This is a genomic window from Methylocucumis oryzae, assembly GCF_000963695.1.
Taxonomy (GTDB): domain Bacteria; phylum Pseudomonadota; class Gammaproteobacteria; order Methylococcales; family Methylomonadaceae; genus Methylovulum; species Methylovulum oryzae.
On record NZ_LAJX01000021.1, the window covers coordinates 1 to 43366 of the forward strand.

Annotated in this window: 47 protein-coding genes; 14 read left to right on the forward strand and 33 right to left on the reverse strand. The window is 42.1% G+C overall.

The annotated features are described in order from the left end of the window. Window positions 1-352: 352 nt before the first annotated feature. The 19 genes from VZ94_RS02820 to VZ94_RS25025 all read right to left on the reverse strand — a co-directional run bounded on the left by VZ94_RS02820 (window position 353) and on the right by VZ94_RS25025 (window position 20272). The gene (locus VZ94_RS02820; RefSeq protein ID WP_204369025.1) at window positions 353-871 is read right to left on the reverse strand and encodes an FG-GAP repeat domain-containing protein; all 519 of its coding nucleotides are present in this window, start codon (window positions 869-871) and stop codon (window positions 353-355) included. Beyond that, the gene (locus tag VZ94_RS22105) at window positions 852-1433 is read right to left on the reverse strand and encodes a S8 family serine peptidase (protein WP_052700163.1); all 582 of its coding nucleotides are present in this window, start codon (window positions 1431-1433) and stop codon (window positions 852-854) included. The genes VZ94_RS02820 and VZ94_RS22105 overlap by 20 nt, the downstream gene beginning before the upstream one ends. Beyond that, window positions 1414-2652, reverse strand: a complete 1239-nt coding sequence (locus tag VZ94_RS02825; RefSeq protein WP_052700164.1) for a S8 family peptidase — start codon at window positions 2650-2652, stop codon at window positions 1414-1416. Before VZ94_RS02825 ends, VZ94_RS22105 begins: the two co-directional genes overlap by 20 nt. A 67-nt stretch (window positions 2653-2719) precedes the next feature. Then, on the reverse strand, window positions 2720-3118 hold the full coding sequence (locus VZ94_RS02830) for a hypothetical protein (protein ID WP_131655457.1): 399 nt from the start codon (window positions 3116-3118) through the stop codon (window positions 2720-2722). A 229-nt stretch (window positions 3119-3347) separates the two neighbouring features. Next, window positions 3348-4283 (reverse strand): GSCFA domain-containing protein, encoded by a 936-nt coding sequence (locus VZ94_RS02835; protein ID WP_045778083.1) that lies wholly within the window; start codon window positions 4281-4283, stop codon window positions 3348-3350. Between the two features lie 106 nt (window positions 4284-4389). Then, window positions 4390-4836, reverse strand: coding sequence for a GSCFA domain-containing protein (locus VZ94_RS24145; RefSeq protein WP_082081347.1), 447 nt, complete (start codon window positions 4834-4836; stop codon window positions 4390-4392). After that, window positions 4757-5428 carry a GSCFA domain-containing protein gene (locus tag VZ94_RS02845; RefSeq protein ID WP_045778085.1) on the reverse strand — a complete coding sequence of 224 codons (672 nt, stop codon included), beginning with the start codon at window positions 5426-5428 and terminating at the stop codon, window positions 4757-4759. Before VZ94_RS02845 ends, VZ94_RS24145 begins: the two co-directional genes overlap by 80 nt. A 440-nt stretch (window positions 5429-5868) precedes the next feature. Continuing rightward, window positions 5869-6846 carry a GSCFA domain-containing protein gene (locus VZ94_RS02850; protein ID WP_082081349.1) on the reverse strand — a complete coding sequence of 326 codons (978 nt, stop codon included), beginning with the start codon at window positions 6844-6846 and terminating at the stop codon, window positions 5869-5871. 114 nt (window positions 6847-6960) lie between these two features. Beyond that, on the reverse strand, window positions 6961-7653 hold the full coding sequence (locus VZ94_RS02855) for a glycosyltransferase family protein (RefSeq protein WP_045778087.1): 693 nt from the start codon (window positions 7651-7653) through the stop codon (window positions 6961-6963). Window positions 7654-7712: 59 nt separating this feature from the next. Further along, window positions 7713-8357 (reverse strand): sulfotransferase domain-containing protein, encoded by a 645-nt coding sequence (locus tag VZ94_RS02860; RefSeq protein ID WP_045778088.1) that lies wholly within the window; start codon window positions 8355-8357, stop codon window positions 7713-7715. A 9-nt stretch (window positions 8358-8366) separates the two neighbouring features. Continuing rightward, window positions 8367-9947: a hypothetical protein gene (locus tag VZ94_RS02865; RefSeq protein WP_045778089.1), complete on the reverse strand. Its 1581-nt coding sequence runs from the start codon at window positions 9945-9947 to the stop codon at window positions 8367-8369. A gap of 151 nt (window positions 9948-10098) precedes the next feature. Beyond that, window positions 10099-11640, reverse strand: a complete 1542-nt coding sequence (locus tag VZ94_RS02870; RefSeq protein ID WP_204369026.1) for a hypothetical protein — start codon at window positions 11638-11640, stop codon at window positions 10099-10101. A gap of 23 nt (window positions 11641-11663) precedes the next feature. Continuing rightward, window positions 11664-12671, reverse strand: a complete 1008-nt coding sequence (locus VZ94_RS02875) for a glycosyltransferase family 2 protein (protein ID WP_204369027.1) — start codon at window positions 12669-12671, stop codon at window positions 11664-11666. Window positions 12672-12750: 79 nt separating this feature from the next. Then, complete coding sequence (locus tag VZ94_RS02880) at window positions 12751-14403, reverse strand: hypothetical protein (protein WP_045778092.1); 1653 nt, start codon at window positions 14401-14403, stop codon at window positions 12751-12753. A 165-nt stretch (window positions 14404-14568) separates the two neighbouring features. After that, window positions 14569-16008: a mannose-1-phosphate guanylyltransferase/mannose-6-phosphate isomerase gene (locus VZ94_RS02885; protein WP_045778093.1), complete on the reverse strand. Its 1440-nt coding sequence runs from the start codon at window positions 16006-16008 to the stop codon at window positions 14569-14571. Between the two features lie 450 nt (window positions 16009-16458). Next, window positions 16459-16683: a hypothetical protein gene (locus VZ94_RS02890; protein WP_045778094.1), complete on the reverse strand. Its 225-nt coding sequence runs from the start codon at window positions 16681-16683 to the stop codon at window positions 16459-16461. 46 nt (window positions 16684-16729) lie between these two features. Further along, the gene (locus VZ94_RS26745; RefSeq protein ID WP_204369028.1) at window positions 16730-17770 is read right to left on the reverse strand and encodes a type I secretion C-terminal target domain-containing protein; all 1041 of its coding nucleotides are present in this window, start codon (window positions 17768-17770) and stop codon (window positions 16730-16732) included. After that, entirely contained in the window at window positions 17673-18008 is a 336-nt protein-coding gene (locus tag VZ94_RS26750) for a hypothetical protein (RefSeq protein WP_204369029.1), read from the reverse strand. The genes VZ94_RS26745 and VZ94_RS26750 overlap by 98 nt, the downstream gene beginning before the upstream one ends. Then, a complete protein-coding gene (locus VZ94_RS25025) occupies window positions 18005-20272 on the reverse strand; it encodes an ExeM/NucH family extracellular endonuclease (protein ID WP_204369030.1) in 2268 nt (755 codons plus the stop codon). The genes VZ94_RS26750 and VZ94_RS25025 overlap by 4 nt, the downstream gene beginning before the upstream one ends. A 439-nt stretch (window positions 20273-20711) precedes the next feature. Here VZ94_RS25025 and VZ94_RS02900 point away from each other — a divergent pair, with 439 nt between their 5' ends. From VZ94_RS02900 to VZ94_RS31505, 5 genes are all read left to right on the forward strand, one after another. Next, window positions 20712-21767, forward strand: a complete 1056-nt coding sequence (locus tag VZ94_RS02900) for a response regulator (protein WP_045778095.1) — start codon at window positions 20712-20714, stop codon at window positions 21765-21767. A gap of 5 nt (window positions 21768-21772) precedes the next feature. Further along, a complete protein-coding gene (locus VZ94_RS02905) occupies window positions 21773-23329 on the forward strand; it encodes an ABC transporter substrate-binding protein (RefSeq protein WP_045778096.1) in 1557 nt (518 codons plus the stop codon). Between the two features lie 10 nt (window positions 23330-23339). Further along, window positions 23340-26219 (forward strand): ATP-binding protein, encoded by a 2880-nt coding sequence (locus VZ94_RS22115; protein WP_052700165.1) that lies wholly within the window; start codon window positions 23340-23342, stop codon window positions 26217-26219. 181 nt (window positions 26220-26400) lie between these two features. After that, window positions 26401-26709, forward strand: coding sequence for a PhzF family phenazine biosynthesis protein (locus VZ94_RS30115; protein ID WP_275575113.1), 309 nt, complete (start codon window positions 26401-26403; stop codon window positions 26707-26709). A gap of 59 nt (window positions 26710-26768) precedes the next feature. Next, the gene (locus VZ94_RS31505) at window positions 26769-27218 is read left to right on the forward strand and encodes a PhzF family phenazine biosynthesis protein (protein ID WP_338040206.1); all 450 of its coding nucleotides are present in this window, start codon (window positions 26769-26771) and stop codon (window positions 27216-27218) included. A gap of 152 nt (window positions 27219-27370) precedes the next feature. On the opposite strand, the gene VZ94_RS02920 is transcribed toward VZ94_RS31505, so the two are convergent. Next, complete coding sequence (locus VZ94_RS02920) at window positions 27371-27901, reverse strand: Smr/MutS family protein (protein WP_045778097.1); 531 nt, start codon at window positions 27899-27901, stop codon at window positions 27371-27373. A gap of 175 nt (window positions 27902-28076) precedes the next feature. On the opposite strand from VZ94_RS02920, the gene surE reads away from it, so the two are divergent. The 6 genes from surE (at window position 28077) to VZ94_RS02945 (ending at window position 33404) form a co-directional block, all read left to right on the forward strand. Next, the gene (gene surE / locus VZ94_RS02925; RefSeq protein WP_045778111.1) at window positions 28077-28817 is read left to right on the forward strand and encodes a 5'/3'-nucleotidase SurE; all 741 of its coding nucleotides are present in this window, start codon (window positions 28077-28079) and stop codon (window positions 28815-28817) included. A 9-nt stretch (window positions 28818-28826) separates the two neighbouring features. Further along, window positions 28827-29486, forward strand: a complete 660-nt coding sequence (locus VZ94_RS02930; protein ID WP_045778098.1) for a protein-L-isoaspartate(D-aspartate) O-methyltransferase — start codon at window positions 28827-28829, stop codon at window positions 29484-29486. A gap of 11 nt (window positions 29487-29497) precedes the next feature. Continuing rightward, the gene (locus VZ94_RS02935) at window positions 29498-29908 is read left to right on the forward strand and encodes a zinc-ribbon domain containing protein (protein WP_045778099.1); all 411 of its coding nucleotides are present in this window, start codon (window positions 29498-29500) and stop codon (window positions 29906-29908) included. Window positions 29909-29989: 81 nt separating this feature from the next. Next, complete coding sequence (locus tag VZ94_RS02940) at window positions 29990-30907, forward strand: response regulator transcription factor (RefSeq protein WP_045778100.1); 918 nt, start codon at window positions 29990-29992, stop codon at window positions 30905-30907. A gap of 264 nt (window positions 30908-31171) precedes the next feature. After that, window positions 31172-31456, forward strand: coding sequence for a calcium-binding protein (locus VZ94_RS25030; RefSeq protein WP_052700166.1), 285 nt, complete (start codon window positions 31172-31174; stop codon window positions 31454-31456). 28 nt (window positions 31457-31484) lie between these two features. Further along, window positions 31485-33404 carry a calcium-binding protein gene (locus VZ94_RS02945; protein ID WP_275575115.1) on the forward strand — a complete coding sequence of 640 codons (1920 nt, stop codon included), beginning with the start codon at window positions 31485-31487 and terminating at the stop codon, window positions 33402-33404. Window positions 33405-33941: 537 nt separating this feature from the next. Here the strand turns inward: VZ94_RS02945 and dmeF are convergent. Genes dmeF through VZ94_RS31520 form a run of 6 tightly spaced genes read right to left on the reverse strand, consistent with a single transcriptional unit; the run spans window position 33942 to window position 37787 of the window. Further along, window positions 33942-34937, reverse strand: a complete 996-nt coding sequence (gene dmeF, locus VZ94_RS02950; RefSeq protein WP_045778101.1) for a CDF family Co(II)/Ni(II) efflux transporter DmeF — start codon at window positions 34935-34937, stop codon at window positions 33942-33944. A 56-nt stretch (window positions 34938-34993) separates the two neighbouring features. Further along, the gene (locus tag VZ94_RS02955; RefSeq protein WP_052700168.1) at window positions 34994-36118 is read right to left on the reverse strand and encodes a M23 family metallopeptidase; all 1125 of its coding nucleotides are present in this window, start codon (window positions 36116-36118) and stop codon (window positions 34994-34996) included. Window positions 36119-36162: 44 nt separating this feature from the next. Then, window positions 36163-36906: a hypothetical protein gene (locus VZ94_RS02960; RefSeq protein ID WP_045778102.1), complete on the reverse strand. Its 744-nt coding sequence runs from the start codon at window positions 36904-36906 to the stop codon at window positions 36163-36165. Between the two features lie 9 nt (window positions 36907-36915). Then, a complete protein-coding gene (locus VZ94_RS31510) occupies window positions 36916-37278 on the reverse strand; it encodes an Hsp33 family molecular chaperone HslO (protein ID WP_338040211.1) in 363 nt (120 codons plus the stop codon). A 31-nt stretch (window positions 37279-37309) separates the two neighbouring features. Then, on the reverse strand, window positions 37310-37498 hold the full coding sequence (locus VZ94_RS31515) for an Hsp33 family molecular chaperone HslO (protein ID WP_338040207.1): 189 nt from the start codon (window positions 37496-37498) through the stop codon (window positions 37310-37312). Continuing rightward, entirely contained in the window at window positions 37476-37787 is a 312-nt protein-coding gene (locus tag VZ94_RS31520; RefSeq protein WP_338040208.1) for an Hsp33 family molecular chaperone HslO, read from the reverse strand. The genes VZ94_RS31515 and VZ94_RS31520 overlap by 23 nt, the downstream gene beginning before the upstream one ends. Window positions 37788-37875: 88 nt before the next feature. Here VZ94_RS31520 and msrA point away from each other — a divergent pair, with 88 nt between their 5' ends. Beyond that, a complete protein-coding gene (gene msrA / locus VZ94_RS02970) occupies window positions 37876-38508 on the forward strand; it encodes a peptide-methionine (S)-S-oxide reductase MsrA (RefSeq protein WP_045778103.1) in 633 nt (210 codons plus the stop codon). Between the two features lie 156 nt (window positions 38509-38664). Here the strand turns inward: msrA and sufT are convergent, their stop codons facing one another. From sufT to ubiG, 5 genes are read right to left on the reverse strand one after another with little or no spacing between them, the layout of a single operon-like run. Further along, window positions 38665-39213, reverse strand: a complete 549-nt coding sequence (gene sufT / locus VZ94_RS02975; RefSeq protein WP_045778104.1) for a putative Fe-S cluster assembly protein SufT — start codon at window positions 39211-39213, stop codon at window positions 38665-38667. A 2-nt stretch (window positions 39214-39215) separates the two neighbouring features. Then, the gene (locus VZ94_RS31525; protein ID WP_338040209.1) at window positions 39216-39536 is read right to left on the reverse strand and encodes an SDR family oxidoreductase; all 321 of its coding nucleotides are present in this window, start codon (window positions 39534-39536) and stop codon (window positions 39216-39218) included. Then, on the reverse strand, window positions 39490-39945 hold the full coding sequence (locus tag VZ94_RS31530; RefSeq protein ID WP_338040210.1) for an SDR family NAD(P)-dependent oxidoreductase: 456 nt from the start codon (window positions 39943-39945) through the stop codon (window positions 39490-39492). Before VZ94_RS31530 ends, VZ94_RS31525 begins: the two co-directional genes overlap by 47 nt. Continuing rightward, on the reverse strand, window positions 39936-40613 hold the full coding sequence (locus VZ94_RS02985; RefSeq protein ID WP_239649579.1) for an HAD family hydrolase: 678 nt from the start codon (window positions 40611-40613) through the stop codon (window positions 39936-39938). Before VZ94_RS02985 ends, VZ94_RS31530 begins: the two co-directional genes overlap by 10 nt. Before the next feature lie 5 nt (window positions 40614-40618). Beyond that, window positions 40619-41326 carry a bifunctional 2-polyprenyl-6-hydroxyphenol methylase/3-demethylubiquinol 3-O-methyltransferase UbiG gene (gene ubiG / locus VZ94_RS02990; protein WP_045778106.1) on the reverse strand — a complete coding sequence of 236 codons (708 nt, stop codon included), beginning with the start codon at window positions 41324-41326 and terminating at the stop codon, window positions 40619-40621. A 15-nt stretch (window positions 41327-41341) separates the two neighbouring features. Here ubiG and VZ94_RS25730 point away from each other — a divergent pair, with 15 nt between their 5' ends. Together VZ94_RS25730 and draG are read left to right on the forward strand one after the other, a co-directional pair. Beyond that, window positions 41342-41509, forward strand: a complete 168-nt coding sequence (locus VZ94_RS25730; protein WP_157844836.1) for a hypothetical protein — start codon at window positions 41342-41344, stop codon at window positions 41507-41509. Between the two features lie 85 nt (window positions 41510-41594). Then, a complete protein-coding gene (draG, locus tag VZ94_RS02995; protein WP_045778107.1) occupies window positions 41595-42482 on the forward strand; it encodes an ADP-ribosyl-[dinitrogen reductase] hydrolase in 888 nt (295 codons plus the stop codon). Between the two features lie 303 nt (window positions 42483-42785). On the opposite strand, the gene VZ94_RS03000 is transcribed toward draG, so the two are convergent. Together VZ94_RS03000 and VZ94_RS03005 are read right to left on the reverse strand one after the other, a co-directional pair. Further along, window positions 42786-43013, reverse strand: a complete 228-nt coding sequence (locus tag VZ94_RS03000) for a hypothetical protein (RefSeq protein WP_045778108.1) — start codon at window positions 43011-43013, stop codon at window positions 42786-42788. Between the two features lie 48 nt (window positions 43014-43061). After that, window positions 43062-43366: hypothetical protein (locus VZ94_RS03005; RefSeq protein ID WP_192828592.1), on the reverse strand; the 305-nt coding region annotated here is incomplete at its 5' end.

Sequence of the window (43366 nt, forward strand, 5' to 3'; positions counted from 1 at the left end):
TCTACCTCCTGCGTCCTGCAGTCGTGCGTTTTCTGCATTCACCACATCCTTGTGGTTCCAGGTGTTGGCAGCAGGCATGCTGCCACCAAGCCTACAGGGATGTATTTACGGCGTCCCCGGCAACTGCTCCTGCGTTGCTCTACTACACGCCATCCCTGGCGTTATGCATCCTGAATACCCTGTCCCGCCTTACGTTGGTACCCAAAATTTGTGTCTTTATATGTCACTAGTAGCGACCAACGCGATTATCCTATCACGCTTAATTCGCCTGTTAACGCTTCATGAAATAGCACCTGTCATTACCGTTTTGAAGCGGGAAAATCCCTCCTTGGATTTTGGCCTTCAGAAATAGCTAAAAATCTCCGTTGTTTACAATTCGCCAATTAAGATCACTTAACCCACTGAATCCTTGATTAGCTATAACGCTAACGCCGTTCATTAACCAGACAAGGTTGCTACCACTAGAGTAATTACGCCATAAAATATCGGGTTTGCCGTCTCTATTCATATCTGGCGTTCCAACAACTCGCCAGTTTATATCTAATACGGACGGAATCGTACTAGCATCAATACGAGTAATTCCATTCATATACCAAAGATAATTACTGCCACTTGAGTAGTTCCGCCATAAGATATCCGGCTTGCCATCATTATTCATGTCGGGAGTACCAACAATTCGCCAGTTAGTGTCAGCCACTGACAATATAGAACTACTGCCAATACGCGTGCTACCATTCATAAACCAAACCATGTTGCTGCCAGTTGCAAGATTTCGCCACAAAATGTCTGGCTTGCCATCACCATTCATATCTGGTGTTCCAACTATGCGCCAGTTGATGTCAGCTAAGGCTTCAAACGCTACTAGAACCAATAACAGATATTCCATTCATAAACCATACGAGGTTATTACCGCTAGAATGGTTTCTCCATAAAATATCAGCCTTGCCATCACCGTTCATATCAGGGGTCCCGCCGATTCGCCAGCTTAAATCGGTTACTGGCGTAATACCATTGCTGCTGATAACAGAAGCGCCATTCATAAACCAAGTCGCGTTACTTCCTGTAGAACTATGTCGCCATAAGATGTCAGCTTTTGCGTCATTGTTATAATCCGGCCAACGAAGCAAGTTATCTGTGCCATTCGCAACCATTTTATTGACATTGAGACGTCCACCTGTTGATACCACACCAGATAACCCAGAAACAACATCTACATTACTTAAGACCCTAGTTTTTCTTGCAGCAACGCTTTCACTTGGAAAAGCCATCGCAGCTAATGCGACGGCTCCAGTGACATGAGGCGTTGCCATGGAGGTGCCTTCATACCAATCATAATTAGAAACGAAACTTTGGGTACTATTACCAATACCTACATCATCGACTTCATAACCTGCATAGGTAACCAGTGAATCATTAGCTCTTACTAAAGACAATAAAAAGCCTGACGTTTTTAAAGTCCTCTGGAATAGCAAACGTCACTTTTGTCCAGTCACTGAATGTTCCTGTTGCGCCAATTGTTTGCGCCCATGTTGCACCGCCATCTTTAGAAAGATAAATGTATAAATAATCATATGTGTACTCAGCTTGGCCTTTCAACCAAAGCCCTCCACACAAAGGCGAACTAACCGCCGAAAGATTTAATCCTTTAGTCATAGAGGAAACTGTACTATTCGCATAATTTCCACTTAAACTATCCGAAGCAGACGATGCACCCGTGTGATTGACGGCATTATTTTGCTGCCACCAATAGCTAGGATTGTTATAAATAGGATTAGAACCTAGATAGCCTAATAAAGACCATTGACCTAAACCTGCTTCAAAACCATCATGATAGACTGCTGCACTTTCTGGGCTAAAAGCTGGGCAACCTGATGTGGTTAATACGCTACTGAGAATATCGACACCAGGTGCAGCAATATCCACAGATGTCGCACCGTAGTTGGAAAAATCAGCCAATGAATCGGTGTGGTCCGTTGCTGCAACTGCAATAATATTGCTTGATTCATAAGAGGCGGGGTAAGAGGGATTTAAGTCGTTGTTATTCGTATCATTGCCCGCTGCTGCAATAAACAAAATGCCTGCCGTGGCACTGGCATCGATAGCATCTTTGAGTAGTTGAGAAAAGTCACCACCGCCCCATGAGTTGTTAGTGGCAACAATATTTTCGCCTTGCGCTCTTAGGCCATTAAAATAATTGATACATTCAATAGCACCGCTTGTATCACCATTACCGCTTGCGTTAAGAAACTTGCAAGCAGCCATTTTTACATTCCAAGCTACTCCAGTAACACCTTCCGCATTATTACCCACACCACCAATAGTGCCGGCAACATGCGTACCATGGCTATTATCATCGAGTGGATCGTTATCACCATTATAAGTATCTATTCCATAAAGATCATCAATATAGCCATTGCCATCGTCATCTACACCCGCTACGCCTTTAAACTCTTTAAGATTGCGCCATAAATTATTGAGCAAATCAGCATGACGATAATCAATTCCTGTATCGATAATACCAACAGTAACAGAGCTATTACCGGTAATTCTATCCCATGCCTCAGGTGCGTTAATATCAGCATTGGCTGTGCCTCCTGTTTGCCCTGTGTTGTTCATACCCCATAGCTCTGAAAACAAGTTATCATTAGGCAAGGTGCTTTGCGTATATAAATAGTAGTCAGGCTCTACTAAATCGACTGACGCGTTATTCTTTAGCTGATTAATAAGTTCTTTTGTCGTGAGTGTTGAAGATTCTAAGACAACGATATGGCGAGAGGCTGTTACACCCGCTTTTTTTTATTGATTCGTTTAGTCGAAAACTCTTGCTCTTACTTACACTTGCTATACCCATACCATAAATGAAGGTCTGGGGCGATACGCCCGCTTTTAAACGCACAATGACACGACCTTCTTTATAAGGTGAGTTATAGCGAAAAGCATTGGCGAACAAATGCGGTTTGTTTTGATTTTTATTAACTTGTTGAGTGAGCTCAGGGTGATTTTTAATAACCGTTTGCTGAAGCGACTGCAAGGCGGCTTCCCCAACCAGCGGGGCTGCATTTAACGTGTATACGCTACCCATACTGAGTAGCATGCTTATAAGCTTTATATTTTTCATAGATTTTCCCGAAATAAACAATCGAAAACACCCAATTTATCAATCGCAATGGTCAAAAATACTAAAAAAACTGGGGGGTGCTTAACTTACTGACTTAAGGAGTATTTAGTTACGAAGCATCCGGCGAGTATTATGGACATATCCTAAAATCTTGTACATCCTATTTTTGATTTAAAGCACATAATTAACATCTTAAATTTGCTTTCTTAGTGGACTACTTTATACATTGCTATGCTTCAGAATATTTTTGACACATTAATGCAGTAATTTTCTCTACTACTTCACTTTTTACATGAATATTATCAGGCATATAATTTATTAGCCCGCCGCTTCTAACAATTTCAAAACTAGGAAAATAATCAACATTATTAAAATTAGTACAAATTTCTTCTGCGCAGACTCTTAACACCGCCTTCGAATACTCATTAGCGGTAACACAATCTGACTTTGAAAATGTCGATTTAATAGGTACTGGCGAGACAGTCAATATCGTTTTACAGCCGCGTTGACATAACGCATCTACCGCAGGCTCGAGTAATGCTAGGCTATCTTTAACACTCAAAATCTTAAGCAAAAAACGGTTTGGCTCCCGGTCTTTCAACGTATTCGGTGGAAGCCTATTAATAAATAATTGGGTCTGATTATCGAACCAGGCTTCTATAAAGCCAAGCGTGATAACCACATAAGGACATTGAGGCAAATTTTGATATAGCTTAAAAATTTCTTGCCGACGCTCCTTAATTCGTTCAAAGGAAACATCGGGTGCAGTGCCTAGTAGCATTAAATCAGCATACAGCAAACCTGATGCCACAATAGTTTCATCAGGAAAATGCTTATCTGTTAAAGCTGCGTCTATTCTTTGTGCAATCGTTCCTGGATTATATTCATTTAACAATCCGTTAGGACGTGCAGGCCATTCAGATTTAGGTACTGAAAAAGAAGCTGTCGGCAATTTGAATCCTAATGGCAGCAAAACTTCTTCAATATTTCTTGCAAAACAAGAACCTATCGTAAAAATTGCCGCGCCAGGCTCTAATTTAAAACTCGGTTTAAATTCCGGAAAAAGCAACCCATCTTGGCAGCGACTATCATCTCGCTTAGGAAATTTTCTACCGCTTTGATTTAATGAAGCGTTTTTAGTAGCTTGAACAAAGTCGAAAATCATTTAAACCTCAAAATTGAAAACCTGGGTTTTCACACAAGTTGTTATCTTGACAGGAATTACCAAAATCTAGGCTACCTACAAAAGTGCAGAGACAGTCCATTATGAACTAAAGCGTTTGAAAATAAGTTCGATAAAACGTGTCCACAATATGCCTAACCATTTCCGGATTTACATGCAACCTATCTGGTCGCCATGCGAGACTATGAGCAGAATTATTAACTATTTCAAAGCTTGGGAAATAATCTACATCATCATATTTTTCAACAAACTCAGCGGCTGCAGCTCGCAAGACTGCTTTTGAGGCCGTATTTGCAATGATAATATCGAGCCCAGTAAACGTTGACTGCAATGGAACTGGAGAAACCGTTATCACCAAACGGAATTTACCTGTTTGATGTTTTTTGTGAAGTAAACGGTAAATTTCTTCTAAACAAGTTAATGTATCTTGAATATCTAATAAATGTAACTCAAACTCAGACGAATATCTTGCTAATAACGTAGGGTCGCCATAATTTGCATACAGATTTTGAAGGCTTGTGGTACCACGCTTCAATAAGGCCTAGAGTTAAAATAATCACATCTGCTTTTACCGCGTTTCTTACCAAGTTTCTTGCAACCGTCCGTCTTGTCATAATTGCCTCCAAAGAACGATCACAGCCAGGCACTTTCCAATAATTCAAATCATTTCTTTCACTTTCACCGCTGCCCCATATTAGTGAATCATGCTGCCAATTATCAAGCTCATCAAAACACCACATAAATTCTTGCCAAATTGACCTCGGTGTAAATCGATGAAAAAAACCACTGCGGACATTGCCTTCGCCATCATAAAACTCAGGCCTTTGAATCGATTCATCTAAACTTACTACATTCCCACCTTTGCGAATTAATGCAGACTCGATTTCTCTCGCAAAGCATGAGCCCATAGCAAAAACAGGGGCATCGGTAGTTAGCTTTAAGCCTGAGTATTTAGGAATAACCTCAGCAAAACCATCATGAATTCGTCGGCTAGCATCATTGGGGTGTTCGCTAAGCAAGCTAGATGATGACGACTTATTCCAGGCTTTATAATTATTACCTTTAGTAATTCCTAAGGCATCTTTAGCGTTAATAATTTTCATATTTTCAATGGATTTTATTTTCAAGTTAATGTTTTCAGTTAGTGCTTATCAGAACACCTTGACTTTTCTAAATAATGACATTTGAATTTTAGAGAAATCGAGCAGAGTTGTCTTAAGTTTAGGCTACCCACTTAAGCCGGGACAGGGCACACGAGAGCAGGTGTCGGCAGCAGGGATGCTGCCGCCAAGCCTACAGGAACGTATTTACGGCGTCCTGCGCTCTGAATGCCCTGTCCCGGCTTAGTATTGTCCCGTCTTAAGTGGGTAGCCCGCTATTTTTTAGAGAAAAAGAGAGAAAATACGATTTTTTTTTAATGGTACGCACAGCGTACCCTACTTAAAAAAACCGAAAATTTGAACGTTCAGAGTATAGCGTTTGTTGCCATCGCCGCTCAGGCTGTTGATTCTACTGCCAGATAGCTGTCTAAGCGATGACTGTTACCGGTCAGTGCGACATGAATAACTTATTCGATATAGTTATTTCTAAACACTTGAATAATAAAACGAACGCATTCTTTATTAATATGGACCCTATCAGGACGCCAAACCAAGTCTCTATGTGAGTACATGGCAATTTCATAGCTGGGAAAATATGTCACATTATCTTTTCCTTTTAGGAACTCAGTAGCAACCGTTCGCAAAGTCGATTTTGCGTACATATTCGCTATAACAATGTCTTCTTGGCTAAATGTGTGTCTTAAAGGCACTGGAGAAACCGTTAATATTAAATTAAAGTTTCCTGTTGCATGATGCTTACACAGCAAACTATACAAACGTTCTAGCATAGCAAGATTGTCATCATAGCTTACTTGAACAAACTCAAAGTCGTGCCTATGTTTAATTAGGTAATCTGCGGGTACTGTATTAGCGTAAAGATTATCAGGCTTATACAACCATGCTTCGGTAAGTCCTAACGTTAAAATAATAATGTCAGCCTTAGCCGCTCTTTGAACTAACCTTTTGCCAACTTCTCTTCTTTGTAAAGCGCCTTGTAGATTCAGCCTAGTTGTATTGTCACTGTAATTTAAATCAACAAAGTGCTCTGCTTGTGATTCAACTAATAAGCTTGATTCTTCTATGAAATTTATTTCGCCAAACGAACGCTGAAATTCTTGTAACATTGCGGGAATGTTATAGCGATGAAAAAAACCCGAAGTAGGAACGCCTTTACTTTTATCAACAAAATCAGCTTGTTGTAATGATTCATTATCCATACTGAGAATATTAAAGCCATCAGCACTAAAAGCTGACTCTAATTCTCTAGCAAAGCATGAACCCATGGTAAAGATACTAACATCTCTGGAAAATTTTTGCTTTAGCGCAATATTTTTAGGCTCATAAAATCCATCAAATATTCTTGTACTAGCAGATCTGCTATCACTACTCAATTGGCTGGAAGACTTAGAATTGTTCCAAGACATAAATAGATTTTTTTCTTTCATATTTTATAAATTAGTCAGTAAAAATTTAATACCATCATGCTTTACGCCATATGGCTTATACAATCTGCTTTTGCAATATAAAAGAAAAAGCATCTGAGCCTATTAACAGCTCTTCTAATCGAATGGCCCCTCAATTACTCTCTGCAAACAGAAATTGGCTAGTTGCTTTTCTCTGTGCCACTCTGCAGCCATTGGCACACTCGCATACTCATGAAAACACGGCGCTCCTAAAGTCCAGTGTATGAGTTTAGCATCCGAATTGGCACCAAATTCATCGGGTAACCAATTCCAAACAATAGGCAATTCACCGATTAAATTATCGTCAAGCCAAGTAAACCGGTGTAATTGCGCACCTGTTGCACTCATAATAAACTCAGGCGTGACCGCCCGATTCGCTGGATGACCACAATTCCAAAGTACCACGCTAGACCAATTTTTACGTGGATAATCGTCGTTTTTACAACCTAAATATTTGTCATGTGCTTTGGTTTTGTAATCATGATGCACACATAAAACGGCTTTACTTTCGTCACGTAAAGCCCAAAGCTTAGCAATATCATCGCGTAGCAACATATCGCCATCCATAAAAATAGCCCAGCCTGTGTAATTCATTAAATGCGGCACCAAAAACCGGCTATAAATAAATTGATTGCTACCGTCATTATGTGTTTCTGAATAAGCTCTAAGATTTTTTAGCGCTAAAGGGCTAATGCTAACTGGTTGGCTGGCATGACGAATTAAACTATTAGAGCACACATGAAAAACGACCGCTTCTCTGGGATCGAAGCCTATAAATATATTTATCATTAGTTAGTTCCTTTCATAAGTAGCGATAACGTCTGTATTTTGTAATAAATTATGTTTGATTAATTTATTTTTCGCGCAGCATGAGATTTATAATTTTCTTTGTCCATGCGAATTTTGTTTTGTACATCGATAACATCGACATTTTGCTCTGCTTTATAGTCTATAAACTCTAATATTCCTTTTATAACCCGCTCCGGTTGGGTTAACAATTTTTCATACGAAATAAGCAATAAAGGCTTATTACTCTTGTTGGCAAACCTAGCTAATTTGTTTTGAAAATGCACTGCTCTATCAAGGTAATGCAGAAATGCTGCGTTTTCTTGATAAACCCTACGCAGCGCAATAGCGACAGGATCTCTAAAAACCAACACTAACAACCAATCATTATTAAGCGATTCTATGAGCGTACTCGCTGTATCGGAGAACAATTTAGGGTCTTTCCAAGCAAACAACGGGTAGCGCTCGCTGTCATGACTCAACGAAGACAAAATGTCTTCTATTCGACCTTCGCTGAGTGCTGTGCGTAATAAAATATCTTCATAAATAGGAGCGTTGGCTTCTGTGCCTAAAAAAAAACCAATATGATGAAAAATTGACGCTACTGCAGAAGTACCGCTACGGCCCAAGCCGGTAATTAATGCTTTACGAAATTTTTGCTGGTCACCATGAGCAATAAACTGAATGCCAGAGTCGTATGTGGTCATAGTAATGAGTTAAACATTCAGTAAACGCAGAATGGTATTCCAAGCCTTAGGTGTTCCATTTAGTGCCTTAGTATTGCGCAAGGCCCATGCAAAGTTACTGACTTGTTGATGCGCTAATGACGACGCAAATACTTGTTGCAAATCCGCAAAGTCAGCGACGCTCAACAAGCCATCATAATTCACTGCGTCCCCAGTCAGTGAGTTATCTGACCAAACAAACGCTGGCACTCCCGCCATAGCAGCGTCTAACAAAATAGTTGAAGGCGGACTGATTAACGCGTCGTAGAGCGCAACCCTATCAAACGATAATGCTCCTGAAAGAAAGCGATATTTATCTTTAGTTTCTGGTTTTAATTCCAGGGTTCGAGCCGCTGGGTGAGAACGTATGGTCAATTTTACTTGCTCTGACACATTCGCGTCATTAATAAAATTAAGCAGTCGTTGGTATTTACTAGGATGACTAAAGCGGACTGAATGTAAGTTTTCAGCCACCAACATATCGTAAACACAGTGGTCTTTTTGTGATTGCGAATCGTTTTTAAAATCGCCAGATTCCAGCTGTACCGAGACATCTTCTGCAAATTGCTTGACAACGCCGACTGGAATACATTTATGCCGTTCCATAGGGTGCAAATTCGGCAATTGGTCTTCGTCTGCCCAAGTCAGAATATAATCAGATGCAAATCGTACTGGATTTACTCTAAAAGCATAATCATGTGATCGATGATGACGTAGACCAATGCACTCGTAACCGTGTTGTATAGTTATCTTAATCGTACCAGGTGGCGCGATTAAGCAGGTTTTGTGGCTTAAAGCGTGTGCTGCCGCATTAGACTCTGATGCTGTAATCAACGCAGACTGCTTACCTGATAACGCATTGGCAATATCTACTGGGCCAGACGGGGTAAACCAAGAAATATTAAATGTTTCTAAAACATTCATAATCTCTTTTAATAAATAAGAGCCATGCTTAATAATCCGATTAGAGATAGCAACAACCGGTTTTAACGGACTATAAGGTAAAGCAGCTCTTAAAATTAACGCACGTAATATTTCGAAATCTTGGATTAAATCCAAAATAAATAGTGTGGTTACAGGAGATTGAGTTGAATGATAACTAGAACGAGGGGATTGACTATCCAACGCGGGATAGCTCGCTAAGCGCGCATAATCACTCAACAAAAACTCTTTGCGAGATATTAATGAATAATTGTTAAGGCGATTAATTATTAGTCGTTCAGCAGAAAAAGAGCAAAAGACTTTGAAACGATAATGGGGTAACTGTTGCAACAAATCATCGTCTGGAAAACCCGCTATTGAGCTATTTAAACTTTGAATAAAAGCAATAGGATATTCTGCTCTAATAAGTTTTAAGTCAGCCTGTGACAAGCCGTCTATAAGTAGAAAATTAATGTGCTCAGCAGACCATACAGTACAACGCTCACACCCTAAAGCTGCCAATAGCTCTATATTGATGGATTGTCGGTTAGGACTAGCGAAGATAGTGAGTACACTATTTTTCTCTATTGAATGAGCTAAACTAAATATCGTTTTTTTTGCGTTAACGATTAATGGTTGAATACTGGTCATAAATTACCATCCTGGATCATAGGCCGTCCTAAATCAATTTCATGGCTAGATAAGTTCCCCAAAGCTCAGTGAGTACTCGCTTAGATTGCGCTAATTCTGGCGCGCAAATATTGACATAAGGCTGCCAGCATGATAGCTATCCCCTGCTATATCAATCTCTATCACATTCAAAAAGTTTTAAGAGTTTACACAAAATTTCAACATGCATTGAAATCCATAAATCTAAATGATTGCTGTGAAAACATGTCATACGGGCAATCGTACTGAGTTCTAGCAAACAATTAGCACTGTTTGGCATTGTTATTACGCAAGATAATGAAGTTATATCAAATACGAACCGCCAAAAATCAGTTATAAAAACAAGGTTACTCTTATTACCCGACCATTCCAAATCAATGTTTCCTATGATTGAACTCGTAAAATAATCATACGCTTTGTCAGAAAATACTAGCTTTATTGTTTGTGACTCAAGGTCAAAAGATTGCAGGTAAATATCAAAGTTCGCTTTAAGTCCTGACCCTTCAAATGAAGCAACAAAATAATCAATCGTCCTAGAAAATTTGATAGCGTCAATATTAGTACGACAAGCGATAAGAACAGACCTAGTATGGGCATTAGAACACACTGGGACGGTAGAGGGCGTAATATTCTGAGTTATCTCTAAGCCGAATTGAGTCACTAAATTGTCAAAATCGATTAAATCATTAATACGCTGCAAACTTGAGTTGATTAAGTTTTTAATAGTCGATTGTTCTAGTGTTAGTAACAGATGACATAACTGATTCACTGAATACAGTACAGCGCTTCCATATTGATAGTAAGGGCTGTTTGGGCTTGTCAATACCAAACAGCGTCTAGCTAGCGCATCACTACAACGGTTATGAGTTTTACTTAAGCTGAAGCCATTAAGTTTTGTTGGTATCAATACGATATGGGACGCTTCAAGCAGACTATCGCATACGTCTTCAGCCCATTCCACAAACCGGGTGTTAATGCCATATCGATTAAATACATGTAAAACAACCTCAATATCAGCCACTGATTTTGTGCAAATGGTCAATGATAGGTCAAATTTATGATTCAACTGCTTAGTAATGGCCTCAACAACATTTACCCATGATAGTAAGTCATCTAAACCAACGCTGTAATATGGGTTACTACTAATTCCAAACCATAATAATTCAATGCGGCTAGGGCTCTGCCATTTAGCCCACGCCTGATTGTCAGGCACCAGGTCTTTATCAAGAATGCCTGGTAAAGGATCAGAAATTAAACGAATCTTGGTGTTAGTAAGATGCTCTAATGAATTTTTTAAAAACGATGTGCTAACAATAACATCTGAAGCCAAATTTAATATTCTTAGCCAATTCCAATAAACGCCATAATGGTGAATTAACGGCGACCAACTAAAATAATTGTCAAATAAATCGATAATAACCCGAATATTATTTTGTTTTAAATATTTCAAACATAAATAGAATCGAGTGTTGCCTGGCTTGGAACTAATAACCGTGGTAGCGTTTTTAGCGATTTTGGTAATTTGTTGCGCTAACTCCTGTTCGGAGAGGATTTGTAAATTCACGCCTAACGCGATTAATTTCTGGCATATCGGGTAAATACGCAATCTGTAACCAGCGTTTTTATCGCTGACATCTGATAATACCCAATACACATCGGGAGTAGATTCGAGCATGGTCGCCATTGTTGTTATTCCGCTTAAAGTTTAATTGTCCCTATTGCCGTTAATGCGCTTAATGGCGGTGCTCGATCAAAAATAGCTTGTTCAATAGGCAAATCTAAATCATACTCCCTAGAGCCTCGACCTAAGTGCTCAACCACAGCAGCACCTATGACCACGTGTTTATAGCCTTGCGCACTGGCACGCAAACTAAAATCAACATCATTATAGTTGGTTGGAAATATATCTTCATCTAAACCGCCTAACTCCAAATAAAGGTCGCGCCTTAATAACACGACCGCAAAAGTATTACCTATGACTTCTATGGTAGTGTCTACCATAAAATCAGGAGCAAGATGGGTAACTAAAAATGGGCCGCCCGCCAGTAAATCACTGCGCCTATTTGCCGCTAAACCCAGAGATTGCAAACTTAGTTTATTATTTCTACGCCCAATTACACGGAAACTACAAGTACCTACCCAGGGTATGGCAGTAATTTCCCGTGCCATCGCTAATGCATCGGGTGAAATTAACACCGAGTCATTCGACAACATAAGCAAAAATTCTTGTGTAGCGAGCTTGGCGGCTAAATTACACTGCCTGCTATGGTTAAATGTTTGGTTATAGTCGATGGTTTTAACAGCATCAAAACCAAATAATGCGATAGCTTTGCTATAAACGCTTTCAACAATACTAGGAACAGAACCGTTATTGACTAAAATAATTTCAAGATGGCCTGAAAAGCGTTGTAATCGAATCGCATCTAAACAACGCAAAGTGTCTTGTTCGGAGTTGCGATAATTGATAATGATAGAAATGCCACCGGTTTGCTGGAATCTATGTTCTTCAGACGGAGGAGCAAAATCTATCGCCACTTGGTTTTCCCAGGCTTCTTTAAGCCTAGGAATCGTCAAACCAATACGCGAACTTTCCATAACATACGGTATGCGTATGACTTGACTCGCATCAGTGTCGCAAAACGCATGTTCAATGCGTAGCTGTCCCGATTTAAAATCAGATGCCCGCTTAGCAAGCGCTGTTTTCAATAAATTTTTGCCAACAATAACGCTATTTTTAAATAACAATACATGGTTACGGAATTCAGGATTTAACAATAAAGGTTGTTTAATCAGATAAGGGCGTTTCTATGGATGAGGCTAGTAAATAGTCCCAGTAAATTAATGCATTGGACAAATCAGTTTTATAGTGACATTGCGCCAAAATTGCCCAGAAATCAGGGCGTAATGTCGCTTGAGCTTCTAAAAACAGAAAATAATCGGCATCAGAATTGTCAACCAGCTCGCTAAAAGCTACCGATTGTTGCTCGGATAATTGTACAAAACCGTCGCGTTCTAAAAAGAAAACAGATTGACTAAGAAGTTGATAATCTTCATATTCAGTCCTGATAATAGGATCAAGATCTTCGCGGGCGAAAATAATCAATGCGGTGTTCAGCTTATGAGGCGTACTTTTATCCGCAACTGGTAGCATTTGATTGTGTTTAATAACAAAATCCAACTGATTTCGCGTTAACTTCGCTATTTCGTCAAAATAAGACTTTCCACCCCCTAACATACTGTGATAGTCGATTAAAGGTAAGTTCTTATCGTGGAATAACTCAGGCACTAAAATAGCATCAGTTAGCACGATAGTTTGCTCTTTATCAGCCGCAACGATAAGAACCGGAGCAGATCTTGATATTAATTTAAATCTAAGATTAATGACTTGCTCGATAGTCGCAATATCAAATCGCTCCAGTCTAGTTAATACGCCTGGCTCTACTTCTTGATAAAAATCCAGTAAAAATTTAGTCTCCTTGACAGCATCACCACCCGCTATATCGAATAATAAATTCACCTCTAAATTCGACAAAAAACGCAGACTACGAGGCACACCTAATGGCAACCCGCCTTCGTAGCGGTGAAACGCTCTCAGTGGAGAAAACGTTAATGCTTCAGCTTGATGAGGTTCAAGGTTAACACTTAATGGACTCTTAGGTTCACCGGCACGATAAAGACTTAACGATTTACAGCCCTGGCTGATAAGAGAAAATTGCAATACCCCACCTAGCATCGCAGTAAAACCAACCTTATTTTCGTCTAAGCCAAAGGCGGCTTTTACATCTTCCCTAGCTACACCTGGCTTAATTTTGCCGATAAATGCTTGGCCTAAGAAAACGTTAACCGTAACAGGCATTGCTTGCTTACTAAAAGCCCAGCCCATACCAATAGGGCCAACAAAACCATCAAAACAGGCTTTGCCTTCAGCCGTTAGCTTTTGTTCAACCGAGCTATTATTGCCAGAGTCATCATGAGCTACATTATCTGTGTCGTCAGATTCTAATGTGCCAGCTATTTGTAATGGAAAACGATAACTCAATGTTTTGCCATCAAATTCAATTGCCCATATCAACGTATTATGTTCTAGTTCTACCTGAGCTTTAATACAAAAGCCAAATCCACCGTCAGACTCGATAACTGCTAATGTGCTGGCTACATCTTTACGGATTTTGCGAGTTAACTGGTATTGAATCTCTTGATCGTTAGCAAGTAATTTAAAAGCACAATGACCTACGCTCCAACCACGAATTTCCAGTTTTGAATCTTCAATAAATGCGCTTTCAATCATTAACGCACAGGCTACTTGATTAGCCTGAGTGCGTATAATTAATGGTTCAACCTGAGGCGATGAATTTGATTGCGAGGCTAAAATTGACGCGTCAACATCGGTTATAGCCGGCAAAACATGGATATTAATTTTTTGTTGCTTATTAATCATTCAATGATTTCCATACATGTAGGATTTGGTTGATAACAACCTCCTGAATTATCGTTTCCACGCTAATCCAGTTAGAGAATGGTTCTAAAAAAATTTGCGCTTGATAGGCATTCTAATTGCCTGGATTCATACGCGCAATAGAGCAGTTAATAACAAGACCGTCAGCTATACCCTACCGTAAGTATCCTCAAACCGCACAATATCATCTTCACCAACATAATCGCCGCTTTGTACTTCTATCATCACTAAGTTCATAATGCCAGGATTAGCTAAGCGATGTCTATGCCCTGCAGGAATAAACGTTGATTCGTTAGTGTTTAATAAAAACTCTCTGTCATCAAGCACGACTTTAGCGGTACCACTGACAACGACCCAATGCTCGCTACGATGATAATGCATTTGAAGTGATAATGAGCAACCGCTATTGACTTGTAAGCGCTTAATTTTAAAGCGTTCACCTTCTTCTAACACCGTATAACTGCCCCACGGTCTTAACACGGTCTTATGCGTTGTTGCCGCTTCGTGGCCGTCGGACTTTAATCTAGTTACGATATGCTTAACATCTTGTAGCTGAGCTCTATTAGCGATTAATAAGGCATCAGGAGTATCAACAACTATTAAATGCTCTAAACCAATCGCGCCAATCACCCTAGATGAGCTATGGATGAAACAATCATTGACATTTAACACCGCAATATCGCCATTAAGCCGGTTACCGTTGCTATCTGCCGGTAATAAGCCCGCCACAGCGTCCCACGAACCAATATCACTCCAATCAAAAGTCGCTTGAATCATTGCCACGCGTTCAGATTTTTCCATCAACGCGTAATCGATTGACACATCGTTAAAACGGCTGAAACTGTCGGCGTCAAATTCAACAAACAATTCCGTATTTTTGCACGCTTGAGTGGCTTGATAACATTCCTTAGCAACATTAAAAATATCTGGCGCATGTAACACCATTTCAGTCAGCAAACTGGTTGCACTGAAACAAAACATACCTGAGTTCCATGAATAATTACCGGCCGCTAAGTATTGTTTCGCAATCTCTAGTGAGGGTTTTTCTACGAAACGCTGTACTTTAAAGCCCGCACCGATAGCAGAACCTGCTTCAATATAACCAAATCCTGTTTCAGGAGCAGTTGGTTTAATGCCAAAAGTAACCAAATAACCTTGTTGTGCCAGCGCACTCGCATCTTGTACGGCTTGATTGAATTCCAGTTGATTTTGTATCAGATGATCCGAGGCTAATACCAGCATCAACGCATTTTCACCAAATTGTTCAGCTACATATAGCGCGGCTAACGCAATCGCTGGCGCGGTGTTTCTGCCAAACGGCTCTAATAGAAAAAAACCATTCGCCTTATGGTCAGAAGCATGATTAAGCTCATCTTTACAAGCAAAATAATAGTCACGCTTGGTAATCGTTAATACCGATTGGTTGTGGGCAATCGCTAAAGCACGGCGATAGGTTTTTTCAATCAGCGATTGCTGGTCGTGTAATTTCATAAACGGTTTAGGGTGGCCTTCACGCGATATAGGCCATAACCGGGTACCAGCGCCGCCCGATAAAATAACGGGGATTATTGTGGGATATTGCGTCATTATTGACTCCACCAGGGGTTTATGACGACTCTAAGAACTTTACAAGCTATCTTAGAGCAGATTGAAATAGTCTATCAGTCACAAATATTGATTACCAGTAAAGACCGCATGGAAATAACTTGGGCCAGAGAACAGTAAAGTTTTGACCGCTAGCACCTGTTATTTAAATTACTCTGACCCCAATTTATAACCACAATTTAAGGAACCGTTATTCCGGCAATCCCTGCCGCAATAATGGTATAGCCCTACCAGCTAAAATTAAAAGTGCTCCATCTTGAGTGGGCAGAGCTATGTGCTCCCCTGGTTTAAAGCTGTTAGCCCATTCTAGTCATCGGTTGCCTTCTTGATAGTAACATCGTCCCTATGAAAGCCGGTATAAACAGCCAAAATGTGGCCGGTAGCGGTATGCTGGAAATCGATGATTTTTGATAAGTGATTGATCCATAACCGTCATTGCCTGTAACAGTCGAATTGGTATAGGCAAAAATATGCATCGGAACTGTCGATTACTCCAGGGATTAACGCAAAATTCGGTTGGAATATGCTTAAAGCATCAAGTAAAAAATTGACACCTAAAAAACTACCGTCAGAAAAATCTGCTGTCGCTGTCGTCGTGCTATCCGCATCGCTGAGTGTAAAGGTAGTGGCTAAGAAATTTAACGTAAACGTAGTCAAATTAAACGCTTCATAACCAACGCTAGTTAAGCTAGCATCGTCGTAACTAAACTGACCGGAAAAACGTTTCGCCGTTTAACGCGCCAGAATCAATAGTACCGGTAAACGTATAAGTAACAGGCGCAGCTTCTACGGTGTTAAATGTGAATAACAACACCGCTATGCTTGATAGTAAACTCAAGTGTTTCATGAAATCCTCTACAGATAATAACGCGCCTTTTTGCTGTGAGCAAAAGGCGGTGTTGTTTAAAAGCTGAAATTGCCATTCACCGCTAATGCCGCGCAATGAATGCCTTTGACAAGCACCAACGGGCGTTTTAACTGCAGGACCGTTAGCGTCGGCATCAATTGCAAGTACGCTATTAGCGCCAAAATCACTACACAGCACATAACCATCGGCAATCGCATGACTGCTGGTAATTCCTAAGCTTTGCAATAAAGGCGTTAACACTATTTTGTCGTAATTAGCCGTAAAATCATTAATGGTATCAATACCGTCTTGTACATTTCTAAAGACGAATAAATCACGACTATCGCCGCCGGTTAATGTATCGCGTCCGGCAAAACCTGTGATTTTGTCCATTCCGCTAGTACCGGTTAAAACATTGGCTTTTTTAGTACCACTAATCACGTTGAGCTGAGTATTTAAATTCAAACCAACGATAATCGGGTCATGGTCAGAGGTGCGGAAAGCATCGTTGGCATATAAACTTATTAACTGGTTAGCGCTTTTAAAATTAGTGTTGTAATCCAATGCACTAGGCTCATCGGCGTTAATATGCCATTCCAACACGTCTTGTACTTGCGCAGCTAAACTCGCTGACGCTAAAGCATGGTCTAGATAACCCCATTGTCCATCAAACGCATAGGAATAGCCGCTATCACCGATATGTGCTTCGATTAGATTGCTATAACCGTCGTTTTTAAGCGTCGTAACAGGGTCTTCTTTAGCATACGAATTTAAATCGCCGGCAATTAAAATATCTGTGTCAGCCGTGCCGGTAGGGTCTTGGTCTAGCCAATAAACCAGTTCTTCCGCAGCGGCAGTACGCGTTTTTATTACACTGACCTTGACCGTCGCCAGCATCAACATCGCCTACAATCGATGTAGTGGCATGTGAAGGCGTCAACATACTGACGTTATCAGAGCAGCTACTGCCTTTGGATTTTAAGTGGTTAGCGACAGCAATAAAGCGTTCGCCAGTACTGTTTTCTTCAAATGCTTGTGCTAAGGCAGGGCGGCTACGGCCAATCGTACCCGTGCTGGTTTGAAATAAACCCAACGCACCCGTATTTAAGGCAGCCGTTGTGCCGACCGGCGTCACCTTAGTCGCTGATAAATCATGCCAACTTTAATCGCATCAGTGCCTAAAGCATTGGTTTGTCCGGTATTGGCATCAACATCGATAAACGCATAACTGCCCGCACCCGCAACGGCATTCATTTTATTAACTAAAAATTGCATTGCGCTGTTAGCGCCATATCCATCGTTTTCTAATTCATTGACGATAATCACGTCAGCGCCTGTACCAATTAAATTGGCAACAGTTTTAGGCCATTGTCTATCAAACTCGGTTTGGTTCTCTGCGCCTCGGCAATCGGTGGCAGCACCGCCTACACCATTGGTGCAATTATTACTGCCAAATGTATTGAAGAAATTGAGTAAATTAGCGCTGGCGACTTTTAAGCGCCCGGTTAATTGCGCCGGAGCTGCTGGGCGCAGATTGCTGGCAACAAAATTCGGCACACTAGCGTTTAATGAGTTAATCGGTCGTAATCGATACGCATTACCGCTTGCCGAGTTACCAGACCAGGTATACGTCATGACGCCAACCAAATTTGCTACTGAATCGCCACCGCGTAAGGTATTACTGGCGCTTAACGGATTACCGTTACGGCCAAATAAGATAGGGTCAGGATTTTGGCTTTGTAATTCATCATCGACGATGATGCGATTTAAGCTATTGCTGGCTTGTAACGCCAAAGCACTCGTACCAGGTGTGTTTACATTCGTAGGCTGCGCTAAACGGCTATTAGCCGACAGCACGACTTGGCCGAAGCGACCAAGTTGGAAGTGCTCAGTTACCAACAAGGTTTGCGCGAATTTAACCAACATGCCTTCATAGCGTTCTAAGTAACTTTGAGAAGCAACTGGCAATGTCACATTAACCGGCGTAATCGTAGCCGTTTCGCCACAAGATACGATGGTTGGGCTGGATAATTGAGTTTGACCTTGAAACTCTTCGACAGTACCAGTCACTTGCACGACTTGGCCTAAGTTCACGCTGTTATTACTGCCGTTAAACACAAAAATACCGTCTGAGGTTGCATCATCGCCATCAGATTGAGCCGGTGTATTTTGTAAGTAAAAACCGCGTAAATTCGGCGATGCGCCTTCGTAATCGCCAACGACCACACCTTGAACGGTGCGCGTACCTGTTAACGCGGCGGTTTCACCCGAACCTTGAATAGCACCTATCGCGGTATCAGACTCAGAACAGACAGCCGCTACATCATCATTTTGTATAGTGCCTTGCCCTTGAGCATCAAGCACTGTAGCGCGCACAACATTAGTAATATTAACGACAAAAGTTTCATTAGGTTCTATTGATGTATCGCCATTAACCGCAACTGTAAACGTGTAACGGTCGCTGCCAGCAGGAATGGTCTGACTAGCTAAGCTTTTACTGACATAATCACCTGAAGCTGAGCTAGCGGTGTTATCTGCTGTCGCAATATCAAAGCTCACGCCACCGGCTGGAGCTGGCGCTGATAAGCTGACCGTGAAGGTATAATTGGTCGTTCCGCTATTGCCTTCGCTGGTACTGACATCATTGATTGATAACAAAACTGAACTCGTCGTGCTAGTCAGCGAAAAATTATCAATGGCTAAGCCGTGGTCGTTACCGGCATCGTTTCTTTCTACCCAGCGCAGCCATAACGTATTGCCATTCGTCCAATTTAACCCAGTGAGTGTGCCACCACGGTTACTGACTAACCCAGCGCTATTGCCATCAACACTAGCGGCTGTCGCTGAAGCAATTGGCGAAGTCCAATCAAAGTTGCCGCTAGGTGCTGTCCACGTTGCAACGGTGCTAAATGCCGTACCAAAACCATATTCCAACACCATGTTTTGGTTAGACGTGTTGCCGCCATTACGCCATTGCTCACCATCAAAAGCCACATTGACTTGGTTAATGGTAGAACCTGTAGAATTTACCGCAGAAAAAGCTATCCAACCGGCTACTGCGCCCGATGCGGGTGCCCCAAAATAGGCGCCGCCAGAACCAAGACCACCTAAGGCTCTATCAGATACAGCACCATAGCTGTAAAAACTACCTGCGCTAGCAGAGCCAGTACTACCGGTATAAGCCGTAATCGCAGCATTCGCTTGATTAAACAAATGCCAGCCCGATAGTGTTACATCGTTAGTCCAAGCGGTTGCACTAGTCGATGTCGTTAAACTGTCAAAGGTTTGCGAATAAGCACCGGTAAAATTAACAGCCGCATCGCTTACCGATGAGCAATTTAATGCGACAAATACTGCTAATACTAGTGGCTTCTGGTTTGGCAACAAATTTTTAGCCATTACTGTTCCTAAAGAATGCTTTGAAAGAGGGCGTTTTTAACCGTGCTAGCTTACAGATGTTTAAAACACGTTTTTGTTTAAGATAGTTAAGCCTATAACGAACAAGCACGGTTTATGCGATAACCATCGCATTATATGAGTCTTTCCCTTAGACAGTATGAAGGTTTAATGAAAGTTTGATGAAATGTATACTCTGAACGGTCAACCTACAAAGGTAGCGCACAGCGTACCCTATCTGAAAACTTGACCGTTTGAAGCATATTACAAAAATACTAATATAAATCAGTAAATTGCCTATTTTTATCATTCAGCCATGCACTTTATTTACAGCTCTCCATTAGGCATTAACAAAGCGCTATTTGTCTTTACAGTCTTAAATCCGATAGGGATAATTGGTAGTTTACATTAAACGTAAAACCCTACACACGAGGCCAGTCTAATGGTGCCACAAAGCAGAATTTTGATTGTTGACGACGTAGTTGACAACATACGCGTTGCGATGAATATTTTAAAAGAGCACAACTTTGATTTTTCATTTGCTACCAACGGTGCCGATGCATTAAGGCTAGTCAATGAGCATCCAGAGAATTTTGATTTGATTCTGTTAGATGTCATGATGCCACAATTGGATGGTTTTGAAGTGTGTAAACAGCTAAAAACCAATCCTAGAACGATGGATGTTCCGATTATTTTTTTAACCGCTAAAGTCGACATTGACTCGGTGACCAAAGGCTTTGCCTTAGGTGGCTTGGATTATATTACTAAGCCTTTTCATGCGGCGGAGTTGTTAGCAAGAGTCAAGACCCATGTCGATTTACATCAGGCTAAGGTCTTGTTGAAATATAACAATATTGCCTTAGAGGTAAAAGCCCGCTTCGAGCAAAAGCGCTTGCTGTCTGAGCTTGAAGAAAGTCAGAAAGAGATAATCTGCGTACTCACCGAATTAATGGAAGCAACCTCCGATGAGACCGGTAAACATATAAGACGTGTCTCAGAGTCTGCGGCTTTATTAGCGCGGTATCATGAAGCATTAACCGATGAAGATGCCCACATTTTGTATCACGCTGCGCCTATGCACGATATTGGTAAGTTGACTATCCCGGCTGAAATTTTGCATAAACCCGGACGCTATGATGATGCCGAGTTTGAAATCATGAAACAGCATACGAGTAACGCGTTTGGTTTACTAAATTGGTCAGACCGGCGTTTACTTAAAGCCGCTGCGATTATCGCGCATGAACACCATGAAAAATGGGATGGTACCGGCTATCCTAGAGGCTTGCGCGGTACTGAAATTCATATTTATGGTCGTATTGTTGCATTAGCTGATGTGTTTGACGCGTTATCACACAGTAGACGCTATAAAACCGCCTGGAGTATCAGTGAAGTTGTTGAATACATTAAAAATTTACGCGAAAAACAATTTGACCCGTATTTAGTCGATATCTTCATTCAGCACATAGATGATTTTATTGATATAGCTAAAATCACCTAATTACTGTGTTTCGTCGTTATCTTACTGTTTGCCTCAAACTAGGGCTATGGTTAATAGCGCTGGGTATTGGCCAAAGTTTTGCCGAAAATACTCCCGCCACGCTTGAACATGTCGCCATACAATTAAAATGGCAACACGCGTTTCAGTTTGCCGGTTACTATGCTGCTTTGGAAAAAGGTTATTACCAAGCTGAAGGCTTAGACGTTGAGCTGAAACAAATCGACTTTAGCAAAGATTATGTTAAGCAAGTCCTCGCCGGTGAGTCAGAATACGGTGTTTCTGACAGTACGTTGCTTATTTATCACTTAAAAAACGAGCCTGTTGTTTTAATCAATCAGTTTTTTCAGCACTCTCCTCTTGTTTTTCTCTCTAAACGCGATTCAGGCATTATTAGCCCGTTTGAAATGGTTAATAAAAAAGTCGCCTTTAATACCACGAATTTAGGCGATGCCGCGCTCAATGCCTTGTTGCTAAAAACCTTAGGCAGTTTGGCTAAAATCAAACAAGTTCCGTTCAACGAACAGCATCAACAAGATTTTATCGATGGCAAAATTGATGTCGTTTCGGCTTATTCTAGCTCCCAGCCATTTCTATTAAAAGAACTAGGTATAGACGTTAACATTATTAACCCACAGAACTACGGCATTGATTTTTATGGTGATAATTTATATACCACACGCAAAGAAATCGCCGACCATCCTGAACGCGTTAAAAAAATTAGCCGAGCAACCGTAAAAGGCTGGCATTATGCTTTAGCGCATAGCGAAGAAATCATCGATGTGATTTTAAAAAAATATAATCCCAAGTTGTCGCGCGCTTATTTGCAATATGAAGCTAAAGCGACTCAGCAAATGATTATCCCCGATGTTGTTGAGTTAGGCTCAGTCGAGCCACAGCGTTATAAACAAGCCGCTGAAGATTATCGACGCTTAGGTTTCGTGACTAACGACCATATCGATGACAGCTTTTTTTATTTGGAAGACCAAATTAATAGTGCTTTTAATTCGGAATTAACGCCAGAAGAACGTACTTGGATACAAGCTCACCCAGTCATTCGTGTTGGTGTTGAAAAAGATTGGGCGCCTTATGATTTTATCGATCAAGAAGGCCATCCTACGGGCTTAAGTCATGAGTTAGTGGAATTAATCGGTGATTATTCCGGCTTAAAGTTTGATTATGTGGTTGATGACTGGCATGTGTTAGTCGACAAAACCAAACAAGGTGAGCTTGATTTATTACCCGCGATTTTTGAATCTAACGAACGGGAGCGCTATTTAACCTATAGCCAAACTTATCACTATATGTTGGATTACTTTTTCATTCATGAAGAAGTACAAGCCGTATCATTTGATGATTTAGCCGGTAAAACCATTGCGATACCTAAAGATTTTATTCATATCGAGGTCATTAAAAAACAGTTCCCCCAGCTTAAGATTTTAGAAGTTGACAACTTAATGGCCGCAATGAACAGCGTTATCGAACGTAAAGCGGATTTATTGCTCGATATTCATTCTGTCATTACCTATTTATTGAWWRAAAAAAAATGCGATTACCACGATTAAGCCATTTCGAGTGCTACCGCCCGGCGAAGCGCGACGTTTACACATGGCGGTGCGTAAAGATTTACCGATTCTTGCGTCTATCGTTCGTAAATCGCTAGATGCAATACCGATTGCCGATAAAATCGATTTGGAAGATAAATGGTTTGAACGCACGCCGTCAAAGACCAGTAAGCCGATTTATATCTCAAAAACCGAACAAAAATGGCTAGCAGAGCATCCTATTATCCGCTTTTCCGGTGACCCTAAGTGGCTGCCTTATGAAGCGTTTGATAACAACGGTCGCTATGTAGGCATTGTTGCCGAATATTTACGATTGATTGAGCAAAAATTACGGATTCATTTAGAAATCGTACCGACACAATCATGGACGGAAACCGTACAAAAAATCAAACAAGGCGAAATCGATGTCATTTCCGAAACCATTGATTCCGATTTGAATAAACAACTGACTTTTACTCATGCGTATTTATCAAGCCCGGTAGTCATTGTTATGCGTGACGAAGAGGTTTATGTCGATGATATTGCCCAAATCAGCGCTAAACGCATTGGCCTAGTTAAAGAGTATGGCTATAACCCCGCGATTATTAAACAATATCCTGATATTAAATTTTACGAAGTTGAAAGTGTACAAGATGGCTTAACCCACGTTTCCACACGCAAGCTTGATGCGTTAATTTGTACGCTGGCACAAGCCAGTTATCACATTAGCGAGCAAGGTGTGAATAATGTTCGAATTGTTGGTAAAACCCAATTTGCAACCAAGCTCGGTTATGGTATGCGCCCAGAATTTGCGCCGCTAGTCCCATTGTTTAATCGAGCACTCAATACGATTAATCCTAATGATAAGCAAAAAATTCTGGAAAACTGGGGTAAAGAGCAGTTTATTGAAAAAATTGACTACAGCTTAATCTTTAAAATCATCGGTGGCTTTTTATTATTGCTGGTGCTTACATTTCTATGGAATAGGCGGTTAGTCCAAGAAATTCAACGCCGTAAGTTAAGCGAGCAAAAAGTATTGTTGCTCAATAAACGTCTAGCGTTAGCTACAGAAGTGTTGGCTTTAGGCGTATGGGAATTAGAGTTTGGCGAGCAATTAGCCTTAATATTCGATGAGCGCAGCTTGGCGATTTATGACCTAGCACCCGATGCACCGCTTGATTTTGATGTCTGGTTGTCCGTCGTACATCCTGACGATAGACACTTGCTTAAACAGTTGATTTTCACGATAGAAAATAATCAAACACCGACGCCGATAGAATTTCGCTTGAAAAATAGCGCCTCAGACATAAGAACCATTTATTGTGCAGCGACGGCCGTTAGGGAGGGCGACCATATTATCAAAGTCACCGGCGTTAACTGGGATATTAGTGATAGAAAAAAGGCTGAGTTAGCCTTGGCAACAGCAAAAGAACAAGCTGAACATGCTAATAAAGCAAAATCACAGTTTCTTGCCAATATGAGTCACGAAATTCGTACGCCGCTGAATGCCATTATTGGCTTTACCGAATTATTAAGCGAACAAATTAAAGAGCCTAAGCATTTATCGTTCGTACAAACCATACAAAGTGCCGGACAAAACTTGCTAGCGTTGATTAACGATATTTTGGATTTATCAAAAATTGAGGCGGGCAAGCTTAATATCGAAAAAAATGTCTGTAATCCACATGATTTATTTAACGAATTAAATCATATATTTTCATTAAAAGTGCGCGAAAAAAATCTGCAATTGCAGTTAGACGTTGACCCTAAAATTCCTGAGCATTTAATACTCGATGCCGTAAGATTACGGCAAGTGTTGTTTAACCTTATCGGCAATGCTGTTAAATTTACTGACACGGGTTATGTTCGCTTATCGGCGCGCACCACTAACGAAGATGACATTCATAGCAAGCTTGATTTAGTCATAGAAGTTGAAGACACCGGCATAGGCATAGATAAAAGCCAGCAACATATTGTGTTTAACGACTTTGAGCAGTCTGAAGGCCAAGATTATCGTAAATATGGCGGCACTGGGTTAGGCCTTGCGATTAGCTCAAGACTAACAGAAATGATGGGCGGTATTATTTCGTTATCTAGTCAGCTTGGCGTAGGCACAACCTTTACGATTCATTTATTTGATGTCGATGTTGCGGTGATGTCAGGCGAGCAACAACCTGAAGCGTTGCCAGTTCCAGTCGGTAAAATTAATTTTCACCCCGGCGTGGTTTTAGTCGTTGATGATGTTACTAATAATCGAAGCTTACTTAGAGAAAGTTTTGCCGATACCTCCTTAACCATTTTAGAAGCTGAAAATGGCTTAATTGCCGTTAACATGGTTAAGCAAAACGCCATTGATTTGATTTTAATGGACATCAGAATGCCCGTGATGGACGGCTACGAAGCCGCCGCATTAATTAAAAGTATTAGCGACATACCGATTATTGCGCTAACAGCTTCAGTCATGCGTGACCAATACGAGCGCTTAAAAAGCTCTAACTTCGAAGGTTATTTACGCAAACCGGTATTAAAAGCGGATTTACATCAAGAGCTCACCAAATTTTTAGCCTTTGATACCGTAACCGAAAATGCTACACCCGAGAAACAAGAAGCCACTTTACAATTAACTCATGACGAATTAGCACTTTTACCGAGTGTGTTAGATAAGTTAGTAGAGCTACAAAGCCTTTGCGCACAAAGTTTAAAAAATAATAACTTAACCGACGCGAAAAACTTTGCTGACGCGCTATCGGCGCTCAGTGAAACCAGTTCAATAGCCTTAGTGCGTGATTATGCCAATACCTTACAAGAGCATATTGATTGCTTTGACTTGTTAGCGATACAGCAACAACTAAGCAATTTCCCGGCGTTAGTGCAAGCGCTAAGCGAGTTTAAGCCGGCGTTACGGGGTTGAGTAAGGGAACTTAAGAATAGGCATGAAACAACGTCGACGTCAAGGTTTGCCGAATCGGTAGAGCGCTCAGGTTTAAAACACCTGAGTGGGGTGAAATGACGACGTTTAGCTTGTCCAAAACACCAGAAAACGCAGCTTGCTATTTTGGTTCACCCACCCACGAAACCCAGCAGAGGTCACTATGAAATACACCTACTATATAACCGATGTTTTTACTCAACAGCCGTTCAATGGCGCGCAGATTGCCGTATTCCCACAAGCCGATGGATTAAGTGCTGAAAAGATGGCGTTGATTGCACGTGAATTAAATCTGTCGGAAACCGTCTTTATCTTTCATACAAGTAAAGCCGCCAACACGCGTCGGATGCGGATTTTCTCACCGCTGGCGGAAGTGGATTTTGGTGGTCACCCAATCATCGCTGCCGGTTATGTGTTGGGTTTGTCGGGCGACCTCGCCTTGTCTGCTTCCATAACGCCCATCATTTTTTGAACAAAATGCTGGCGCCGTAGACGTTAATATCTCTAGCGAGCACGGACAACCCAGTTTTTGTGCAATTTACTAACAAAGTTAAATCTCAAATCGACCGCTTTGCGCCCAGCGATGAGGAATTGGCGCAGTTTTTAAGCATAACCCAATCAGAATTAGATCATAAAAAATATTCTCCTAGACTGGTGTCTTGTGGCTACCCTTATCTGGTCGTACCAGTATGGAATTACGATACCGTTAGAAAAGCGCGTTTCAATTACGCAGCGTGGAGTCAGTCGGTTGCACCACAAACAGCCGCTCAAGAAATTATATTATTCGCACCCAAATCGCCGTTTCCAGATGCCGATTTTAACGTGCGCTTACTCGGTCCTAGAATTGGGTTGCACGAAGATCCACCGTTGGTAGCGCCATGTCAGCATTTTGCTGTTATCTTTGCTCGTTCGAACACACTCGCAAAGGCACACATGTGTTTAGCGTTGATAGGGGGCAAGCTGATACGCGTCGTAGCGTGATTAGCCTAGAAATGGATAACAAGCACGAGGAATCATTAACCATCAGAATCGGCGGTCATGCCGTTCTGGTTGCTGAAGGTACTTTGACGATTGATGGGAAATAAACACGGCATTTAGTGACTCCCGCGCGCCGCCTTAAATTAATAGCTTTATTATCGCCTGGTCGAGGCGGTGTGCGCCAACAATACATACACCGCCCCAGCACCACCATCTTTGCCTGCTGCTGAACAAAACGCCAACACGTCATGATGTTGCCTAAGCCATTTGTTAAGATGGTTTTTTAGTACCGGATACGCATCATCAGAACGATAGCCTTTGCCATGTACGACGTGGATACAATGGCAGCCATCTTTCATGCAATGCTTGATAAAATCGAATAACTCACGTTTTGCTTCGTAAGCGGTTAAACCGTGTAAATCAATTTCTGCTTCGACAGGAAAATAGCCAGAGCGTAGTTTTTTTAACACGTCCTTAGCAAGCCCTGTGGTCGTAAATGCTAAAACCTCTTCTCGTCCTACGCCTTCAGGAAGTTCTAAGTCACGCTCGCTGTCTTCAGTGCGTTTAGGATAGGGCTTGGGTTTAGGGCTGGTTGCGCTTATTTTCTCTTGCTTAATAGCGCGTACTTCGCCTACGCTGGCACGAAATAAGTCACTGTCTTCAGAGTCTACGAGTTTTTTTTTCACTATGGCTGATTTTATAAGCTATTGTTGCTAATATGGTTAGTTTTACATACTTTATACGGACGCGTTATTGGTTATAGTCAGTTTGGGCTTTTAACGCCTACGGACTCACCATTGTGCTAGCGATACCACGAAAACACATAGAGTATAGCTTAATTTGGCTTTTGAACGACGCATCATGCATATTTTACTCAGTAACGACGATGGCTATTTGGCAGAAGGGTTAATCACGCTGGCACATGCATTGCGTGAACACGCCGATATTTCTGTCGTTGCACCCGATAAAAACCGAAGCGCAGCCAGTAATTCATTAACCTTAGAGTTACCCTTGCGCGCTTACCCTGCTGATAATGGCTTTATTAAAGTCGATGGTACGCCCACGGACTGCGTACATTTAGCGATTACCGGCTTGTTAAAACACGAACCTGATATGGTTTTTGCAGGCATTAATCATGGCGCAAATTTAGGTGATGATGTGTTGTATTCTGGCACGGTTGCCGCTGCGACTGAAGGGCGTTTTTTGGGTTTGCCAGCAGTCGCTATTTCTTTAGCGAGTAGCAACCCTGTGCATTTTGCCACGGCAGCAGAAGTAGCCATCACCATTTTTAAACGCTTATTAGTCAAACCATTAGCGCGTGATACGCTTTTGAATATCAATGTACCTGATTTAGCGATGTCTGATATTAAAGGCTATCAAGCGACGCGCTTAGGTCAGCGCCATAAAGCCGAACCGGTCATTAAGGATTTAGACCCACGCGGACGCACGATTTATTGGGTAGGTCCGCCAGGGGCCGAGCAAGATGCAGGTCCTGGTACGGATTTTTATGCCGTTAACACCGGTTATATTTCAGTGACGCCGTTGCAACTCGATTTAACCTGGTATGAGCGGCTATCGGTAGTAAAAGAGTGGCTACCTTAGGGAGATACAATGACCATAGACCTTAAAGGCTCAGGCATGACCTCGCAACGTGCGCGTGATCGATTGATTCAGCGTTTGGTCAAAGAGGGGATTCAGCATCCAGAGGTATTAGCCGTGATGCGCGATACACCACGCCATATTTTTATTGCAGAAGCATTAGCCAGTCGGGCTTATGATGATGTTTCCTTACCTATTGGCTTTGGTCAAACGATTTCTCAGCCCTATATTGTCGCAAAAATGACCGAGTTATTGTTAGCGCGTGGACGTTTAAACAAAGTGCTGGAAATTGGTACTGGCTGCGGCTATCAAACCGCTGTTTTAGCACAACTCGTCGATCATGTTTATTCGGTAGAGCGCATACGCGAGCTACAAAAAACCGCAAAAGACACTATTTGGGCATTAAAGCTAAAAAATATCCGCTTTTATCATGGTGATGGTAGTTTAGGGTGGCCAGAGCAAGCGCCTTTTGATGGCATATTAGCGGCCGCTGCCCCAGAAAGCGTGCCTAATGCGTTATTAGAGCAATTAGCACCGAATGGCGTCATGGTTATTCCTATAGGTGCTAGTGGTAAACAAGTATTACATCGTATTACGCGTACCGGAAACAGCTATGACGTCGAGAACTTTGGCGGCGTTGAATTTGTGCCTTTTATAACCGATAAGCGGTGAGTGTTTAAGCTATGAACATTCCTATTGACCGAAGCAAGTGGTCAGTAGCAAGTCAAAGATCTCTTGCTGGCTGCTATGATGCTGCTACTTTATATTACGAAGATATTGCTTATCATTGTAAAAAATGCGGAGAACCGAGCGTGTTCTCAGCGGTTATGCAACAACGTATTTATGAAGAGACTCAAAAATTTATCGCTTGGCAGCCCTCTCTTTGCATAAGTTGTGAAAACCAGAGAGAAATGTTGCTAGAAAAAATTAATGAATGTCGGCTAAGTTGGCAAAATGAAAAAGCAACGCTTGCAATGAGCAGTGACTTTTTATTGCGCTGGTATTACCTGTTAAAAGAAGTCGAAAAATACGGTCGAAAAGGAAGTAATCCTTCGGTTGTGATTATGATAACTAAATTGTTACGTAATCTTTAATGTTTGCCTTTTATCAGGGGAAACCAATCACTTGTTTAGTGTTATGCGGTATTTAAGTGTAAATTTAGAAATTCAACCGATATGAACAACTCTGTAATTGACCCCATAGCAACCGTGCTTATCGTCGATGATACGCCAGGTAATTTGGCTTTATTATCCGATACCTTATCGGAAGCAGGTTATCGCGTATTAGTGGCAACAGATGGATTAGCGGCGCTAGAGCAAATTGATTATTTACCGCCCGACATTATCTTAATGGATGTCGTTATGCCTGGCATAGATGGTTTTGAAACCTGTAAGCGATTAAAAGCCAATCCCATAACGTCCGACATTCCCTTGTTGTTTATGACCGGGCTGAGTGAGTTGGATAATTTATTGCGTGGTTTTGGTGAAGGTGGTTTGGACTATATCGTCAAACCCATTCGCCCGCCCGAAGTACTCGCTCGTATCGAAGTGCATTTAGCCTTAGCGCGTGCTAAACAACGCACTAACGCGGCCTTAAAATTGAGCCGATTTGCAGCCTTCGCACTGGATAACAATGGCATAGTGACATGGCTTACACCAGCCGCTAGTGATATTTTAAGCACTTGCCTACCTAATGACTGCGTTGAAATAGGCGGTTTATTGCCAAAACCGCTAGCAACGTGGGCGCTTAATCAAATTAACAGCAAAACACCTGCTAACGATACGTTTGAATACCAAGGACTTGAGCTGAATTTAACTGCCTGTTTGAATGCTCAGGAATATTTAGTGTTAATCAAAGAAACTGGTCATCACTGGGATTTAGAAGCGCTAAAAAACGCTATGGGCCTAACATTACGCGAAGCTGAAATTTTGATGTGGATTTCACGCGGCAAAACCAACAAAGAAGTAGGCTTAATTTTAGAAAGTAGTCACCGCACCGTTAACAAACATTTAGAGCATATTTACGAAAAGCTAGGTGTGGCAACACGCGCAGCGGCAGTAGCTATGGTCATGCAACGTACAACCTCTAAATAAAACAAACTCTTTACAACACGCCCCCCGTGTTGTTGTCAGACTCATTCTACTGCGTCCTGTGCAGTACTCAGTTTCAACTCCAAGTGCCATCACGATCAAGACAGATTCGTTAGACTAACTGCCTGAAGAAATAGTTTTTGTTGGGCACTAGTTACCTAAGCCTTGGTTTATTGTTAACAGTTATGCACTCCCTATTAACTTAATCTAAGCATGGCTTGATGATGAGCAATCATCTCAATGACTTAACAATTTTAGGAGTACACCATGGCAACGATTAACGGCACATCAGGAAACAATACACTTAACGGCACCAATTCGGCTGACAGCATCAGTGGATTTGGCGGTAACGATACTCTAATGGGATTAGACGGTAACGATACTTTAGTTGGTGGTATCGGTATAGACATGATGTATGGCGGCAAAGGCAACGACACTTACTATGTCGATGATGTTAGCGATGAGGCCATTGAAGACGGTTTTGATCCTCATCAAGGTACAGCAGACACTGTTATCGCCTCGGTAGGTTTCACGCTAGGCGTAAAACGTTGAAAACTTAACGCTAACCGGCAGTGCCAACATTAATGGTAAAGGTAATGGCAGTGCAAATGTTTTAACAGGTAATACTGGCAATAACTGGTTGGACGGCGGTACGTCAGTAGATACGCTAAAAGGCGGCCAAGGCGACGACACGTATACGGTAGATTACACAGATTATGTAAGCGTTTACGACACAGTCGTTGAAAACAATTTTTCGGGTACAGACACCGTGCTGTTAGTTGCCGCAGGTCAAGGGGTTTGGCAAGATTATACTTTGCCGGACTACGTTGAAAACGTCATTGTATTTGGCAGCAAAGGCAGCGTTGTGCTGGGAAATACCTTAGACAACTTAATGATAGGTTCTAGTAAAGATGATGTTTTAAACGGTAAAAGCGGCAAAGACAGCTTAACAGGCGGGCTAGGCAATGATGTTTATTATGTTGATAACATCGACGATAAAGTCACAGAAAAATCTGGTCAAGGCACTGACTTGGTTTATTCAACGATAAGTTATTCTCTAACAGCTAATGTTGAGAATTTAATTTTATACCAAAATGGCAATTTCAATGCTACCGGCAATGATTTAAACAATCGGCTGAGCGGAAATAGCGGTGATAACGTATTAAACGGCGGTACTGGTGTCGATACGTTAAAAGGCGGACAAGGCAATGATAATTACCTTGTTGATAACAGCTTAGACGTCATTATTGAAAATCAAAATGAAGGCATCGATAGCGTACAAGCCACAAGCAATTATAGTTTAAGCGCTCATATCGAAAATTTGACGTTAATCGGCGCTAGTGCATTACAAGGCATAGGTAATAGTCTTGGCAATACGCTTGTTGGCAATGAATTTGATAACGTTTTCATGGGCATGGATGGCGCAGATACGATAGAAGGTGGCTTAGGTAACGATCAACTCTGGGGTGCTTCAGGTAACGATGTCATGTCCGGTGGCGGTGGCGACGATGATTATGGTGTAAATGATAGTGGTGATGTCGTCAATGAAGACGTAAACGGCGGCATCGATACCGTTTATGCAACGGTTAATTGGAGTTTAGGCAGCAACTTTGAAAAACTAGTACTTATTAGCGGACTTACTTTAACAGGCACGGGTAATGAATTAGATAATTTTATTCAAGGTAATTTCGTTAACAACACCTTATCGGGTGGCGCTGGTGCTGATACCATTGAAGGTGGTGATGGTAACGATGAAATCTATGGCGGTTTAGGTGCTGATGTGTTGAAAGGAGGCTCCGGAGACGATTCTTACAAAGCTGCTGAAAGCGGCGACACGATTATAGAAGATTTCTCAGGTGGAATAGACACTGTCGTTACTAGCGATAGCTGGGAGCTAGAAGCTAATGTCGAGATTCTACAATTAGTTGGAAATGGCAACACTAATGGTAAAGGCAACAGTTTAGATAACCTTGTAAGTGGTAATTTAGGTGTAAACGTATTATCAGGTCTTGATGGCAATGATACATTAATAGGAAATGATGGTAGTGATACTTTAGTCGGCGGGGCAGGTGCTGATACGTTTATATTTGAAACTATTCAAGGGGGCACTGATGTGATAACAGACTTTGTCAGTGGTTTAGATCGTTTAGTTTGCCCTAACGGTCAGTTTTACTTTCATATTGGCAATGGCGACCATACTATTGACAATGCCGTATTATGTAATTCAACGGTGTCATTTGCAGCAAACGCCGAATTAGTCATTATAGGACTCGACATCAACCAACTAAGCGCAGGAGCAGCAGCTGCTAGAATCGGTTCAGCAAACAGCGCTTATGCCATTAGCGATACGCGTTTATTCGTTGTCGATAATGGCGCGGATAGCGCCCTGTATTTATTTCAATCTAGCGGTAATGATGCTCAAGTGAGTGCGGCAGAATTAACGCTAATAGGCACGATTCAAGGTGCTGGTCAAACCGCGTTAGCTGATTATAGTTTTTAAGCAGTTGCGCTAGCACTGAGGATTTTGGCCTTGAATTCAAGGCCTTTTTTTCATATAGCCAAATTAAAAGCACAACCTGCCGAAGTACCAAACTTAACAGAAGCTGAATAAACGCAACGATTGCCAGAATAAAAAATTATTTTGTGAACCAATCATCATGCTAACAGTCTATATTTATTAAAGTTTTTTTAATTAATGGTATTTATTTATAGATAAACTGTTTCCAATAATAGACGAACGCATCGTGCCGATATAGAATACGCCCACCTTTAGAGAGTTAGTCCACTGAAAAGTGACTAAAAAGGGGGAGGATGAGCCTTAGGCTCTAAGATAACAATAATAAAACACGTACTTTGATTGAGTTAAGTTACGCCAGCTAATCCGGCGTAGTACGGAACAACAATAATAATAAAAGCTCAACGCGCCCGCTGAACTGCGGGCTTTTTATTGTCTACTGGTTTTTAACTAACATATTTTGTATGTCTTTATATATTTAAACACCAGTATTAAACGCTTACTCGCTCTCAACGCATGTGTTTAGAGTCTGCTCCATACACGCACCAGGCATTCGTTCACTTCTACCGTAATATGCGAGAGCTTGTTAACACCGTCAAATTTTACAAATGACTGCAATAAGGCTTTGTAATAAGCAGGCGGTTTAGGGGTATGCGACACCAGTGAAATAATGACGGCAAAATGCCCTGGTCCTACGCGCCAAATATGTAAATCAGCAATGCGATTATCCGCATCACTTTCAATCTGTTCAGTAATCGCATTCTTATAGCGCGTGGCAATACTTTCATCAATTAAGACCGGACTGGACTCTTTCATCAAAACATAAGACCAGCGTGTAATCACTAACGCACCGACAATCCCCATAACGGGATCTAATAATACCCAGCCATAATATTTTCCTGCACAAAGCGCAATAATCGCTAGAATCGACGTAAATGCATCCGCTAAAACATGCGCATAAGCTGCTTTTAAATTATGGTCGTGATGATGGTGGTCATGGTCATGCAGATGATTATGCTCATATTTATGTTTATGATGAGTGTGATGATGTTCATGATGATGGTGGTCATCTTTTAGCAACAACGCGCAAATAACATTAATCAACAAACCAAAGCAGGCGACTAGTATCGCCTCGTCGAAATGAATCGGCATAGGCTTAACTAAGCGCTCAATAGACTCTAAAATCATCATCAGCGCTACCACGCCTAATGCAACCGAGCTAGCAAAACCACCTAAAACCCCGACTTTACCGGCGCCAAACGCAAACGTACCGTCATCTGCGTGCAAGCGCGAATAACGATAAGCAAACACGGTGATAAAAAAAGCGGCGACATGAGTCCCCATGTGCCAACCATCGGCAAGCAAAGCCATTGAACCGAACACAATACCGGCTGCAATTTCTGCGCACATGGTTAAAAACGTCAACACTAACACTTGACGCGTACGACGCTCACCTTTTTTATTAATCACCGCAAAATCATGAGCGTGCTGTAAACTTTCTAACATTTGTGAATGCATAACTGCTTTCCTGTCAATAATAATTATTCACTCGTTAAACAATGCTAGGCAATCATTTAACGTTTTAACGGCTGTTGATAAGCAAAATAGCGCTGCTGGTTCTTCTCTAGCCACATGTTAGTTGGATTAGAGTCATACGAAAACTGCCCCGAATGAATCCGGTAACCGCTTAAACTCACGCCACTAAGCGGATAAAACTCACCGTATTTTAGTAAAGAAAAATGTACATGCGGCCCCGTAGAGCTACCGCCTTGACATAACGCTTGGTCTTTAGAATTAGCATAGATGCCTAAGATTTGATTACGTTTAACGTTAGCACCATCACTCACGCGTAGACCGCCTAAATGATAATAATTCGTTGCCCAACCGTTAGTTGAGGTGACACGCACAAAACAACTAGAAAACACTGTTACGATACCCGGATGTGCTGCCGTAACAAAATCATGCTGGGTATTATCGCCCCAAACCAAGCCCCAGCTTTTAGTAAAATCAATCGACGACATAATGCCAGGGTCGCTGCCTGTGGTGGTATGGACACCATTGAAATACCAAGCCTCGGTGCGGCGCCAAGGTAACTGTAAAAAGCGAGCGCTAGGTAATTTCGCCTTGGGTGTTCGGAGTTTACTGGCATCTTCAGTAAATAATCGTGCATAGTGTTGGCGAAATCGCTGTCTTAACTCAACAGTATCATCCGTGTTAAATAATACTAATAACGCATAGGTCGCAGCATTTAACGTCTGTGTTTGTGCATTATCCAGAAAGCGGAATTGATAATACGCTGAATACAGAATAGACAACACGTCTTTTAATTGCGCCTCAAATCCGGTCTTTTTTGATAAATTGCCAAACGGTTGTGTCGGCTCCGAAACAGACTCAGACTGCAGGTCTAACAGTAATAAAACTAGTTTCGGATTAATACTGAAATAACCACACCAATGTACAAGCGATTCTTGATAGGGCAATAATTTAGGTGCGTGTTGATGTAAATACCCTGCTAAATCAAACGCTGCAGCCGTTTTGCCATAAACAAATTCAGCATCCGAAAGCCAAGGTTCGGTGCTTGTCAATGTGCGAATACTTTGTTCCGTTACTTGGATAGGCGGCATGACCTCGTCATGGGCAACGCTAGACAGAGGTAAGATGACTACAATAAAACTGAATACGGTTTTGTTGAACAGCATGATGGTCTCCTAAAAACGGCTTAACACCGACTACTGACTTTAGTTCATTTAACCGCTAAATACTTCCTATAATCAATCGCCACCTTTAACCCAGCAAAATTACCGGCCATATTAAATAACTCATGTCGGGTTTTATCAAAACTTAGCTTTACTTCATTAAGCGCGTTGGCTTCGTAACCGGGTTCTATGCGTGGTGTGTCGAGTAAGAAATGATAAATATAGACCTCTTGTTCAGCTTCGTCTTGTACGCTTAATGGCGGGCCTAATTTAGCCAGTACAGCGTCTTTTTTAGGCAGCTCTGCGTGAATTTTGCCGACTAGCTCGGTATTGGCTTTAAGTGTTTTCTTTTCCTTGTCTATGTCAGCACCTGCGATGGAGCGTAGCGAGACTTCTAAGAATTCAGCAGGTGCGATTTCTAAAAACAGTGGTGAGAACGACCATGCCGTTAAACGCTTATCGGGATTAAATTGCATTTCTGAGTAAAATTTAACCTCAGGCTGCACGGGTTTATTAGCCGCATCGACTTTACGAAACCAATAACGCCAGACGCGCCCACCTTCTGAGGTAGGTTTGTCATCCGAGGGGTAAAGATTCGCTAACGCAACAAAATCCATGTTGTACATGACGGGTTGCTTAAATTGCAAAGTAAAATCCTGGTCACTGACAATAGCAAAATATTTGTCAAACTCACTCATTTGCAAATAAGTGCGGTAAGCTCTTAGCCAATACAAGCAGCCTGATAAGCTTAATGCCAGGAACAGTATTAAAAAAACACGCAGGATTCGCATAGGGTTGGGTTAATGTCGAGTCGTGGAATCGAGGCTGGCACCGTTTTGCTTTAACAACGCTTCGATGTCAATTAAATCAAATAAGTGCTTAGCGCCACAAAACTCACAAACCACTTCGACATTAGAACGAGCGCTTAAAATAGCTTCTAATTCGCTACGTCCTATCGCTAACAAGGTTTTTTCTATGCGTGACCTAGAGCATGAGCATTCAAAAGTAATAGACTCAGCGTCGAATAGCCTCAGCTCATCTTCATGATATAAACGATGTAATAGTGTAGGGCAGTCTAGCGTGAGTAGCTCATGCGAACTTAGCGTGTCCGCTAATAACGATAAACGCTCCCAATCGTCTTGCTCAGGTTTAGCCGTCGGAATTTCTTGTAGTAATAAACCGACCGCTGTCGTGTCATTGGCAAATAGCCATAAAACGCGTTTTTAATTGCTCGGATTGGCTAAAGTAATTTTCGACAATTTGCGCCAGACTGTCACCTTCAAGGCTAACAATTCCCTGGTAGGGATCGCCTTTGCTAGTATCTACCGTTAACACTAATTGACCCTTGCCAATTAATTGGCTAAAATGTTGCGCCGCTTGCACCTTCTACACAACGCACACAGCCACGGATTTTTTTCTCATGTGTGGCTTGCGTTACTAAGGTTGATATTTCGCCATCGCCGTGAATTTGCAAAATCATAGAGCCCGTAAATTTAATCATGGCCGATAATAACGCCACCGATGCATACGCTTGGCCGAGTAACGCAATTGCGGCTTCAGGTGCTTGTTGATTTTGCTTAGCTGTTTGCCAGCTTGTGGTTAGCTTAACCCATTCGCCGCGTACACCTAGCTCAGTAAAGATAAAGCGTCTTAATACATCGTGTTCAATCATATTCGTCTCTCTTAAATAATGCTTTATTATACTGGCTGTTTTCTTTGTTGCCCTGAACTTCGTGGGTATTTTCAAGAGGTCGTCGCTTATGTTTTTTTTCGCAAAAAAAGTAGTCATGCCTAAACCTGAGGACGCGTTACCTGGACGCACGACGCCTATTCCCGTCGTCAACCAGCATTTTGTTAATGGCAATCCCATTATTTCACCGCCAGCGCATATTCGTGCGGCCTTATTTGGCATGGGGTGTTTCTGGGGCGCAGAACGGCGATTTTGGTGTGTGCCTAATATTTATAGCACCGCAGTAGGCTATAGCGGTGGCTTTACTCCCAATCTAACTTATGACGAGCTATGCACAGGGCTTACCGGCCATAATGAAGTCGTTAAGGTATTTTACGACCCTGCGCTAACATCGTATATAGAGCTACTTAAAGTGTTTTGGCAATCGCATAATCCCACGCAAGGTATGCGTCAAGGCAATGATATAGGCACGCAATACCGCTCTGGTATTTATACCTACGATGATGAGCAATTTGCGTTAGCACAAGCATCAAAGCAACATTACCAAGAGCGGTTAACCCGTGCAGGATTTGGTCAGATTACCACAGAAATTTTACCGGCTAGCGACTTCTACTATGCAGAAACCTACCACCAACAGTATTTAGCAAAAGAGCCAATGGGGTATTGTGGCTTAGGTGGTTTAGGGGTGAGTTACGATGCCTAGGATTATACTTTAAAACGGCTAAGTTTTAGGTTTTTTACAGATCGCTGTAGGGTACGCTACGCGTACCTTGTTATTGATTTTATTGCGTTTTTAATGGGGCACACAGCGTACCACACTCAAAAAACCGAACATAACCATTCAAAGTATAAAGCGGGGTTAAAACAACCCCAATTGTAATTTAGCCACTTCAGACATCATGTCGCGTGACCACGGTGGATCTAGCACGACTTCTACATTAACGCGGGTAACGCCAGGTAACTCAGCGATGCCGCGTTCAACATCGCTTTGAATCACAGGTCCCATACCGCAGCCTGGCGCGGTCAATGTCATCATAATATGGACATCAAACTGTCCAGGCGCTGTTTCAGTGACGTGGCAATGGTAGACTAAGCCTAGTTCAACGATATTCACCGGAATTTCAGGGTCATACACCCCCCGCATAACATCCCAGCAATTTTGTTCTATCGCGTCTTTATTGAGTTCTGAGCTTAAAAGAGTAGAGGCTTTGAGCTCAAGACCTAAGGCATCGGCATCGTTGCCAGCAATGCGTACTAAATGACCGTAGTCGGTTAATACTGTGTAGTTATCGCCTAATGCTTGATGAATAGTCACTTGTTGGCCTTGGCGCAACATGCCGACCAAACCTTCAGGTATCGTAACGATGTTAACATCGCGGGTTAAACTAATTATTTGTGATTCAGACATGGTTATAAATGAAAAGTACGCGCTTCGATAGTTTGGCCCGTAACACCAATGCTAGCCGCGCCAAACAAATATTGGTACACACCGGCTAAATCATCTGGTTTAGGCAATTTGGTTTTATCTTCGCCAGGATAGGCTTTTTTGCGTATAGGCGAATCAACAGGGCCTGGAACAAGCAAATTAACACGGATTTTACCGGCTGCTTCAAGCTCTTCTGCTAATATGCCCGCTAATCCTGCTAACGCAATTTTAGCGACGCCATAAGCACTAGCATAAGCTTTAGGCGTTTTTAACCGCAGAATCGCTAGTGAAGACAACCGAGGCATGAGCGCTGTTTTGTAATACCGGCAATAACACGCGGGTTAATAAAAATGCCGCATTCAGATTAACATGCATACTTTGCAACCAGGTTTTAGTACTGGTTTGCGCGATAGGGGTAAAAGCACTAAAGTCTGCTGCTGAATGCAGTAAACCTTGCAAGCTGCCATATTTTTCCAGAATTTTATCGGCAAGTTCTTGATACTGGTCTTCGTTAGCACCGGCTAAGTCGAACGGATATAAAATCGGTTCAGGCCCATGTGCAGCAACAATTGCATCATAAGTTTGCTCAAGTTTGGCTAAGTCGCGGTCGAGTAAAATAATATGTGCGCCTTGTTTAGCCAACGCTAAAGCGGCACTTCGCCCTAAACCGCTGGCAGCCCCAGTAATCAAAATCACAGAATGTGTTAACGGCATAGTATCTCTTTTAGCCAATCAGCTAAGTGTGCAGGTGAATGGATTAATACATCTGCGCCCCATAATTCCGGCGTATCGTTAGGTTTTAAATAGCCATACACCGCTGCCAATGTTGTCATATTAGCGCTGTTACCGGCAGTAATATCATGGCTGGCATCGCCGATATAAACGCATTCCGACGCGCTGACCTCAGCTTGTTGGCAAGCAGCAAAAAGTGGCGCGGGATTAGGTTTAGGGAATGGTGTATCGTCACCGCTAACAATACAAGCAGCACGTTCCGTTAACCCTAAAGCAGACATTAAAGGTTGGGTATAACGACGATGTTTGTTGGTAACCACGCCCCATTTTAAGCCTTGGTCTTCAAGGTCTGCTAATAACTCCGCCATGCCGTCGAATAATCGGCTATGGCAGGCTAAATGTTGTTGATAATGGCTTAACATGGTTGCTAGCATTTCCGAATGGTCAATTTCGTTGCCATTATCGCCAAGGCTTTTCTTCAGCATTGCGGCGGCACCAAAGGAAATAAACGGTTTTATCGCTTGTGTGTCAATGGCTGCTTGTCCATGTTGTTGTAACGCATAATTTAACGCCGCAAGCAAATCCGGTGCAGTGTCAACCAGCGTGCCATCTAAATCGAATAACACACAAGACAAATTTAAATGACTCACAGACCTCACTCGCATTTTTGATAGGCGGCTAGGTAATTTACTTTAATATCTTTACCTAAATTAAATTGTCGGCTTAACGGATTATATTCAATACCTACCATGCCTTTCAGCACCAAGCCAACGGTTCTTGCAGTTTGGCTTAGTTCAGAGGGTTTGATAAATGTTTTATAATCGTGCGTACCCTTAGGCAACATGCGCAAAATATGCTCGGCTGCGACTATCGCTAATAAATACGCTTTCAGGTCGCGATTCAACGTTGAAAAAACCACCATACCGCCTGGTTTTACTAGCTTGGCACAAGAGGCAATAATTGAGCCTGGATCAGGCACATGCTCCAGCATCTCCATGCAGGTGACATGATCAAAAGCGCCAGCTTGCTCGTCCGCCAAGTGTTCAGCGCTAACCATCCGGTACTGCGCAGGCACTCCGGTATCGAGACTATGTAGCTCAGCAATATCAACCAGTTCAGGACTTAAATCGATACCTAATGCCTCCGCACCTTGTTGCGCTAAACCTTCGGTTAAAATGCCGCCGCCGCAACCGACATCGACCACGCGTTTACCGGCTAAATCGGCGAAACGTTGGATAAACTCCAAGCGTAACGGATTGATTTGATGTAACGTTTTGAACTCGCCTTCAGGGTCCCACCAACGTTCGGCCATCGCACCGAATTTATTGATTTCGTGTAAATGTACGTTATTTGCTGTCGTCATGATAAAAACCTATAAATGAACACCTATAGTTTACTCGATTACTCGGTTTTGCGTCATATTAAGCCGTATCGCTTTTTAGGGCTACACACTCTAGTAGGGACAGGGTATTTAGGGTCAGGTGTTGGCAGCATGGATGCTGCCACCAAGCCTACAGGGATGTATTTACGGCGTCCTGCACCTTGAATACCCTGTCCCGCCTTACGTTGATAGCCCTTTTTAGCGTACAAGCCTAGTTTTTTATGTCAGAGTTAAATCCAAAGGGGGGTAAATGCACCATCAGATAGTTAACCGCGCTTTAGGCGCATATTTAGGCTTTGCATTGGGCGATGCTTTAGGTGCAACCGTCGAATTCATGTCACCTAAGCAAATTCAACGCCGCTATGGTGTGCATCAAGACATAATAGGAGGTGGTTGGTTAGGCTTAGCGCCCGGTCAAGTCACGGATGATACCCAAATGTCCTTAGCGCTAGGCAACGCGTTGATTGAACAACGCAGCTTCGATTTACCGGCTATTGCCGATGCTTTTTTGGCGTGGTTAAACAACCAGCCGCCCGATGTTGGCAATACCTGTAGACAAGGTTTGCTACGTTATCGAGATACCGGCAGTTTAGCCGCACCGTATCATGAGCAGTCGGCTGGCAATGGTGGCTTAATGCGTAATCTTCCCATTGTGTTAGCCTGTTTAAACAAGCCTCAATATTTAGCCGCTTGGAGTCTAGCCCAAGCGCGTATCACCCATCACCACCCGCTGTCTGACGCAGCGACCATCGCTTGCGCAGACATCACGCGCTTGTTATTACTAGGACACGATTTATCAACGTGCCAGACGAGGGTTAATACATTGATTAGCGAGTTTCCCGTATTTGCCTTTCAACCTTATCCTGGTAAAGCGTCCGGCTATATTGTCGATACGCTGCAAACAATCTTACATTATTTTTTTACCACGTCATCGTTCAGCGAATGTTTAATCGCTACTGTCAACCAAGGCGGTGATGCCGACACCACAGGCGCGTTAGCAGGAATGCTCGCCGGGGCTTATTACGGTATTGAGCAATTACCGACGCATTGGCTGGAAAAGCTAGATATAAGCGTTGTGCATGCCATTAAGGAGCAAGTGACTAAATTACTTGATAACGAAAGCGTTTTTGATGGGTAAAATAGGCTCTGAGTGCTTTCTATTTGGTGTCATTCAGCCATAGGGCTGATCAAATGGTAGGTGCTACTAAGCGATTTAGCGGGTAGGACGGCGCGATAGCAAACCGCCATCGGTGTGCCCCGAAATGGCCAATTGCCTATCGGCGAATCTGCCTTACCACATTAATTAATGCTCATACATGGCTAAGCTATCGTAGTGATAGTTATTTCCCAATACAGAAAGTAAATAAAATAATATTATCAATTAGTTATTGTAATAAAGGTGTAAAATAGGGGTAAAAATCGACTTAATAATGCTAAGCGGTTAGCCATCGCCATACACAATGGCCAATAACTCATTATCTGTTAGCTCATCATTCGAACGATTATTAAACATGCGAGACATAGCAGCCGAGTCTAATGGCTCACCAAAAGATAAGTTACCATCAATAACAGCCTTTAATTGCTCATCTGTTAACGGTGGATAATTTTGTAATGTCTGAACGCTGGCGCGTTCGAGTTTAACCAGTCTGGTTAGAGTGCTATTTTTCATTTACGTGCTGCCTCTAGCGCTTCAATACGCTGAATTAAGTCTGTTGTTTCAATAAGTTTTAGCCTGGGTTCCTAAATTAGATAGCAACTGCCCGCCAATATCGGATGAAATATCCCCGCGAGCAATGCTGTCAATTACATATTGTCCGATAGTTGCCAAGGTGTCGTTATTTGCTATATCAAAAGTCACCGCTTCTGTTTGTGGCTTAAGCGGCGGACAAATTCTATCCAGCAAAACTTTACATGCTTGCACATCACCAGCTTTGGTTTGAGCTAATAAGGTTTTGAGAATTTCTGGCGCGTGTAAAACAATTTCCTGCCGTATTAGCGTTGCCGCCGTTTTGCCTTTGGGTC

What these genes read in the sequence shown, in the direction of transcription:
- VZ94_RS02830 (WP_131655457.1), bottom strand. Translation starts at nt 3,118, where the DNA reads ATGAAAAATATAAAGCTTATAAGCATGCTACTCAGTATGGGTAGCGTA.
- VZ94_RS02835 (WP_045778083.1), bottom strand. Translation starts at nt 4,283, where the DNA reads ATGATTTTCGACTTTGTTCAAGCTACTAAAAACGCTTCATTAAATCAA.
- VZ94_RS02850 (WP_082081349.1), bottom strand. Translation starts at nt 6,846, where the DNA reads ATGAAAGAAAAAAATCTATTTATGTCTTGGAACAATTCTAAGTCTTCC.
- VZ94_RS02855 (WP_045778087.1), bottom strand. Translation starts at nt 7,653, where the DNA reads ATGATAAATATATTTATAGGCTTCGATCCCAGAGAAGCGGTCGTTTTT.
- VZ94_RS02860 (WP_045778088.1), bottom strand. Translation starts at nt 8,357, where the DNA reads ATGACCACATACGACTCTGGCATTCAGTTTATTGCTCATGGTGACCAG.
- VZ94_RS02865 (WP_045778089.1), bottom strand. Translation starts at nt 9,947, where the DNA reads ATGACCAGTATTCAACCATTAATCGTTAACGCAAAAAAAACGATATTT.
- VZ94_RS02870 (WP_204369026.1), bottom strand. Translation starts at nt 11,640, where the DNA reads ATGCTCGAATCTACTCCCGATGTGTATTGGGTATTATCAGATGTCAGC.
- VZ94_RS02880 (WP_045778092.1), bottom strand. Translation starts at nt 14,403, where the DNA reads ATGATTAATAAGCAACAAAAAATTAATATCCATGTTTTGCCGGCTATA.
- VZ94_RS02885 (WP_045778093.1), bottom strand. Translation starts at nt 16,008, where the DNA reads ATGACGCAATATCCCACAATAATCCCCGTTATTTTATCGGGCGGCGCT.
- VZ94_RS26745 (WP_204369028.1), bottom strand. Translation starts at nt 17,770, where the DNA reads ATGCTGGCGACGGTCAAGGTCAGTGTAATAAAAACGCGTACTGCCGCT.
- VZ94_RS25025 (WP_204369030.1), bottom strand. Translation starts at nt 20,272, where the DNA reads ATGGCTAAAAATTTGTTGCCAAACCAGAAGCCACTAGTATTAGCAGTA.
- VZ94_RS02900 (WP_045778095.1), top strand. Translation starts at nt 20,712, where the DNA reads ATGGTGCCACAAAGCAGAATTTTGATTGTTGACGACGTAGTTGACAAC.
- VZ94_RS30115 (WP_275575113.1), top strand. Translation starts at nt 26,401, where the DNA reads ATGAAATACACCTACTATATAACCGATGTTTTTACTCAACAGCCGTTC.
- surE (WP_045778111.1), top strand. Translation starts at nt 28,077, where the DNA reads ATGCATATTTTACTCAGTAACGACGATGGCTATTTGGCAGAAGGGTTA.
- VZ94_RS02930 (WP_045778098.1), top strand. Translation starts at nt 28,827, where the DNA reads ATGACCATAGACCTTAAAGGCTCAGGCATGACCTCGCAACGTGCGCGT.
- VZ94_RS02935 (WP_045778099.1), top strand. Translation starts at nt 29,498, where the DNA reads ATGAACATTCCTATTGACCGAAGCAAGTGGTCAGTAGCAAGTCAAAGA.
- VZ94_RS02940 (WP_045778100.1), top strand. Translation starts at nt 29,990, where the DNA reads ATGAACAACTCTGTAATTGACCCCATAGCAACCGTGCTTATCGTCGAT.
- VZ94_RS25030 (WP_052700166.1), top strand. Translation starts at nt 31,172, where the DNA reads ATGGCAACGATTAACGGCACATCAGGAAACAATACACTTAACGGCACC.
- dmeF (WP_045778101.1), bottom strand. Translation starts at nt 34,937, where the DNA reads ATGCATTCACAAATGTTAGAAAGTTTACAGCACGCTCATGATTTTGCG.
- VZ94_RS02955 (WP_052700168.1), bottom strand. Translation starts at nt 36,118, where the DNA reads ATGCTGTTCAACAAAACCGTATTCAGTTTTATTGTAGTCATCTTACCT.
- VZ94_RS02960 (WP_045778102.1), bottom strand. Translation starts at nt 36,906, where the DNA reads ATGCGAATCCTGCGTGTTTTTTTAATACTGTTCCTGGCATTAAGCTTA.
- VZ94_RS31520 (WP_338040208.1), bottom strand. Translation starts at nt 37,787, where the DNA reads ATGATTGAACACGATGTATTAAGACGCTTTATCTTTACTGAGCTAGGT.
- msrA (WP_045778103.1), top strand. Translation starts at nt 37,876, where the DNA reads ATGTTTTTTTTCGCAAAAAAAGTAGTCATGCCTAAACCTGAGGACGCG.
- sufT (WP_045778104.1), bottom strand. Translation starts at nt 39,213, where the DNA reads ATGTCTGAATCACAAATAATTAGTTTAACCCGCGATGTTAACATCGTT.
- VZ94_RS31525 (WP_338040209.1), bottom strand. Translation starts at nt 39,536, where the DNA reads ATGCCTCGGTTGTCTTCACTAGCGATTCTGCGGTTAAAAACGCCTAAA.
- VZ94_RS31530 (WP_338040210.1), bottom strand. Translation starts at nt 39,945, where the DNA reads ATGCCGTTAACACATTCTGTGATTTTGATTACTGGGGCTGCCAGCGGT.
- ubiG (WP_045778106.1), bottom strand. Translation starts at nt 41,326, where the DNA reads ATGACGACAGCAAATAACGTACATTTACACGAAATCAATAAATTCGGT.
- VZ94_RS25730 (WP_157844836.1), top strand. Translation starts at nt 41,342, where the DNA reads ATGAACACCTATAGTTTACTCGATTACTCGGTTTTGCGTCATATTAAG.
- draG (WP_045778107.1), top strand. Translation starts at nt 41,595, where the DNA reads ATGCACCATCAGATAGTTAACCGCGCTTTAGGCGCATATTTAGGCTTT.
- VZ94_RS03000 (WP_045778108.1), bottom strand. Translation starts at nt 43,013, where the DNA reads ATGAAAAATAGCACTCTAACCAGACTGGTTAAACTCGAACGCGCCAGC.